This window comes from Flexivirga sp. G2 (assembly GCF_055397625.1).
Map to the genome: position 1 here is coordinate 56,619 of NZ_AP039676.1, position 54,543 is coordinate 111,161.

The window sequence follows — 54,543 nt, forward strand, 5'->3', positions numbered from 1 at the left end:
CCCGTTCACGAGTGTCCCGGGCCAGACGATGCCATAACTGGGCACACGATGCTGGTGACCGCCCTGCTCACCTTGGTGGCAACCAGGGCGGTCGCTCTGACGGCGTCCACTGGTAGGTCTTCTTGCGGTGCATGCTGAACGCGAGGAGCACCGCACAGCATGAGGACAGAACGGCGCATCCGGCGAGCACCCATGTCGGGTTGGCGATCAGCATGATGAGGCTGACTACGCCGATTACGGCGAAGGTGATCAAACAGGCGTAGTCGATCTTCACCTGCGTCCGGTGGGCGCGTAGCACCAGTTTGGGGTCGGGCTGCCATTCGGATGGTGTCTCGGCCATCACTTCTCCCCCGGCCAGGGGTGAGCGCTGGGCAGCGGCCCGTGGTCGGTGTAGGTCCCGGCGTCGAGGTCGAAATGCGTGTCGTGGTGCTCGTGGCTTCCGCCCGCGTGCGCGACGGCGGCCAGCACCAGGTTCAGTGTCGCCCGATCGAGCCCTGACAGAACATGCGAGAGGGACACGACCTGCTCAGTGCTGGCCAGGGACGCCGCGATGTCCAACACTCGCAGCTCTCCCCCGGACAGATAACCGGCGTCAGCTGTGGCGTCGGCGTCGAACCACCATCGGTCGCCCTCGGGGTGAACCCACGCGCCGGACAACAACCGGCCGTCGTACGCCCGGATAAGTAGTTCGACCGCGGCCTCAGTCGCGTACATGCCACGCGCCCACTGGCGAAGCCCAGCGGCCACAGTCTCGCGGTCGGTCATGCTGGACTCCCCTTCGGATCACGAGTGTTTACGGTCAACCCAGCGTATGGGAAGGGTGAGACCACCGGGGCGAGGTCAACGCCGCCGGACGTCGCTGGCGTCCAACCAAACCCCGTGAACGGGTCTGACTTTCTCGTGCCATACCGCGACGAATACGTGTCGGCCCACCCATCTGGTTGCCTGCCCAGGAACCCACTCTTGGCTGTCGGCCCACACCAGGTGCGCCATCACAGGGATACGGGGTCGGGTCGGAACCTTCCGCGGGTTCGACGGCCACGACGCGTTCACCAGCCGTTGCGGCCCGGAAGGACGTGACGCGGCCTGCGCGATGCCATTGTCCACGCCAACAAGTGTGTCCTGTGGGGCTGACACCACCGGTTGGCCGTTTGGTCAGCGGGTCTGGGTTTGCTCTCTCCCCTGCCCGCCGTGCGAGGGCACCTGGCGGGGCCTACCGACAGGCATGCCTGGTGACGATGTCAATCATGCCGTGACTTTGCTGCCGGGTTCAGCGGCAAGGTCACTCCGTGTTTGTCTTGGGCAGCTGCTGGGATGCAGGCGCATCGGCCACGGGCTTGGCGTCGGATCGCTGTGCGCGTTGGTGGAGTGGCCGCAGAACCTGGATTCCGTAGGCGCCTCGGATACTCGCGTATATCCGGTCGAGGACGGACAGTCCGCCGTACTCGACCTGCTCACGTAGGAAGGCTGGATTGTCACCGCCCGGTTCCGGCTTCGCGTGAGTCATTGACACTTCGTCGCCGTTGCTGAAAGCGACTGTCACAGTGACAGATTCGACGTGCATCACAACTCCTCGTCCTGGTGGCGTGCGAACGCCTCGTCTAAGTCTGATCGGGGGACGCGCAGAACGAGTTCCTGACCAATTTCCACGACCGTCGAGTGCGGGTACTTGTCGGCGAACGCGGCCAGGACAGTGATGACGTCGTCTGCCCGCCATGGCGCCTGTGAGCAGGTGACCGTGAATGTCGCCACTTCCCCGGTCGGATGGTGTTCTCCCTCAACGGAATCCATCGCGTACTGATCCTTCGCTACCCCACGGAGTGCGCTGCCCGAGCTGGGCCGATCACCGCTCATGATCGACTCGGCGTGGGTGGCACAGGGCTTGCGCGGCGTCCCAGAACGCGACGATTTCGGGGCCGTCGCAGCAGTCGAGGTCGCGTTCAAACGGGACGTCGGTGACTTGGTGGCTCGCAGGCATCTGCTTTCCGCCGTGGTCTGTCGAGTAGTTCAGGGCGCCGGTTTTCACGATCACGAGTTCGCTGAGTTCGGCACCGATGATGTCCCAGGCGGCTTCAAGGTTGTCGTCGGCGAGGCATTGCAGCACGGCGGACAGCTCGCTGTCCCCGACGATGAACCCGTGCTCGTCTACCAGGTGAGCGTCGAAGGTCGGCGCCTGCTTGATGGTGGTCATTACCGGTCTCCTTGATGTTGGCTGCGGTGTTCGGTGATGCGGAGGCAGTAGTCGGTGACGTCGGGGCCGAATGGGTGGCCTTTGCCGAGTGGGATGAGGTCGGCGGCGGTGATGCCCATGGCCGTCATTTCAGGTGAGGGCAGCATGTGCCCGTCCCGCGCGTACATGGACCCGCCACCGACCCACGTCGTGTATTTGCACCCGGCGAGGTGGGTGGCGAGAGTCGGTTGGACGTTTCGTTCGATGACGGCGACGATGATCGCCTTGTCACACCCCCAGGACACCCCGGTCGGGTAGTCCGGATCGTCGTTCCGGTCTCCCTTTGGGGTGACGTTGTAGAGGTCTCCCCTGGCTGCGATGTCTTCGATGCTCGCGGGGTGCGGGTGCCGCCAGTTCGCGGCATACGCGCGGGCGTGGGCCTTGTCGTTGGTGACATACACGCGGTCGGAGTCATAGTCGGGGAACTCGGCCGCGAGCTGCGTTGCGCTGCGCACTCCGATAGTGCTGCTCGGGCGGATCACATCCCCCACGCGGAGACCTGGTGCGCCGCCGTGCCAGTAACGGGTCAGCTTCGGCATGGCAGACAGTCCTCGCAGATCAGATGGGCTTCGATGTCATCTGGTGCCCACCAGGACCATTGGCGGGCACCAGCGTTGAGGAGATTCGCCACGGATCGGCCGCATTCTTCGCAGGCTTCGAATGCCCCGACGGCTCGTGCTTCCTCTTCGGACAAGTCGCCGCGTGCAGGGTCGATTTCTCGTGCGTTGGGCAGAGTGCAGGTGACTGTCATTCTCGTTGCTGGTCCTCGTGATCCGGCGGTTTGGTCGTGTCCTCGGCTATGAACGTACCCGCCGCAGCGGGTCACCCCGGGTGTGCTTGCGGCGGGTACGTCCTGGACGGTCAGCTATCGACGTCGGCCGGGATGGGAATGTTGTGTTCCCTCGCGAGGGCAAGGGACGCTGCTTCGCAGACCTGGTGGAAGTCGCGCCACCACCCGTCGCTCAGTTGGAGGACCAGCGCGTCGATGACGGTCGAGTCGGGAAGATTCAAGAGGCCGTCGTAGAAGGCGTCAACCCCCTCAATATCGTCGTGCCAGCACTCGACGTGCGTGAGCATCGTGTCTTTGTCGAGAAGGCACGCATGGGCCGGTAGCGGGACCAGCTTGCTGGCTGGGTGGGTGGGCCAACAGTCCTGACACAGGGGGCTTCCGTCGACCCTGACTGCGCCCCGACGGCCGCAGGGGCACCGGGCGTCGGCTAGTGGGCTGCTGATCCTGTAGGTGCGGTTCTCGATGAGGCTGCGAAGAGCTGTGGTGTCGTTCATTGAATCGCTCCTGCGGTGTGGAAGCTCAGGACGGTGTTGATGTATCGCTTCGTGATAGTGCGTCGTGCCAGTGTCGCGAGAGCGCCAGCCATGTCGTGGTCAACAGACCCGTCGCCTTCGAACGCTGCAACAAGAGCTTCGTGCAACGCAGTGCGTTCGGCGTCGTTGGGCGCATCATGCTCATAGAGGTGGGGGCTGTTGCGCCACTGGTCACTGTCCTCATCGGTGAGTGCGTCGCCGGAGTAGACGTGCGGCTCGGGGTTGTGCGTGGTGAACACATGCCCGTATCCGCAGTATTCGCAGGGGTGCTCGTTGGCTTCGTCGCAACCGGCACACTCCCCCGGAGCGCAGAGCGTGCCGTCCCAGGTCGGACTGGCCCAGCAAGTGTGGGACGCGGGGTTGGGTGCTGTTTTGTAGAGGCGGATCATCGAGTCTCCCCCCTCGCGTGGTCGCGGGCTGCGAGCAGCCGGTCGATAGCGTCGCTTCGCGCGCAGTCGAACTGGTACCAGAAGGTGTCGCCGAGAGATTCACGGATGGCGTCACCAACGGTCGAGTCCGACAGGGCTTCGACGTACTGAACGTCGGCGACGCTGTAATTGCCTGACTCGTGCACTTCTACGCGCACGGACTCGGCGTTGAGGCTGACGGCGTATCCAGCCTGGCGGTGTTCGTCAGCCGTGTCCCGGTGGCGGTTGACTGCGGCGGTCCGCAGCGGTTCGGGTAGATACTGGATCAGAGTGTCGCGAGCATCCTGCAACGCGTCAATCTCCGTGTCGTTACTGTCGCCTTCGGCAGCTGTGTCTGTCGCGGTAAGTGCCTCGATGAGGGGGTGCATGTTGGTTCCTCGTTTCGGGTCGTGTTTGTTCCGACGCCAGTCACGGTAGTGGGTACCACCGACAGGGGCAGGGTGGTGGAGCGCGGCCCTGAGGGTGGAGATAAGACGCGGAATCCACCCGCGTCGTGTCATACGTGTACCGGCCAACCAGTGGGATACGGTGACGTCGTGGTTGCCCCGCGCGAGTTCAAACGCATCCCTCTCGGCGATGCAGTGGACACCTACCTAGATGAGTGCGCCGCGAAGGTGCGGGCGAAGAGACTGTCGCCCCGGACGGTAGACAACTACCGCCGCGACCTTGGTCAATTCGTCAGCTTGGTCGGGGAGAAAGTCGTCGCTGACGACGTGGACCACACGATGGTGGACAAGGCCATCGCAGCCTTCTCGGCCGACCGGGATCACCGGTTTAACGACCCGTCCCGCAAGGGTGATCGCCCAGGCCGGGGCGAGGGCGCGACCGTCCGGTTCTGGGAGTCGGTGCATCGGTTCTTCCGTGAAGCTGAACGCCTTGGCTTCGTGCAGCTTTCGCCTATGCCAGACGCGGCGATGCAGCCTGCTAGACCGGATCGCGGCAGTCTGCGTGCGGCACGGACTGCGATGAGCTTGGAGCAGGCAGCCGACCTCCTCCGTCATGGGGTCGCACCGGATGACCCCAAAGGTCGCCCCCACGAGCGCCACGCAGAGCGTGATCGGCTGATCTTGCACCTTCTCGCCGTGTGCGGGCCTCGCGTGTCCGAACTGTGCTCGGCCGACACGACCGATCTGGGCCCGTCCAGTGACGGGTACCGGTGGCGAATCATCGGGAAGGGTAGGCACGCTCGCACCATTCCGCTGTCCCCGATGCTGTCGGAAATGGTGGACAGCTACCTGGCGCAGCGGCCTCCCGCGCGCACGAAAGCCGCAGAGAAGGCGCTTCTATTGACCGGCCGCGGCAACCGTCTTGCCCCACGTGACGTCCAACGACTCTTGGCACAAGCCACAGCACGGGTGGCTACCCAGACCGGGAAAATTGAGCGGGAAGTGACGCCTCACGGCTTACGCCATACCGCCGCCACAGCGATGCTGGCGAGCGGGTGGGACGTCAAGGTCGTCGCCCAAATGTGCGGTCACGCGTCGATTGCGACCACCGGCCTCTACCTGGACGAGTTGCCTGGTGAACTCGCCAAAGCAATTGCCAGCGCACCGCTGATGACGGCCGCCGCGCCATCCAAGGACCGGTAAACGCTCCCCTGAAAACGGGGCTACCACAGCACACCGACTGCACCTAATGTCAATGGTGTCGCAACAACACGTCGCGACGGAAGCACCATCGACTTGAAGGGAGCAGCACCGTGAGCGTCACGTTTCAACCCACCCGTCTTGCCATCACGTTGAGCGGCGTCCTAGCCCTCCACGGGGAAGCCACGGTCGTTGACCACTCCCGTGTCCAGTTCTCCTACGACGGCAAGCGGTATGCCGTCGAGGGGCACGCACAGGAGAACGACACCGAGGCAATGATCGCGTTCACCCTGATCGGGCTCGCCCCTGACGGGGATGACCTGTACGAGGTGCCGACCGCAGCCACCTCTCAGGTGTTCCTACCTGGGGTGCGCGCCCGCGTGAACTACTCCGACCCCGCGACGGCGATCCGGTCCGCTCTCATCAGCCAGAAGGTGGCGTCATGACCACCATCGCGGCCCCGGCGACTGCCCAGGACCTGCTCAGGTTGCTCACCGCGGGACCGTTGGTCGACGGTGCCGCTGCCTGCCTGGAAGCGTTGGATGCCACAGCATTCGACGCCGACGCATCACCTGAGGAGCAGGCGGTCGCGAAGTCGTGGTGTGCGCTCTGCCCCGTTGCGGCCGACTGCTATGCCGCCGCGGTGGCCTCGGCCGATGGCCCGGTCTGCAAACGCTTGTCTGGCACCTGGGGCGGCCACTACTTCGTGGATGGCGTCCCTGTCGACTGACCGCGTTCGGCAGCGTCAGGCGTTCGTGCCGACACGGGGTGTACCTCTGGTCGGCCACGAGCTGTTCGCGCCCCTCAGCGCAGCGGCGGGAACGTGTCCGCTACAGCGGCAGCCAGTTCGAGGTAGGCATCCTGCGTGGCACGTGCCAGGCGGTCCCACACGAACACACCACCGTCTTCTGCGCGGCCACCACGGTCGAGGTACCGGTCAAACGGGATGAAGACGACTTTCCCGACGCGGTCCTTGTACTCGGCGACCGCATCGTCCTGGTCTTGCTTGGACAACTTCCCGGAAGGGAGCGTGACGGCCACGACCGAGTTCGAAACCAACCGGTGGCCATCCGGCGCCCGCGTCTCCCACGCGTCCAGAGTGTGCCGGGTCAGTTTCTGCCCGTCAGGGGTCGTGTTCGAGGCGATCACCAGGGACCCAGTCCACGCCATGATTCCGTCCAAAACCGGTGCGGTCATGTCGATTCCGGTGTCCGAGAGGATGATCTGGCGATAGGTCCCGAGCACGTTTTGCACGACCTGGTACTCCTCGGGAGTAAACGCCCTGATCTGTGCCGGGTCGTCCTCCGCAGCGAGCACTTCGAGCCGGGACTGTGCTTGCGACAGGTAAGCGCGCAAGTCGTTCGCCGACCTCACTGACTGGATATTGGTCAGCAGGTCCCGAATCGTGGTGGCCTTCTCCAACCCGACCCGCATCGCGAGAGTTCCGATGTCGGGGTTGGCGTCCACAGCGACTGCCTGGTCGCGGCGCAGCATCGCGTATGCCGTGCCGAGCGCGATGATGATGGTGGTCTTCCCGATGCCGCCCTTGGCGCTGTTGACGGTGATCCGGTGCACGTCGACCGGAGCGTCGATCCGAGTGCGCAGAAACTCGTGGTACGCCTCCATCTGCTTCCTGGACAGGCCAGGATTCACGCTGCCGCCGGTCGCCCGGTAGACGAACCCACGCCACCCGTTGGTGGGAATACGCGCCGCGCGCACTTCCTGCCGGGTGTGCAGTGCACCGTCGCCGGTTACACCGCGCGGGACAGGGCGTTGCGGCACCCACGGGTTCGCCTGCGGCTGCCGAGGCTCGGCTGGGTGGCTCTGGTGTCCGGTCTCCACCCACTGGCCGTCGGCTGTGTAGTAGCCGCCGTCGAATTGCGGCATACCGTCCGGGTTCGCCTGTGGGTTGGCGGTGGCTGTCGGAGCTGGGGCGTCCTGCCACTGATTGTTGGAGTCGTAGTAGCCGGTCTGCGATGCGTTGTTTGTCATGTGTCGTTCTCCGTCGGGTGCGTTCCTGAGCGCGGTGGTGAGGTCGCTCATTTCAAGGCTTGGATGAGCAGGACGAGGATGACGAGGCCGACGAGCACCCCGATGATGATGTTCCGGGTTTTCGAGTCGATCCCGTCCCAGTAAGCCGACGCTGTCTTCCAGCCGGAGACTCGCGACATCGTCTCCTTGGAGAAGACGTCAGGGCGGTCCTCGTCGTCCTCTTCGACGTACTCGTCGTCTTCGTCTTCTTCGACGGAGTAGTAGGCCGGTGCCGGTGCGGGTTCAACGTCTGCAACATGCAGGATGGCGTCGACTATGTCCGCGTCGAGCGGCAATGCTGTCGCGGTGTTGCCGCCGATCACCCACAGGGTTTGCGAAGCCGGGTCGACCTCCCACCGTTCAGCGTCAATCGCCGTGACTTCATCGACGGGTGCCTCGTCAACCGGTGGGGTGCTGTCGCTCATGCCGCAAAGTCCTTGAATCGGGAGTAGTGGAACTGAGTCGTGCGAGTGACAGTGATGTGGGATTCTCCTGCCCGGTTCTTGCCGAAGATGAAATCGGTCTCTCCCGGTCGGTCTTCGGGGTCAACCTGAGATGGCGTGTGCAGCAAGATCGCGATGTCGGTGTTGTTCTCGATGTCACCAGATTCACGGAAGTCGGACATGGTCGGTGGCCGTGACTCGCCACCTCGTCCGACCTGGGCGAGCAACGTCACGGAAGTCTTCGTTTGGCGGGCCAGGTTCTTGAACTGGACCATCATGTGGCCCAGTTCTTGCTGTCGTGAGCTATCTCGTCGAACCCGCGACTCCCCCATGATCTGTACGTAGTCGACCACCACCAGCACTCGCTCGATCCCGTTAGCCCGGAACTTGGCGACTTGGTGAGCAACTAACGACGACAGCACTTCCACGGTGATACCAGGCCGGTCGATGAAGGTGAGGTTGTCCCACGGGAGTGCAGAACTGGCCTTGCTCAGTTTGTGCAACTCGTCCTCGGTCAGGTTTCGGGCTCGCAGCGACTTGGAGTTGATCCCGCCCTCAGCGGACAGCATGCGCATCATCACCTCTTCCCCGTCCATTTCGAGGGTTACGAAGACCACGCCTGCGTTGTCGCGCAGTGCGGCGCGGGCCAGGTCGCTTCCTATGACTGATTTACCGCCACCCGGTCGGGCGCCGACTACGAGCACGCGACCGGGTTCGAGACCGCCGTTCATGACCCTGTCCAGGTCGACTGACCCGGTCTTGATGAAGGGCGACTCGGAGGGTCCTGCGCCGATTGATTCCAACGCGGAGGCGAGTACGTCTGGACCAGCGTGCACTGCGTCGTTGGCGGGGCCACCGACTCGCAGCGCGGTGAGCACTGCTTCGGCCTCAGCTATCGCGTCGAGACTGCCACTTGCAGGGTCTCCGTTGATCTTTGCAACCCGCGTAATACCTTCGTGCAGCATCCGTTTGGCGTGCAGGTCGGCGACACGGCTACCTGCCTCGATGACTGCGTCATCGGTCAGGGGCGCCTCGGTCGTGGCGGTGTGCAGCCACGCAGCCACATCCCCCGGATTCAGCCGGTGAGTTGTGATGAGTTCCTGGCGGACATCGCTGAGGGTTGGCGCCGCGCCGCGGGCACCATACAGCGACATGATCGTGTTGAACGCAGCCTCAGCGATCGGGTGAGTGCATGCGTCAGTAGGGACCGTCGCGATCACTGTGGGGATGGATGCGGGGTTCTTGATCAACCCACCGATGAGCTGCGACTCGGTGACGTGGTCGTTCATCCCGTCCTGGATGACCCGTTCGTCAACATCGTGTGACATGGGCTGGTGGGGTCCTTCCGCCGCAGGTTGTGGGGTCCTTCGGGGTAAACGGTACTGGCCGCAGTGGGTCACTGCGGCCAGTAGTCGTTCTATCGGAACATCCGGAGCTGGATCAGCGGGACTTCTTCCTCGCTGCTGCGCGCTTCGTCGTCTTCTTGGAGACAGCCCTTTTCGCAGTCGTCTTCCTTGCCGGGGTCGTCTTCTTGGGGGTACTGGTCTTCTTGGCGGGGGTCTTCTTCGCCGTGGCCTTCTTGGCGACGGGCCGAGTGGTTGCCACCTTCTTGGCAGCCGTCGCTGTCTTGGTGGTGCTGGTCTTCTTCGACGCAGCAGCAGCGCCAGTAGCCTTCTTCGTGGTCGTCTTCTTGGCGGCGGCCTTCTTCGCCGCAGTCTTCTTCGCTGCTGGGGCGGTTGCCTTCTTCGTGGTGGCTTTCACCGGAGTGTTGGTGGCGAGACGTCGCTGCATGCGGTTCGCGTCAGTAACTCGCTTGGCCGGTGCAGTAACGGCCAGGTTCACAGACTCTCCATGCAGGAGGCGCCGGAACGTTGTCCCGGGGGTGAACCTCGCGCCGTAGACCGCCTGGGCGCCGTCACTACCGCTCTTCGGTGCGGTCCGGTCGACCGTCATGAAACCGGTGAGGACAACCTTCTCGCCGCTGTGCACGGTCTCCTGGACGATCTTGTGTTCGGTCCTCAGGACCTTCCCGACGTCCGCCACGGGCATGTTCAACGCAGAGGCGATCTTTTCTGCGATCTGTCGAGTGTCAGCCACGGTGAGGTGTCCCTTTCAAGGCGTGATGCTGTCCCCGGCCGCGCCGGGGACGTTCCGTCCTCCTCAGGATAGGCGTCGCGGGCAGTGATCGCTGCAACAACTCACGCCGCGTTTCGGTGCACATACTGTCCCAGGTGTCGGAACGTGCGGTGACAGCAGCTCGGAACACACCCAAAACGTGGGTACACGCACGCTGTGTGAGGCGTTACAGTCATATGCGTCGGATCAAACACACACACACTTCCGCGACCACGTAGAAGGAGCAACCCAATGACTACCTCAACCCGGGCGAAGCAGCTTCCGCAGCCTCCCGCCGACTGGTCCTACCAGCCGCCGGAGAAGAAGGCCACGTGGATTGCGTACGACCGCCGCGACCGAGACATCGCACGTGACACGGGCGAAACCATCCCGTTCCGCGCGAGTGTGCAGGTCCGTGAGTACGCCACCGTCCTGGTCAAGGACCTCAAGATCAATGAGAGTGAGGCACGCGGCGAGCGGTTCGTGTACGCGTCCGTGAAATTCGACGCGTCCAGCGTCGGCGTCGAGAACTTCACCCACGATTTCTCCGCCAACGCCGCAGAGTCTCCCGCTCTCGAAGTATTGAAGGTCGCACACCAGCGGCAGGAGCCGGTCTGCCTCGTGTTGGAGAACATCCGCCGCGCCAAGACCAAGAAGGGATCGCAGCCGATCGAGCTGACAGCCCCGATTTGGCAGCTGATGGGCGCTTCGGAGCCCGGCGGTACAGGGTCGCCGCAGGAGGCACTCGGCAACACGCGAGGAGTCGTCGCAGCCGTAGCCCCCGCAGCTAACCCGGGCGCGCTGGTGTTCAGCCACGAATGTGTCACCGATCCTGCCGAGTGGGCGACGATGCGCCGCAACCACGACGACACTCGCGCCCCGGCCGGGTGGATGAAGTACGCCGGAGGAATCACCCGCGTGACTGGTGCACCTGGTGCCGCAGGGGGAGGAACCATCGACATTGCAGCTCTCGCAGCCCAACTGGCGCCCATGCTTGCGAACACCACTGCCGCACCGCCTACCGGGACCGGCGCCACACCGGCATCCCCCGTGCAACGCCGCTCTGGTGAGGCTCAGCCGTGGTACGCCACCAACTACGACGGGTCGCTCAACTTGTCGTCCTACGTGGTCCGGCACGAGCGCATCGCGTTCAGTGAGGCAACCAAGCTGCTGGCCGACCGGGGTAACACCGACCTCTCCGTGACATGGAAGGTCGCCGACATGCTGCTGTGGGCGGCCGATGCCACCCAGTCCCATGTTGCAGGCGGAGCCGACCGGTCCGAAGGATCACACTTCGAAGCTCAGGAGTGGGTGAAGTTCGTCGTTACGTCCATCCCTGGCCATGAACTGCCCGCCGACGAGACGACATGGCGCGACTGGGTCAAGGGGGTCGCGGCCAGTGCCCGTGATCTGTACCAGGCAGCGGCCACCCGAGCTGGCGCAAACGCGGGCGCGAACTACCAGGCCCCGACCACCAGTTCCGGTCCCCAAGACCAGCAGTGCGAACAGGAGTCCGCAACTGCGGCTACTCCCCCGGCGCAACCGGCGCAGGCACCAGCCACAGTTGCCGACGACCCGGCCCTGGTCCAGCGGTACCGGTCGCTGCTGGCCGCGACGAACATGACTGAGCACGAGGCCAACGTTCGTCCGCTGCTGGCTGTCAAGTTCGATGGGGCCAGCACGTTGGAGACCATCCCGGCGGCTTCGTTCGAGCCGGTTCTGTCTGGCTGGGAAGCCGCCGCATCGACCTTCGTTGACGAAGGCCGAGCCGCGTTCATGGCAACCCAGCAGGGCTGACCGGAGCTGATGTCGATGTCTCACTCAACTGTGTCAGCGCAGGACCTGATCAGTTCCGGGTCGCACGTGATCTGCACCAAGTGCGGCGGATTGATTCGTCCCACCAACACGGCCTGCCCGTTCTGTCAGCACCCGCTGTCGCAAGCCGTTCCGTCTCGCCCAGGCCGCTCTCGGCGAGACGGGACGAAACGGGGCGACCTTGGGGGGTTGGCCACCTTGCCCGAAAACGAGCTGGTTCTAGTCGTGTTCGGCAAACCCGAGTCGCAGGGCTCCATGAACGCTGTCGCACCCGGTGTGGCAGCACATCACAACGCGAAAGAGTTGAAGCAGTGGCGCCGCGCGATCACGAAGGCTTCGAAGGATCAGGTCGGGGATGACTGGGTGCCGGTGAACGCTGCCGTTCACATCGCGGCTACGTTCACCGTGCCGCTACCGAAGTCGGCACCCACCGGGTCGGCGGTCGCTGCTGATGGTTACCGCGACCTCGACAAGTTGCAGCGCGCGATCGGGGACGCACTGTGCCCAACTACCGGGTTCCGCGTCCTGGCCTCCGACATGCGCATCACGGCGTGGTTCCCGTGGAAGACCCATCCCCGACCGTTGCACGACCACCCTGATGCCTTGCACGAGCCAGGCATCGTCATACGAGTCCGCCCTCACCAGGCAGCACCCGGACTCGAAGCACCCGCACCGTCACCACACACAGGAGCACAGTCATGAGTACGACCACGACGCAGCGCATCCCAGCATCTGCCCGGGCGCGTACGCAGGCACCCGCCGCGAGCATCGAGCAGCCACAGAGTCATCAGACTCCGTGCGTCCAGGACCCGCACCTCTACTTGGTTGAACTGGACCCGGCGAACCGGCATCCGGGCCGGATCGCCCAAGAACGTGCCCGTACCCTCTGCCAGCAGCGGTGCCCGCGGTTCATCGAGTGTCTTTCCGATGCGCTGGTAGGTCCCGACACCGCTGGGTTTGTTGCAGGCACAACGCCTTCCGACCGAGTTGCGTTGCGCGATGCGATGAATCTGACACAGCGGTCTGTGGAAGTCGGTCAGTACAACGGTGAAGGTCCCTCGCACGGTCAGGAGGTCGACTACGCGCTGATGGACCAGGTCATCCACGACAACCCGGGAGCTACCCGGGCGCAGATCGCGGAGATGGTTGGCTGCTCCGCGACGTCAGTGAAACGGTACCTGGCGGACCCCGAGAAGCGCCGCGCGAAGGCCCAGTCGGCACCGCAAACGACCGCCCCGGATGAAGAGACCCTGCGCGCCCAGTACGCCCAGATGCGTAAGGAGCGCGCCCGGCTGGCACCCGACACTCGGCTGACCACGGGCCAGGCCGACCGGGAAGCCCGCAAACGTGAGAAGCGCGCCGCTCACGAAGCTCGCGCAAAGAAGGCCATCGCCCGGGAGCGGAAGAGGCTGCGACAGCAGAGGAAGGACGCGGCAGCCGCCAAGAAGATGTTGGCTGCCACCCGGGGCGCGGCAACGGTTTCTTCTCCTCCTTCGGAGTTGCCGAACGCGGGTTGGGAGCAACCCCAGTTGAATGTCGTAGCCAGCTAGTAGCGTCAGAGGCATCAGAACACACCCACAGAACGGAGCGGGTCAGGCGGAACCGTCCTCCTACCCGATCACCACACACCGATCAGCAAAGGATTCATCATGGCAGCAGGAGACACCTCGATCACGGTCATCGGCAACCTGACTCAGGACCCGGAGTTGCGGTTCACACCGTCCGGGGCGGCCGTCGCGAACTTCACGGTGGCTTCCACACCCCGGTTCCTCGACAAGCAATCGAACGAGTGGAAGGACGGCGAGACGCTGTTCATGCGCTGCTCGGTGTGGCGGGAGGCGGCCGAGAATGTCGCCGAGTCGCTGACTCGCGGCGCACGCGTGATCGTGTCCGGCCGCTTGAAGTCCCGTTCGTGGGACGACAAGGAAACCGGCCAGAAGCGCACCACCATGGAGCTGGATGTGGACGAGGTCGGCCCCTCCCTGCGTTACGCAACCGCGAAGGTCGCCAAGGTCCAGCGCGGCAATGGCGCCAGCAATGGCAACGCCGCCGCCGCGGGAGGCACTGATCAGTGGTCGGCCGCCCCGCAGACTGCCGGTGGTTGGGGAGGTAACCAACAGCAGGCCCAGCCGCAGCCCGCAGCTGCCGGTGCTGCGCAGGGTGGAGGCTGGGGCGGTAGCACGTCGTCGTATGACGAACCCCCGTTCTGAGCGTCCTCAGAGGCTGCCTCGCAGCAAGTGCAGTGCCCACCCGCCGAATCGGAGGGTGGGCACTGTCGTGTGTTCCGACGCCCCTGATGTCGGCTGGCGAACTGCGATCCTCGACGCTCGGGGCAACCCAGCTGGGGCAACGCAGGACATGCACCCGTCCACATACTGCTCGACCTGTCGGACCTGCCTCACAGCCAACCGAAACCGAGTGACCCACTCCAACTGCCAAACTGGGCATTCAGCACACAGCCGTTGCTGCCACCGCCTGTTGGAGAGGTCATTCATGTTCGCGCCGGTCACCTTCACCATGCAGGTGTGGTGCTCACATTCCGACGATGCTCCGGCAGTGGTCGCTGACGCTGTTGCAGTGTCGCTCGATGATGCCGCCATACAGGCAGGTCGATTGATCCCGGCAGGATCGCATCCCAGGTGCTGGGTCACAGCCACCCCGAACACCACGGACTCGGATGGCGTCGTCGGGCCGCATGGGAACGACTGCTGGCTCGCCACCATCCGCGACGATGGGTCCCTCACCGTGTGGGCGCCCACCACTCGCAGGCAGGAACTGGCATGAACGTCGTCCGAATCCTCCTCGCTGCTGGTCTGCTCCTAGTGGCCGGACGTCACCTGACGCAGTCACTGCGCCGAGGCGCACGACCGGTGCGAGTCGGTGAGAACAGTTGGGCGATCAGCGGCGACTTCGCGGCCGGACTCCGCCAGGCTCTCTACGCGTTGGGGTGGGTGCTCGTCGCCGTAGCAGCCACCCCAGGTGGGTGGTCCCGCCTCTGGACAGCTTGGGCAGCGATCGGCTGCTCTGTCATCGCGTTGCTGCAAGTCTGCGCACGTGTCGGCACTCAAATCCGCGAAGAGGGTGTCCGTCCCAGCCAGGCGGCCGGGGCATGGATGTTCGCAGGGTTCGTTGTTGCCGGGATTGTGGCCTGGTCCATCATCGGTGGATCACACGCCCCTGCCGGGCAGGCAACGTCAACAGCACAGGCGCAGGAAGCCCTCGGGACCCAGTACAACATCGTCCGCAACGCAGTAGTTGCGGCCGTCGCCATCATCATCGTCGCGGCGGTCTTCGCACGACGCTCGTGGCGGAAACGAGCACTGGTCGGACGGCGGCGCACCAGCGGGCGTCGCCGCGGCGCAGCGACCCGCGACGCGCGCCGAGACCATCGCCAGACGGTGCGCGACCCACTCCCCGTCCGGCAATCCACCGATCGGCAACGCCCCGTGCCCATCTCGGGCACTGTTCGTCAACCAAAGGCCCGTGTCATCACTGGCAAAGTCACCCGCAAAACGCAGGACAGGAGTCACTAGCCGTGGTCGTACGTCGTCCTCCGCTCGGGAAGCGAGTTGCTGCCTCCCTCGGTGGCCGGGCAGCCGCCTGGGCCCGATTCACCTGGGGTACCGATACCCACCGAGTGTTCGGAGCGAAACCGCTACCGCACGTCCTCGTGAACTGGATCGTCCTGGCAGCCTGCATCGCCACCGCTGTCACCCACCCCGCATGGTGGGAACCGGTCACAGCCGTGATCGTCCTCGGGCTGATCTACACGATCGGGCGCGCTGCCCGCCACCTTCCCGCCCGACGGAAGACGTTGGAAGCATTGGTCGCTACCACCACCACCGCCTTCCGGCACCCACGCAGCACCCGGAACGCACCGATCGACCCCAGCACACTCGCGCCCGTTGCCCGCTGGTCTGGTGCCGGGAAACCACGCGCCGGGGCGATCCTCTACTCCGCGGATGCCCCTGCGGGATCACCCACCGGGAGAGCAGCAGCGGAACGGTCCGTCGAGAGCGCACTGACACCCCATCTGAAAGAAGGCTCTGCGGTCGTGTTCGTCCACGACCCCGGCAAGCTCTCCTACGAGGTCACCACAGCTGACGACGACCGGGTCACACGGCAACAGACCCGCCGGTGGGTTGAGACCGTCATCCACCAAGCGCTGCCAACCCGCCGCGGACAAGAGCCCACCACGGTGGACGTGGACTGGGCCGACCCCGAGGAAGCGGGTCGCCCCGACGCCCCATCCGTGATCACTGTCGGTACCGGCTCCAACGACACGTCGTCTGCGCGTTTCCGCGACGACGTGGAGTCCACCTTTGACTCCCGTGTCCAACGTGGCCTCATATTCACGTACGACTGGTCAACTCCCGGCCTGCTCACCATCACCGGGCAGCCGTCCGGATCACCGGAAGCGGTCCGGAAGATCACCGCCCGCAAGATCAGCGACGTGACCGTTGGCGCCGTCAATCGTGTCAATAGGACCGCGGCCAAAAACACCACAGTCGAGGTGCTGGACTGGTTGCCGGAGGACGCGAAATCCGGTGCAAACACACCGTTCCGCATCCAGATCGACATGGGCACAGCTGACTTCTCCGCGCCGATGGCGCAGTACGCGTTGGAGCGGGCGCTGGACCAGGCGTTGGAACAGCAGTGGCCGGATCGTGTGTGGTTGCCGACCTGGTCGTTTGGTGCGTCGACAACTCTCACTCTCGACGCGGTACCCACCCGGCATGAGCAGGCATTGCAGAAGCGAGAGCTTCACCGGTTGCGGCAGGTCGTGCAGGACAAGTTCCCGCCGAAGCGGGGGCAAGAGCCACCTGACGTTGAAGTCGATGCATGGGCGTTGGTGGAGGTCGCCAGCGACACCGGCGCCGCTGTCACGGTCGCGCGTGCCCGCCATGCGATGGTCCGATTCGGCACGGTCGACGTGTCCCAGCCCGACACGCGCATGGCGTTCGAGGCGCACTTCGACAGCCTCACCGACACCAACGACTGGCGGTACGAGTGGAGCCCCGCGCAAGGGCAGTGTGAGGTCACCGCCGTGCCAGTTCTGCCATCGTTTGTGGCGTTCCCGGAGCCGGGCACCCGTGAGTTCGAGGAGTGGAACAAGGCGTTCCGTGACGGGCGCATCTACATTGGCCCCGCGAAGGGCGGGTACCGGCCTTACGTGGACCTGTCGAAGTCGCCGCACGTCCTGGTGGGTGGGTCCACCGGTAAGGGCAAGTCGGTGCTGCTGACGCTCTGCCTGTTCGGGGTCCTGTGGAACCCGGACATGTTCGAGATGATCATGGTCGACCCGAAGGTCACCGACTTCACGTGGGTTGGTGGCTACCCCAACGTGCTGACGTACGCGCCAACCAACGCGACCCGTGCTCACGAGGAGATTGCGGAGGCCGTGAAGACAGCGATGGCTCGCATGCAGAGCCGCCAGGACCTCCTGGGTGCATTCTCCGGTGTTCGTAACCTGCGGGCGCTGCGGAAGGCCATCCGGGACGGGAAGATCGACTCCATGGGGATCGAGGAAGTGCCGAAGCGGCTGTTGATCATGTTCGATGAAGGCGGGTCGGCATACACGCCAGTGAAGGACAAGGACGCCAAGGAATACCAAGACGCTTCCCGCACCGACATGGAAAACATCGCGATGCTCGGCCGGGCCATGGAGGTCAACATCGTCATGGCAGCGCAGAAGCCGTCCAAGGACAACATCGGCACCGCGCTCCGGGCACAACTGGTGAACAAGATCGCCGTCGGAGTCCTTGACCCCACGACCTCCCAACAGGTGCTCGGCAACACCCTTGCGTCGGACTTGCTCGAAGACGGCTCCCCCATTGGGCGCGGCATTTTCGTCACCGACACCGGAGAGCAGCGCGTCTTCCAGACGTACTACTTGCCCGACGACGACGAGGAAGTGGACGCTGTGATCGCGACACCGGATAACCCGACGGGCCCGCCCGTGCACCTCACCGGCGTCAAGACCCGGGTGGCGGCACGGCTGGAAGCCGACGGCTGGCAGCGCATCACCCGAACCGAGACAATGACCCGCATCCCGGAAAGCGGACCGAACAAGGGTCAACCGATCACGTTCGACGTCGACCAAGAACAGTGGGTCCACCCCGACCTGATCGAACCATGAGCCCCACCGCACCCGGAGTCGTCTTCCGCGTTCCCGGCGCTTTCTCGGACGCCGTAGACAGTGACGTGCTCTCCGGCGCGCTGACTGACCTCGCCGTCGCACAGGTCGAAACCACCGTGGGGTCCGCCACCGAGAGTGACATCGAACTTGCGGAGCTGGTGAACAGGATGGCCAGTCGGCTCGTGCAATCCACTGCTGGCGCGACCCGGGCCAGACACCGTCTGCTGGTGATCCGACCCGGAACAGGGAACACGTCGCCGTTGGATGCTGCGCTACGGACTTTTTCTGGCACCGCGGGCATCGTCCACGCCGCGGTCCTGCTGTTGGTCGCTGACGGTGCCGATGTCCCCGATTACGCCGATGGGTGGCCTCAACCGTTGCCTGTCCGGGACGAGTTGCGGGACGCCTGCTACGAGGCAGTCACGGGTGAAACCTGGTCCTCTCGTTGAGGATCGCCTCATACTGCGGTTGTTACGACGCTCATACGCCATCATCTCGGTAGGTGACCCATTAGCCGTGCGAGGATGGGCCGCATGAGCAGACGAGACCCCCTTGGGTTGTCCGGTGGACGGTCCAGACGCGGTGTCACCGGACCCGTTGTCCGCGTCTTCGGCATCCTCATCATGATCGGGTTTGTATTCGGTGTTTGGCGGTGGCTCGGTAAGGGTGCCGCGATCTGGGACCCGCACTGGTTCAGCAACGCGCAATCCACGATGAACGACGCCGTTCACTGGGCAACTCACCTGTCCGACAAGGCAAAGAAGAACCACCCGGTGCCATCGCTCAATCCCTTGCCGACACCTCACACTCACCCGACCACCGGTCGATGAAACGAGACAACCATGGTTAAACGAGTCGTCACGGGGTTCTTCGGGCTCCTCATCGTCATCGGCGTCATTCGTGGCCTAATCCGATACAACGACGCTAGCAACGGGGGCGTCGGAACAATGATCACCTCGTTCGTGGACGCTGTCGCAGACGTGACCTACCGATGGTTCCCCAAGCTGGTCGACCTCCTCGGGCAGCTATTCGACGGCGCCGCTGGCAGCTGACCCGCGAGAGGACTTCATCTCATGGTGATGGGACCGACGCATGCCATGTCCGGGGCCGCAGTCTGGCTCGGCACCGCAGGCTTATTCGCAGCGTCTGCCGGCCACGCACTCACCCCGACGCAAACATTCGTCGGGGCCGGGGTCTGCGCCGGGTCAGCACTGCTGCCGGATATTGACGCTCCGACATCCACTGTGGCCCGGTCAATGGGTCCGATCACCATCGGCCTAGCTCACCTCGTGTCTGGCCTGTCTCTCGGCTTCTACCACCTGACGGCCACCAACCGAGACAAGCCGTCCAACGATGGGCACCGCAAGCTCACTCACACCCTGCTCGCCGCAATAACGTCCGGGGCAGGGGTAACCGCTCTCACCACCGCATTCGGCCGCTGGGCTGTGCTCGGTGTCTTGTTCTTCATGCTGTCCCTCGCGCTGCGCGGCCTCATGCACGACTGGGCGGCCCGGGAAGGGTGGATCGGTGTCACCGCCGTCGCCGCCGCACTCACATGGATGGCCACCGATCACGTTGCTGGACAGACCTTTTGGTGGCTCGGACTCACCGTAACCGTGGGAATGATCCTGCACGACCTGGGCGACATGATCACCCGGGAGGGAGCCCCACTGGCAGCCCCGCTGCGAGTCAACGGCAAGAGCTGGTGGGACTTCGCATTGCCGGGGTTCCTCCGCATCAGAGCCGGAGGCATCTTCGAGTACGCCATTCTGCTGCCCGTACTCACAGCCGCCACCATCGTTGGTGGCATGTGGGTGATAGACCCGGGGTTCATCAACGGCGCCGTCGCGGCACTCCCCTGACGCGCAAACCGGTTCCCCGACCGGCGTGTCGGTCGGCTACTTGCGCCGCCCGCGCCCGCCACGTTGGCTGTTGCCCCTGGCACCCTGCTTCTGACCTGACGCGTCGCCCTTCTTCACAGCAGCCAGCGCCTCCTCGGCTGATACTCCGGGCGGTAGCGGTGGCTGCATAAACAGCGGTCGCACCGGCTCTCGTTCCGGTGAAACGTGTTGTGCCATAACGTATCCCTCTCTCACGATGCTTCGGCGGCAGCCGGGGTGTGGTCTGTGGTGATCAGTCGTGCGTCGTTCACGCGCATCAGAACCCACCCGGTGTAGCAGGGGTTCCCCAATGTTGTGCCCGTGGCGGACAACAACTGGACCGGCCCCACAATCGGGGCACCAACCCACTGCTGCCCGGCGACAGCATCATGCACAGGCACGGTGGCCGCGTCGTCAACAAATCGCCCGCCCTCCTGAGCACGCAGCAGAGCACACATCTCATCTCTGCTGACCTTCCACGACTTTCCCGTATGCGCGGCCTGGTGCATCAGTGGTGCAGGGCCAGGCGGGAACAGTGGGTTCGGAAGGTGCACAAAATGGGCTGCCGCCAGTGGGTCCCAGCCGTCGTGCGGTGGCTGCCGGTACCGGGAGTCGATGACCTCGGGAACGCTGAACGTCACCTGCGGGTGAGGCAATTCGCGTTCCACCAGCGCGGTAAGCGTTGCCGCCGCAGCCGTCAACTCCCACCCAGCGCGGGCAGCACCGCCAGGCGGCGGCCACATCACACCGTTCTCCGCGGCCCGCCGACGCGCCAGCAGGTCGATGTACCGATCAGGGTCGGCCGTGTCATGCAATCGGTTCTCAGCCCACGCTGAGGACCCCTGCCACCGTGCCAGGGCGGCTGCCCGGCGATTCTCCGCGAGGGCGCAGCGTGCGGCGATCCGGTGCCGCGCTTGGTCGGAGAGCCCAGGCGCGGCAAGCATGGCGCGCAGGTCACGCAGTCCAGCCTTCGTCTGGTCGTGCCTGGTCTGCAACACCAGTAGCTGTCGCTGCGCCTCTCGCAGCTGCGCATTCACTGCGTCGTGTTCTAACCGCAGGTCGCCCTGTTGGGCTTCCCACAGCCGGTACAGGGCCCCCAGCTCATCGCGTTTCTGGTGTGGGTCGGCGGACGTTTGGGCGTCCAGTGTTTGTAGGCGTTCTGCGAGTCGCAGCACCTTCTCGCGGGCGTGGTCGACTGCGGTCCGCAACGCTGGCTCGTGAGCGGAGCAAACTGGGTCACCGAAGCGGTTGCACACTATGCGAGTGCCTTGTCGTCGGCCGAGGTGGTGGCTGTCACAGCCGCTCTTCGGCGTGATCGCGAATCGCAGCGATTGTGTCGAGCATCTGTTGGGCTTGTTCCGACAGGTCCGCCAACTCGTCGCTGCTCGCCGAGTCCAGAATGCCTGGTAGCTTCTCGGACAACTCTGGCACCTTGCCGAACCAGGTGAGCAGTTCACGCAGCGCAGTTGCTTCTGTCAGTGCGTCGTCCGAGGCTGACTCGACGGTGAACGCTTCACGCATCCCGTCGCGGTCGCTGCTGCTCTGTGTCCCAGCCCACTGCTCGTGACTGCCGGTGCCGTCATCCGCGGACCCCGTGTCGGATGCGGTTGGTGAGTCGCCGTCGTCAAGGTTGGGTGCGTGGTCATCTGATCGGAATGGGCCAACGTCATCCATTCCGAGCCTGGCCAGCTCGTCTCCGGCCGACGCGTGGGCAACAGGTTCCTGTCCCGGCGATGACAATGCCCCGGTGTCGTGCAATTCCTTGCGCGCGTCGGTGATGACCCCGTCCACAACGTCTTTTGCGTCTTCGGCGTTCAGGTCACCACCCTTAGACGCGAAGGCGTCCTCCATGCGGTCCAACATTTGACCGTCGTACTTGGCCGGGATCGCACGTATCGCACGCTCTGTAAGTTCCAGGGAGTATGCCTCCTCGCCTATCCGGCGAGCCAGCTCGTAGAGCAGGACAGCGACTCGCGCCAACCGGTACGCGTGCGCACGGGACACGCGACTCTTGCCGTCGACTTCACCGGCCTTCGCAGGGCCGAGTTCCGTGAGGACGAAGTCTCTCGGTGTGGCGTAACCGAGCCGCTTCCACGCGCGCGTCGCCATCGCCTGAGAGAGCGCCGTGTCGAAGGTCAGCAGCCCAGCGCGCATCTCGTCCGTCATCTGCACTGCCTGGTCCATGGTGCAGGTGGGAGGCAGGTCGTCGTCATCTCCCGCGCCGAATGCGTCGGGTATCAAGTCACCGGTGTCAGCGCCGTCGGTACTTCCCGACAGGATGACCTCCGTGGACTCGGCGGCGTCGTCGGGAGCTGCTTCGCCCAGCACCGCGTTCAGTGCTGCGTCAGCGGCATCATCAGTCGAAGCCAAAACAGGGTCTCCCTTGTAAGCATGAATCCGGGCTCTGCCCCATTCTGCCTTGCCGCGTGGGTCACTCCGGCGATGCCGCGTCACCGATCGTATGGCGGCTAATCATCAACATCAGCAGAGTGCCGCGCTCGGGCATCTGCTGGTAGTGAATCCTCAGGGTTGTTCCGATGCTCATGACCCACACGCCCGTGGACCCTAACTCGTGAACTGTGACCGCGGGGTGTCGTTTGCCATCCACGACCAGGGCTATCCCGGACCGGACCTGGGCTTGCTCCGATGGGGTCAACCGCAGCGCTGTCGTGGTGACAGCCCATACCTCGGTCACGTAGATCAGGACAGCTGTCCCTTGGTGCACCCATTGCAGCGGGCGCACACGTCCGCAGCGGGCGTCGTCCAGCGCCCGCTCGAAAGGGCTGTGTCCAGGCACAGTCACCACTTATTCTCCTGCACCATTGGGCCGGTGTTGCACACACCGTAATGCCCTGCGGTTGCGTTGATCTAGTGGACCACCCGGTAACAACTGTTGGTGGGCTCGGAACCATGCCCTGGTTCCGAGCCCACCAACAGTTGTAGAGACTCCGCTTACCGCCGCAGCGGTGGTGTTTAGACCTCTGGGCCGTACGCCTGACCGGCCCCGGCAACGTACCGGGCGCCCAGGATGTCGCTACTGCCACGTTCGGCTCGGGACACCGCCTCATACCGGGACCCGTTGTCGTCAGCCACGTAGTAGCCCTTCTCGTGGGCGCGGCCACGCAACCCCATGAGCTGACCAAGTTCGCGCTGGTCAGCTGGGGTGAGTTTTCCGTCACGACCCATCGCGGCGGCACCGCTGGTGACACGGAACCCGCCGCCGTCACTGACGGCGACCCAGCGCATCGAGCTGCTGTCCTGACCAGAACGGCTATTCAGGAACCCTGCCGTCGCCGAGGCGGTGTCGAACCCTGACCCGGTGTCGACTCGTTCGTCGCTTCCGTTGGTGGGTGTGTACGACTGTGGCGAGGGCACGGGGCGACCTGTCTTGGCATCGACCGGCGCCGTGGCACGAGCCCGGTAGTCCGGGTGGGCCGCCCATGTCTTCTGCAACGCACCTCGTGCTTCTTCTCGGTCCTGCCGGATGCGCTGGTACGACCGGCGCGCGATCGGTCCGTCGGGGGCGTCTACCGCTGACGTACGCCGTTGCCCGGTTCCCTCGTCGTGGCTACGCATGACCGAGGTTCCCGGCGTGGCGTTGACGATCCGCTGTGACCGGTACGCAGCCGCGACCGCGTTCCCGGCATGTTCGCGGTGCGAGCAGGTCTCACGCTGCTTACACGTGCAGGACACTTGACCGAGCGTCGTGTAAGCCTGCCCGGTCCGCGGGTCCTTCCACGTGTACGCCTTGCCAGTCACCTGCTGTCCCAAATACTGCACGGTGACGGGGCCGACCCCGACTTCTCCACGTCCACGGATCGCGGTCATCTGGTTGACCTCGGGGAATCGAGCGACGCCACCCTGCGCGAGGTTCGCGTGCGATTGGGCGAGCACCCGGCGGCGGCGGGTGGTTTCCCCTATCTGAACCGGCAGTTGCTCCAAGGATGCACGTTCACGGGCGACCCTGACACGCTCCCGGTAGTGAGCTTCCTCAGTGGAGTCCATCGACCCAGGGGTCGGGCACTGATGCTGCGACGTCATGGACGCCCACTGCCCGCACGTCGGACACTGCCGCTTCATGGTCGCCTCGCGCGCTTCGGCCGGGTTCTCCCACTTGTATGCCTCGTGCTCTTTGGAGCCCGTGGTCTGCGCGAGGTACTTCCCTACCGACCCAGACGCCATCATGTCGTCGTACTGGTCCGGCGCCATCCGGTAGAGGTATGCCTTCGGCTCCACGGTCACGCCATCGCTCTTGCGGGTGTACCCGGGGCGGGTCACCTCCAAGAGGCCAGTGTCCTTGTCATAGCCAACGGAAGTGACGGCGTCCGACACCAGAGGGAGGGGACCGCGGGCCTGTTCGAACGCAGCCTGGGATTTGGCCAGGTCGCGCTCTGCACGGTTCAGATCCTTTTCCGCCTTCGCCTGCGCGGCGAACGCGCCCTTCTTGTCAGCGTTGTCGTCCAGTTGCGCTTTCAGGCTGGCAACTGACGCTGCGTCGTGTGCTTCTCTGGCGGTGTAGTAGGCGTGGTTTGCGTCGTGAAGGGCTTGCAGTTCCTTGCCGTTGGGGCAAGCGGTGCCTTCGTGCCCGAACTGGCCGCACTCGTCACACTTCACCATGCCCTTGGCTTGTTCGGTGGTGATGGCTTTAGTGCGCTGCGCATCGGTGATCGACGGTTTCGACGGCAGGGTGCCGACGTTGAGCTTGCGCTCGTGCTCCATGACTGCGACTGCGTCTCGTGCGACGTTGGACTGTGTCAGGTCCGACTGGTGCTGCGACGTCAACCCGGACACGGCCAGGTCTTGCTGCCAGTTGTCGGTCAGGCTGATGCGGGTATTTTCCCGCTGCTCGGGCTTGCGCGAGCACAGGTCGTCCCACCGGCTCATCGCTTCGGGGACCGACTTGCCGGTCTGTCGTGCGTAGTTCTCCACGTAGGCATTGCGGGCCGTGACCTGTCGCGTCAGCAGCGTCGACATACGCTGCATGGCCGCGAAGTGCTTACCCCCGTTGATCTGCTCGGGTCGCAGCGGTCGACCGTTCTCGTCCTTACCGCTTCGGACCCGCTCGATTTCCTGGTCGATGCGCGTAACGAGACCGGGCTGTTTGTGCGACTGCCGGAACTTGTCAGCATCAGTGATGTTCGGGTTGGAAACCAGCTGTTGGCGGAACCCGACGAGGAAAGAGTGGTATTGCTCGGGAGTCGGGTTGTCGACGGCCTCGAACGAGTGCCCGTACTCGTGGATCGCCGACTGGAACACGTGGTCCGGTTCGCGACGGCCACCGTTCATGTTGGCCAACAGGTGCTTTTCGAGGCCCATCACAGCCGAGCGTGCCTTGTTTTCACGACAAACCATGAAGTTCTCCTTCTCGGGCGCGGCTGGTGTTTGTCACGACACGAATGACACTACCAGTTGCGAACATGGACAGCTTGTGTCCCATGTCCCGATATTTGAGCGTTTCACACGTGCTTCGTCGGGTCACTGACGGGCTCTTCGAAGTCGTCCTCTTCGTCGCTCGTCCCAGCCCAATCGTCGGGGGCAGCAGCGGGGGTGGCTGTCTCGGACTCTTCCCCAGCGAGGATGCGGTCGCCGAGTTCGACGGCGTCGGTGTAGTAGCTATCCGGAAGGTCGACCGGTCGCACGGTGACCTCGATGAGATTGGCCCTTTCCAGGGAATCCAGGAGCGACCAGTCACTCGTGGGGTCGATGACAATCATGTTCTCCGGGTAGGGCCCCACGATCACGGCACCGTTGGCGTCTTCGTCACCGACTGTGGACATGGGTTCCGGCGTGCCGTCGGGGTCGAAGAGCCCGTAGTCGCCGCGGTTGATGACCAGCTTGCAGTGCGGGGTCTCCCACACCCCCATTTCGATGGTGGCAGGTTCCCCCTCACCGCCGTCCCATGGCATGTCGACAAGGACGCCGACCGGTGATGGGCCGTTGGCTGATTCCGTGCATTGGGTGCGCTCTTCGTCGGTGAGCTGATCCCAGTCACCGCACGCTTGGGCTCGTTCGTTCTCAACGGATTGCAAGGTGCACCGGGTGGTGTTGGCGAACGCGGTGCGGGCGACCAACATCTCGAAGTAGGCGTCCTGCTGGCGGATGCTCAGTTCCGGGGTGGCGGATTCACCACGCAACTCGACGTCGTCAACTTCGGACCGGGTTGTGCGGTATTTGTCCCACAGGTCGGCATAGCCGTCGATCAAGGCGGTCACCGCGCCAGCCGGGGTGTCGGCGTACACGCGCTGGCGAGAACCGTCGAAGACCACGTCGTAGACATGGGGGCGGACACCCCCAACCAGCGGCAGGATGCGTCCGTGACCGATGGCATCGGCGTCGGCTCGGCGGGGCACAACCAGCGGCGGCGCTTCCGTCGACGGGTCACACGCCCGCACCATCTCTATCTCTACCGCCATGTTTCCTCCCTTGTGGTGATGGCAGTCAACCATTGACCCGGTCCACGTCCATGAGTGCTGCGATGGCCCCGGTGCACTCGATGAGCCGCTGGTAGCGGTCCCATTCGGCGCAAAGGCTGTCGCTCGGCGAGACCGTCCCGTCAGCGAGACGCGGCGCCCGATCGGCTACCGAGTTGGCGCCTCGCCACGCTTCTTCGTTCAGTCGGGTCAGGCCAGCGCGAAGGGCAACTGCGTCGATCCCCTGCACGTGCCAACTGCTGTCATCCCGCGACACGGATACGACGTGGTGCTGTTGCAATGCGATTGCCGTACGCAGGACCTCCTCGACCAAATCTCCCCCAGCGGGTATGTCGCGAATCGGCAGCTGGACTGCGCTGTTCGTCGCCCGTTCGCATGTTCGCCCGGTCACGTAGTCGACCCTCCCGTGTCCTGTTGCATTGGCACTGGTGCGCCGCGTGCTCTATTCCCTGGTAGACACTGATCGGTACGTTACGCCGCAGAAGGGGTCACTAAACCCCCTCCAACAGTATGTATTCAGTAAAACCTTGGTAAAGCCGTAGACAGTGGTATACATCTTTGCGGTTTGGTGCTACTCCTCCTGGCACCGACGAGACCCGTAATCGCAGACATCCGAGCGCCCCAGCACTGCGGCTTTGAGAGCGCAGGCAAGGCCACCCGTTCAGATCGCCGAGTTGGACCATCAAGTGATCTACGGTGACGGGGTGAATGAGTCCACCCGGTTCGACCAAACTCCGGAAGTGACGCGTCAGATTCTGATGACGCTGTCCGACACCTTCCGCTGGCGCGCCTACGAATGCTTGCGGAGCTTGGGCGATATGAAGGGCCGGGAAATCGCACCCCTCATCCACGTTTCCGAGTCCAGCGCACTGCGCCACCTGAGGGCGTTGCACTCGATCGGGTTCGTGACATTCGAAGGTGACAGTCCTCGTCAGGCCACCTGGCACGCCGTCCCCGGCGGGGTTCGCGTGCCGGACGACTCCACTGAGCGAGAGGCGTTGACCGACGCGTTGGCTGGTTGGCTCGGGGTCACCTTCTCCACACAGGCCAGCATCTTGCGTGACTCCATGGAGGAATCGGAGCACCGCTCAGCCGACTGGCAAGAGGCCATCGAGCACTACGACTATGTGCTGCACCTGACGTCCGACGAACTCTTCCAGCTCAGCAAGGAACTCCGCGACGTCGTCACTCGATGGCTTGTCACCTCACGCGAACGCGAGGACAAGTCACAAGTTCCCTCCGAAACCGAGCCCGTATACGTCGTCACCCACGCCACCCCTTTCCCCCGTGACAACACGACCGCACGAGCAAAGTAGCCGCAGCCGCGTGCACACCACCCAAGCGCCTCGCCGGGTTGTCGCGGGCCGGTTCTATACCGCTGTCCTGTTTGATGACCTGGGCGATACCGCATGGCTGGTGGCACTCGGTTGGATCGCTGCACAAGCACACGTCAGCTACGAAGCGGGCCTGGTGCTGCTCACCAGTGGGATACCGCAGCTTCTGACGTTGCCCGCGGGTGGCGCCCTCAGCGACAAGATGGGACAGCCCCGAACCGCAGCCATCACGCTCGGCATCCGCACCCTCATCCTCGTGGGCTGGGCGTTCACCATCTCCCACAATGTCGGCGCCCTAGCAGCGATCGCAGTCGCGAACATCGCGGTCGGTCTGATCAGCGGCCTACACGCCCCCGCCATGGCGTCGTACCCAACCGCGTTCACTTCCGGACCCGGCATCACCACCGTCACCACTCATTCCCGGCAGCTATCCCGTGCATCACAGATGCTCGGTGGCCTGGGTAGCGGATACGTGATCAGTGGGCTAGGGCTCACCTGGCTTGGTGTGATCGCAGCGAGCTGCATCGCCGTTGCGTGGCTCGTGTCGATGACCTTGGCCCGCGACCTGCCTCGCGGCAAAAAAGTCGAGCATGCACCCAGCCTTGCCACCACCGCTGATAACGCTGTCGGCGGCTACCACTTCGTGTGGGCCCACCCTCTTCTGCGGTTCACACTGGCAGTACAGGTAGCTGGTAGCGCGATCGCGGCGGCAGCGGTCCTGGTAGTCCTGCCGTTCAAGGCAACCTCATTGGGGCTCAGTGCAACCGCCTACGGGTTCGGGTTCGGGTTGTACGGCCTCGGGATGGTGCTCGGCGCATCTGTCGCTCGCCTGCAAGGAATGAGTCTCAGGAAACAACTCACCGCAGCTGCGGCCCTCACCGTCGTGACGGGTGCGGCAGGACTGCTCCTGGCCTTCTCCTGGAATCTGCCATCGCTCATGGCCGGGGCGTTCCTGCTCGGCGGCGCGCTGAGCCCCGTCGGGCCAACCATGACGGGGTACCTCTTGCAGACCGCTCAACGGCAGGAAGAGGAGTACGGCACGTCAGTCGTCGGACGCGCATCAGCGCTGTTGGTGCTCGTGACAGACGCCATGGAGCCGTTCGTGATGTGCCTGGCTGCTTTCGCAACCGCTCTGCCCGGTGGCGTCACGACCCCAGCGGCATTCCTCGCTGTTGTGTGCTGTCTAGTCGGTCTGATGACCTGGCGACGAGTATCCGCGGACACGCATGAACTCTGAGGGTCCTCCTGCGGGTACGTCGACCTCGAAGAACCACTCGACCGGCACCCCGGTCGCGGCAGCGGACGCGGCGATCACTGGGTACGGCGGGAATGGTCGGTCCCCGGAAAGCATCTTGTATACATAGTCGCGGGTGCACACCACCCCGGCCGATGAGAGAGCGCGCCAGTACGCAGAAGGGGTGAGCCCGGCAAAATCCAGCGCCTGGCCCAGCCGTTCGTCTAGGGAGGGCACGACTCCCGGGCTAATTTCCATCGTGGCGAGCATACGTGCTCGGGACAGCCATCTGCTCAGGTTCCTAGGCGAACCCTGTATAACTCAGTAGACTGCGGCCTGGGAGTGTTGTGCGCGCCCAAGTCGCGTAATCGTTCCGCCCTCAACCCTGGACCAAGGAGGCGCCATGATCGGCAGCAGCAGCTTCGAAGACTCGTCTATCGGCGGAGGCCGGTAAACGATCTGAATCAGGTTGAAAAGGGCTCGGCAGCAATTCGCTGTCGAGCCTCTTTTCGTTGCCCATACGGTTCCTTACGGCTGGTTGGCCCCCGCTAGGGCCGCCGCGGCGTCGGCGCGAGTCACAGTGGTTCCATCGTGCTCGTTCCGCTTCTCAAACGTGTAGACCCTCGTTGCGATTGCCTGCACCTTCTCAGCGTGGGCGACCAGAATCATCGGCCTGCCGAGTCCCTTCATCATTTCCACCACTGCGGTGGTGGTGTCGTCATCGTGGTTGGCAGTCACTTCGTCGGCGAAGATCGCGCCTTGCCCTCCGGTGCCGCTGATCTGTTCGGCGATCCCGAGCCGCAGGCACAGCGCGGCCCGCATTTTCTCGCCGCCCGACAGTTGCCTCATCGGCATGGTGGTGCCGTCGGCGAGCACGACCCGTGGGATGAAGTCTTCGCCGATAGTGACCCCCACGTGGGTGGTCCCACCAACCTGTGCCATCAGGTCAGTGGCAGCGTCGGAGATGGTCTCGGTGTATTCGCCCACCAGGTCCTTGCGCAGGTTGACCAGGATTTGGTGCGCGTGCCGTTTGGTGTCGGCAGCGGCGGATGCCTCGGCCTTCTTGTCCAGCAAGCCTCGTTCACGATCCCGTGTTGCTTCGGCGGCTCGAACCCGTTCGGTGAGGACGTCGACCTTGGACCGGAGCTCGGTTTTGTCACGTTCCAGATCACGCACGACGTCACGGGCCTGACCAAGAACGGTCGCGGCGCGGTCCAGCTCGTCCATGCTGGGCGCAGCAGCGGCGTCCTTCCGAGCCTCGGTGAGCGCTCGGTCGGCCCTCTCCCAACTCTCCCGGGCAGCTGCCCGGGCGGCGTGGAGGTTGGCAGCGCGTTGCATCGCGGAAAGAGTCGCGTCGATCGTGTCGAGTCGTTCGCGAGCCGCAACGGGGAGGGGTCCGTCCGTTGCGGGTGCGACGCTTCGAAGGCGGTCGGTCGCATCCTTCACCAGTTCCTGGGCAGCAGTGAGAGCGGCTTCCGCCTCAGCCCGCCGCTGGTGGGCCCCGCGCGCGGTGATCACCGCGTCGCGGTGTCGCTGCTCCTCCTGCACAGCTGCCGCATGAGCCGCCTGGGCGGATGATGCTGCCGCTGCTGCTTCGCGGCCTTGGGCTTCCACCACGGTGCAGGCCCGCGTCAACGTCCCGATCAGAGACTCCGGGTCGGCAACTTCCTGGGTGCATGTTGGGCAGCGGTGCCCTGCCCCGGCGAGAGACCGCAGCTCCGTGATGCTCTTCTGCAAACGGGTCCACTCGGTGCGTGCGGCCACCGTCGCGTCTCGCGCAGCCCTCTCCTTCTCGGCCAGCGCGGACACGTCCGACCCTGGCGCCTCCCCGGCAGCCGCCCGGGCAGCCTCGGCGGCGGCTCGTGCCGTCTCGACTGCTTTCGACTCGCGAGTGACCGAATCTTGCGCACTGGTCAGAGTCTCCACGGCAGACCGTAGGGAGTCACGCTGGGCACGCAGTTCCCCCTCATCTGTGCCGGGCTCTGTTGGCAACGAGGCAATTTCGGCCTCAATCTCTACGCTGCGTCCCTTCGCCGCGTCACGGGCCGACTCGGCTCGTGCAGCAGCCACCTGCGCTTGCTGAGCTGCCCGTGCACGGGCCGTAAGATCGTCCGCCTCGGCCTGGGCCGCGTCGGCTCGGGTGATGGCTTGCCTATGGGCTGCCGTCGCAGCGTCCAGCTGGGGCCACAGGGGTTCCGCGGTCGACTGTGTCTGGTCAACCTCACTTTGTGCGGCGTCGACCGCTTCCAGGCTTCCTGGCAATGCATCAGCTCGTGTCTGGGCGTCGCGGGCTTCCCCGCGGGCTGTCTCGATCTGCCGTGTCAGCGGCGCGATTCCTGTTTGTTCCTCGATGAGCGCCTGCACCTGGGATGGGGTGCCCTCTGCCAGTGCTGGCAGGTTGCCCTGGGCCATGAAGAACGCACCGCAGAACGCTCGGCCGCTGAGGCCGGTGTAGGTAGTGATCCGGGTCGTCAGCTTTGTCGGGCTGATCGACGGCTGCTTTTGACCGTCGATGAACAGTGCCGCGTAGGCCGTCTCTTTGCCCTTTTTGGATCGGCGCAAGGTGCGCTCTGCCTTGAATTGTCTTCCGGCAAGCTCAAATTCGACCGTGACAACGACGGGTTCGGTGCTGCCTCGTCGGCGCATGTCCGCCTGGGTCAGCAGGCCGGGGATGCCCCCGACCTCGCCGTACAGGCACCACACGAGCGCGGTGAGGACGCTGGATTTGCCACTGCCGATCTTCCCCGACAGAGACGTCACCCCATCAGGGTCGGGCTCGATGGTGGCGTCAGGTATGGAACGGACGTTTTGGACCGTGATCCGGCGCGGCACGATCATGCGCGGTCACTCCTTCTCAGGGCTCGATGGTTTCGGCTGGTTGGTGTTCCGACGTCTCTCACGCTATCGGCATCCACCGACGGTGAGTCGGCGTTATGCCGGTACCGCTTCCGGCGGTTCGCGGTCTTCCGTCTCGCTGCGGTTGGCGCTGTCAGCCCCGTCCCGTGGGCTGTCAGTGCCAACCGCAACGCCCCATTCGGCGGGCATCGTGAAGTTCTCCCCTACCTCTGTGTCCACCACGATCTGGTCGGCCCACGAGGTCGCCTGGCCCAGCGCGGGTTCACGTAGCCGCTGCGGTACGGCAGCTGCGTGTGTGAGCTGGTCCGCTCTGGTCCGCAGCTCGTCCCCGAACTGCGTCACTCTCGCTCGGAGTTCACGTCGGTTCCGGTCCCCCTGTTTGGGGCGGGATGTGGCGTTCCGCATGGTGTCGAGTCCCCACCACGACGCGTCTTCGCTGAGTGCCGCGAATCGACCTCGCAGCCCAGTGAGACCCTGCCGTTGAGTGGGTGTGCTTCCTGTGACGACCTGCCGGATGATGGCGCCCCCGTCTCCGGTCAGGCGTGCCGACTCGGGATCGTGGTGCGAGACAGCGGCAAGGTTGGCGGTGATCCGCTCGTCCAGTTCGTTGACGGTCAGGCCCGTCGCGTCGATCACTGGAAGGTCATGTTGGGGACGCTGCCAGATCGGTTGCGCTGTCACGGTGACATTGCCGGTGTCGTGTATTTCGACCTTCACCCAGCCGCGCGCACATGCCTCGTCGGAAAACCCGCGCCGTAGAGACGAACCGGTGTACCAAACCTGCCCTCGGTCACCCTCGCCGTACCCGGGCACGGGGCCGAGGGTGTGGTAGTGCGACAGGATCATGGCGTCCCAACCGCGCAGTGCCCACTCCCCCGGAATCGGGCGCTCTTCCCCGTGCGGGTCCGCGCACTGGTACAGCCGTTCGTCGGCGTGGAACACACCGTGCGAGGTGAACAGATTGACGTAGCCAGGCAACGGTGTCGGGTCGATGTTCACACCATGCTGTTCGAGGTCGCGTGACAGCCCGTGGTGTGAAACAACATGTATGGCAACCGAATCCGGCAGTGCCGGGTTGGTCTCGCTGGTGTGAATTTCGTACAGGCCAGGGAACGGTCCGATTCCGTCACTGGGTCCACGCCTCGGGTCGGGGTAGACAGCACTGATCCCGAGGGTTGGCCGATGCATCACTCCCGTCGCGGCGATGTCATTTCCGGCGCCTGCGTCGTGGTTGCCGGAGTTCACGATCGCCCACACCCCGGCAGCTACCCGCATGTCATCCACCCGGTTCGCCACCTCGATCAAGGACGCATCAGGGCGGTGCCAATGAAATTGATCCCCGCCATCGACTATGCCGTCCACGCCAGCGTCGAGCATCGACTGCATCGTGGCCTCGTGGGCGTACACGCCGTCGGTGATGCGCTGGGAGAGTGCTGTCACCGGGTTGAGACGCATACCGGTGGGCTTGTACCCGAGGTGTTGGTCGCCGCGGAATCCGATCGTGTAGCTCATCGTTGGTTGCCTCCTTGCGAATCGTGGGCCAGGCTCATGCGACGAGGGCTGTCTCGGGCAGCAGGTTGTCCGGGGCGCTGGCTGGGGTTTGATAGCAGTCGCACGCCACTTCGATGGGGTCGCCGTCGGCGGTGACTGCGAGGACCCAGCCGAATGCACAGCGACCGCAACCTCCGCGCCAGTCCACGGTTTCGAGGCGCAGAGGTGTGCCTTCGACATCACGCTCTGACGTATCCATGCTGTCCTCCCATCGCTTGCTGTGGTTGTTTTGTCATCTATGACGCTATGTGCTGATGCCGACAGTTGGTACCCGGGTATTTGAGGTTCTCGTACACACACGCGACGACGATTCGGGCGTGCGGCGAAGCGCCGACCCAGCACAAGGTCGTTGATCCCACGGGCCCCACCGGAACCATTGGTGGGTAAGAAGTGAGGGGCCCCTCAATGTCGGTGCACGCTCATCGCTGGCCTCGGGTCGGAGCTTCCGGAGCTACCCTGCCTCGCGGACAGCACGCGAGGATGCCGCGGCGCGGGCGATTTGGTCATTCAGCCACTGCTGGGGCGTCACGTGGTCAGCCGCAGATAGCTCCCGCAGGGCGCGGGCAGTGTCCCCGATGAAGACGCTCTTCACCGGGCGCATGTCGGACGCTACTGATGATGCGCTCTGCCACCCGCCGCTGTCCTGGTCAGCCACCGGGGCGGGGGCTGTTGGTGCCACTGGGGCTGGTCGCGGAGCATTGGCACCTGTCTGAGAGAAGCGGTCAACCCACCCGAGCGGACCCCGATCTAGCTCTTTACGGGCACGTGTGACGGCGACATACGACAGCATCAGCTCTTCGGCAGCCAGCAGGTCGTCACCGTGCGGTGCGCGGAAGTCATCCGCGATTTTGACTCGATCCCACTCCCGTCCCTTCGACTTGTGCGCGGTGCTGATGGCAACGTCCGCGTCACGTTCGTCCACGCAGGCGTCGATGACTGCGACGACGGTGGCGGCCCCGTATGAGTCGATGACGTCCACGAACGGACTCAGATCGGCGCCCTCCTCCGTCTGGGCATATTCACGGACCTCACCCCACGACCGGAACGCGCAAAGATCAGGGTGCATCGTGCCGCCGCCACGGCTCAGTTCCTCGGCCGCTTTCGCCAGAGCACGCAGCTCCGCGCCGCCACCGACGATCGCAGTGCTGGTGTCCCCGGTCTGCTGCTTCATCAGTTCTGTGATGGCACCCATGTTTGACCGGCACAGCACAGCGTCCGGCCGCTCCATCGTCGGCGCCAGGCGAGACGGGATCGGCGTGTGACCTGACAACCTGATCGGGGCGTCCAACAGGGTCAACCACTTGTTCGCTTCCGCAGCGATCGAGGGTCCGAACCGGAACGACTTCGACAAGGTTGCTTCGTTCGGAACATTGAACATGCCCATCGAGTCAACCGCACCGCGCCACCCGTAGATAGCTTGCGAACTGTCGCCGACGATGACCACCTGCTTGCCAGCGTTTTGCCACTGATGCACCAGGTTCGCTGTAACCGGTGTCGCGTCCTGCGCCTCGTCATACAGGATGACTCGTTCTGCCACAACAGGATTCGTCAATGCGTAGAGCTTCAAGTAGTGGTCGTGCTCGAACCGAAACCGACCTGTCGGCCGTTGCAAGTCTTCCCATATCGCCCGAGCGTGCGGCAACAGCAGGGCTGTGAGTTCGTCACGCTCGGGCCCGGGTGCGATCCCGTTGACTGGTGGCAAATGCTGCGGTAACAGCCCAGGGTCGGCGCTGATGCAGAACCGGGACACCATGAGGTTCGCCAGTCGGGCCAGCTGCGGCGGCAGCAGCACCTTGTCACCCACCTTCTGCGTGTGAGTGATCCGGAGCATGTCTGCGACCTGCCGGGCGGGCACCCGTGGCCCGTTCAACCGTTGCCGGTACCGGCGCCCCACCGCCCGGTAGGCAAGAGCATGGGACGTGACAACCGTTGTGTTGCGCGGGAACTCACGTTGCGCGTCGAGTTGTATGGCCTTGTTGTATGCCATGTAGAGCAGTCGCTGGCCAGGCGGCGTGTGCTCGGCCAGTAGCCGCAACGTGCTGGTCTTCCCAGTGCCTGCACCGGCAATCAAGCGTAGTGATCCCCCCTGCCGGTAAAGGTCGAGTGCTGTCGACTGTTCCGGTGTTGGGGTGAACGTGGATTGGCTCACCGCAGTCCATCCTGTCCGGCCGTCGTGGGGACGACTCCAAGCTGGTCACGCAGCTCGGCAATGGTGGTCGTCAGGTGTCGCACTGTTGCCTTGGCTCCGACCTCGTCTCGGATGAATGACCGGCACTCCTCCAAAGAGGCGATTGCGGTGTTCAGGGACGCCACCAGTTGCGCTTCACGACTCGTTGCCTGTGCGGTGTTGTTCGTCGCCATGGTTCGGGTCCTCTCGATTCTGTTCCGACGCATCCCATGAAAGCACCTGGTGCCGACATGCGCGAGAGAGGTTCCCAAAGCGTTTCGGGGGAGCGGAAACGCGCTTGGGACTACCTGAATGACCTGACCGCGTGATAGCCGCTACATGCAGCTCCTGCGTTCATCCACGGACAGCACAACGATGACGGCCTACCTTCTTATCGTTGGTCAGCTCATCCCTGCTGGTTGACAGCGTGCGTCGGGCAGAAGTCCAGTCGTCGCCGCCCATCGCGGTTCGGAACGTTGACTTTCCAGCCGTGCGCCTTCGCTTCGGCCCGCGTGTCTTTTGCCCAGCACACGGACGATGCTTCGTAGGCGGCCGTGCACGGCCACTGACCGTCTCCGTTGCACTCGATTCGGTGGTGCACCACGAGATTGATGCTCACGACGGGCCACCACCCGCGGCCTGACCGCTGCGAATCTCATGCACAGCGAGCCAAGCCCTCGGCCCCATTTCAACGAGCGGCAAGCGGCCGACGTCCCGGCCAGACCAATCGGCGTACGGAGTGCCCGGCGCGTCCTCTCCGACGGTCGTATCCCAGGAGGTCCCACAGTCAGGACAGACGAGCGAGTCTCCGTCGGAATCGACCTCGACGTCGCACCCGCCGCACAGCGGGTACTGCATCACCAGCCTCGGTGGATGGTCATAGCGAACGATTGGCATCAGCGGTCACCTTCGCTCTGCTGCTGATTGAGAACGTCAGCAGGATCGGGCTGTCCCGGCTCGGTCTCCCATTCGCCGTTGGTCACACCGCTGTCGATCATGTGCGTGCATGCGGCGAGGTCGGACCACGCGCCCGACGACCCGAATCCGATCTCAGTGAAGTCGTCCTCTCCTGGCAACCGGCGAGTGATTGAGAACTCAATGCGGAATTCGGCCCTGTCGTCCATCAGCGATCACCGCCCGGAACCTGCTTGGTGACTCCGGGAAAGCATCGCGCGCACAGAAAAGCGACCGGCAGCGTCTCGACGCGGTGTCGTTCGGGATTCAGCACGATGTGTGTCGAGCACCGAGCGAGCCCGTTGTCGTCGGGTCGTGCTGCATGAAATTTGGTGACTCGCGACGGCGGGACCGATAAGGCCCAGCGCAGTGATTTGGTTTCGGTGCGGTCAACCGAGTAGGCGTACGTCTCGGTGCTCATCGTGGTTCACCGCCCGAAACCTGCTGGTTGAAGGCCGGAGTGGACTCGGCCCGGCAGGCGTCGCGCCACGCGTCGCCCAGTCGATCGGAAGCCCGGCCAAGCATCGCCCAATCCCGTTCGCCGAAATAGTCGGTCCAATCCGGGTCATTGAGCAGCGCGTTCAGCGCGTCGTTGAGGACTCGCAGCTGTCCACCCGTCAACTTGACCGAGTGCTCGCGTTTGGTCATCGGGAATCGCCTCCAACCTGCTGATTGGGGATACGTCGCTGCACGCGGGCGATCCGTTGCACCCGACGCAGCGCGTTGATCGCCGCAGTCACGTTCTCGTCCATGTCGGCCCAGGTGCCCGACCGGTAGTAGGCGCGGTCAAAGGCATCGCTCGCTTGGCGCATCCCAAGGTTGACCTTCTGCACCACTGGCTTGGGCGCATCGATCCAATTGCTCATGCGCGATCACCTTCTTCAACCTGCTGGTTGCGTATCTCGTGAATCGGAACCGACGCCCCCTCGACCACGAATGGCGCCGTTCCCGACTTGCGGTAGAACACGCGCATTGCTTCCCGGTCGCGGCAGCACGGGCAGTGCACGGCCAGGCCCTCGTCGATGGTCAGGTGACCGTTGTCGCAGTGATCGGCCAGTTCGAGACGGTCTGCGAGCATGAAGGCGACCTCTCGCCAGCTCGGTTCGCGGCTCACTTCGAATCACCGCCCAAATCTTGCTGATTGGGTGCGTCGGCCGTGTCGGCGCTGGTCAGGATGGTCAAACAGTCGTTGCATGTGACCGCGGTTTCGGTCGGGGTCGCGACGAACGCGCCATCACGATCCATTGGCCAGCACAGGGGGTATCCGTCGACGGGGTGTTTCAAATGCACGGGGTCGTCGGTGTCCTCAACCTGCTGGTTGGCGGCCTCAAATCGGTCCCTGGCGATGGCTAGGGTCATTTTCACCGCTTCGGCCAAGGACGGGCCGTACTGGTCTGCCCAGGCTCCGACAGACCCAGGACGGGCAAACCATGCTTCTCTGGCCCATTTGCCTTCTTCCGTACGGCAATAGACAGTGACGCCTTTTGGTCCGCCGTAGGTGACACGAGTCCGACCTTCGACTGGATCGACTGCGGTGCTTGATTTCATCGCCGCTTCCCACTCTGCCGGACATCAACGTGCGCTCCGGCTGATTCCAGGCGGCGTGCCATATCCCGTACCTCGCAGTCGCCGACACCGTGCGGCACGGTGAGTGTGAGCCACAGGTAGGGCGCTCTCGTTTGGTGCGAAGCCTTGAACACTGCCCGCTCATGCTGTGTGGCGAGCAGGCGAGCCAGTGTGTCGTCAGATGTCTCGCCGTTGCCCATCGTGATGTGCGAGGTGATCTTCGAGGTCATTTGGCATCGCCTCCAACCTGCCGCTGAATACGCTTATCTCGTGCACGGTCTCGGTTCTGTCCGCCGACTTGGCACGAGCGACAGCAGTAGCGCTCCTGTCCAGTCGTCAGCTCGGTTCCGCACATGCGGCAACGACGGGCCACTGCACTCACGAGTACGCAACGGTTGGCTCGCACGTTGCGGACGGTTCCCGTGGAGTCTTGGCGAACCTGCACGGTGCCATCTCCCCACACGTTGATCACGTAGTGCTTCTCGACCGCAGTCTTCCCTAGGCGCACGACGTCGCCGCGCTCGATCATCATTCCGCGTCGCCTCCTACCCGTTGGTGAATTGCTTCGAACACTCGCCGCGCTGCTTGCCCAGCTGCTCGCTCGGATGGCGATGCGTTGTCTACGCCGTACGCGTCGGTGAGCCAATACTCGGCGCGGTACTCAGCTTCCTTGCAGATCGAGCGGGCGTCGTCCTGGTTGAGGTCTGCCCATCGTCCGTATCCGCCTCCCCTGCGCGCTCGGGGAAGTGCTGCGATCCGCTCCCAGAGTGACCACAGGTCGGGATCGCATTCCTTGGCATCGTTGATGAACGTTTCGGGGATGTAGACCCGCACCACTCGACCGCTTGCCGTCCTGCTCTTCTCCATGTCTGATTCCTCCGGTGCCTCGTGCATTGTTCCGACACACACCATGAAATCAGTTCGAAGCGGTCACCAGAAGGGGGGTTTGACCGGTTAGAGAGTGCCGCTGATGCGTGCTGTCGCCCAGTCCGGGGCGGGTGTGCCCCATCCGTCGTCGGTGAGGGGTCCGGTGATGAGGATGCTCCCGGTCACGTCGGCGACTGTGACGTTGTTGGCGGACAGCAGTTCGGCCGCTGCGGGGTTGGGCGAGTCATCGGTGGTGGCGTAGACCGTGCATCGGGCATCGGCGGCGATTTGGTCGTATGGGCCGCCGATAGTGGCCCGGTAGCTGCCGGGATCGAGTGGGATGCGGAGTTTGCGGGGCTGGGCGCCTGGGTGGATGAGTGCCACCCAGGCGGTCAACGTGGCCACGATGCCTTGTTCAGGCGGTCAGCATTGCGAGGGCTTCGTCAATGACGGCTTGGGCCCGTTCGACGGTTTGGAGGAGTTCGCTGCCGCTGCTGGTTGAGGGAAGTTCGCGCAGGAGGTTGGCACGGTGTCCGAGGGCTGCTTTGGCGGCCTCGTAACGGTCGCGGTCCGGTAGGCCGGTGTCGGCGAGGGTGCGCACTGGGCTCTTGGCGTGCTTCGGGGTATCGCCATCGCCGGGGGTGGGTGCGTTGAGCAGCGTGCGTCGGAGTTCCGCGATCACTGAGTCGATGGCCTTGTTGTTCGCGGCGTCACGCAGCAGGCTGCGCTCTTCATCGGACAGCTTGACGACGGTCGTGGACTGAGGCATTCGGCACCTTCGTGGGTTCGTTCGGTTGTGGTTGTGGTGCTCACCCTACGGTCCGGTGTGGGTCACCTCCTTGCCCTTCGGAAGTGACCCACACCGGGCGCTGGCTAGGCGGCGATGATCCGCGTCACGGGCTGGTTGAGTGCGTGGATGACACCCACGAGGATGGCCCGGTCGTGTTCGCCAAGGGCCGGGTCGTTGCCGAGGGGTTCGAGCACGGCGAGGATCGCTTCGGTCTGCTTCGGGGTGGCGGCCCCGGCTGCATCGACGGCCCACCGGATCGTCGCGAGGATCGCTTCGGTACGTCGGGCTGCGGTGTCAGCGGCGGCAACGGCGCGGGTGCCCCGTGCGTTGTAGAGCGAGGCACCGAGCATCGCGATGTGGCCGAACAGTGCGACGGCGACGGCGAGAAGTGAGACGGTCTGGATCGTTCCCATGATGGGCCTCCCCTACTAGGTGGTGCGGTTGTTCCGACACCGCCTAGTTTACACGTATAGCTGTGTTGTGGGGCGCACTATTTGGCTGCATTGCAACGGTTTCCGCCCGTCTTGCGGTCAGGGCATCAAGAGCGCTGAGTCGACGCAGAACGACTCCTGCGCTTGTTCCATGTAGTGCGCGATCGCCTCGTCATCGACTTGCTCCAAGGACTTCGGCGGCGCCCGATGTGCGACTTCCGCAGACCACTCGTCCAGCACGTACGCCGCAAGATGGTCATAGGCAGCCTCGCTGGTCCGGTGAAGGCTCGTGGTGGTGGAACCGTGCCTGTGCGTGATGGTCAGGACGTAAAGCTCGGGCAAAGTGAACGGGTCGAACGGCGGGCTGGCAGGCAGCGACTCCGGCGCGTGATTGCCATCAGTTGTGGTTCCTTCGGTCATGATCGTGCCCTTCTCTGGTCCGTCCGGCCGCGAATGACCCGAAATGTGATTGTTCCGACACCCATCACAATAACGGCAACGTCGGACGCGCGGCCCTAGCGAGCACACGCCCCGTACGACGACGATGAGACGACCGACCCCCGGCTGGGGTGGTGGACAGCGGACGCGCTCCGGACGCGCGCGGCAATGCCCTGCACGGCGTCGTACCAGTCACGGGCCCAGCGGGTGTCGCCCATGGCCGTGTGTCGCTCGTCGTCGGCTGGGACTGGGACACCGACGAGTTCGGACAGGGTGTGTGAGCGGAATACGGCACCTTCTCCGGTGAGAGACCCGTCCGGGTCGTATCCGGCTCCCATGACCAAACCTGTTGTGACTGCTGACAGGTCGTAGGGGCGGTAGTCCCAGGAGGGCTGGTAGCCGTTGCGGGTCAGGAATCGGTCCAGCACGGCCATGTCGTAGGCGGGGTTGACGCCGACAAGGGTGGCGTCGTGGGTTATCGCAGCGATCTGTTGCGCGGCTACGTGGTGGTCGGTGCACTGGGTGCCCGGTGCGTCACCGGCGCGGTGGCCTTCCGGGTGCCGGTCGAAGTAGTGGCCGACTTGCAGGGCTCGCAGGTCAGCAGTTGTCTCGTCCACGGTCAGGTAGAGCTGGGTTTCTATGTCCCCTGCTGGGGTTCGGGCGATGAGCGCGACGTCCCACGGTTCAGCATCGCGGACAAGTCCTGTGGTCTCGGTGTCGAGAAAGACGACTCGTCGCGGCCTGGTCATCGTGGGCTCCTTCGTGCGTAGTTCGGGGCGTGTTGTTCCGATACGTGGCAACGGTAGCCAGCGTGTGTGACATCGGCGGGGAAGTGCCCCGCCGATGATGTCGTCTCACTACTACCACCAGCAGGCGCGCACAGTCAGTGCGGAGCCTCCGTCGGCTGGCCCCACCCGTCAGGCAGGCGAAACCGGCATGGGCGGAACGGGCACCCGCGGCCGCATCGGTATGAACCCACCCGCCTCCGCGTTCGGCGAACCCGGGTCGCCTCGGGTCACCCCGTCACGGCTGATCATGTAGACGCCCATGTAGGAATCGGTCAGCACCTGCCGAACACGGGCGTCGATCACCGTGAACCGGGAGTCGTCCTCTAATGCGGCCACGGTGTCAGCGCCAAGAACAGTGATCCGGTCCCCTCCCCACGACCCGATCAGTTCATGATCGGAACCCAGGTCGCCGTAACCGCGTGGCCCACCCTTGTTACTGACTGCGAGTAGCACTGCCAGCGCGGTGAGAACGCCTCCCCCTCCGCCGTTCACGGCGTAGACGCCGGGTCGTGGATCGTCACCGAACCCCGCGGGTGTGATGACCTGTTTCTTGTCGAGGTTGATGAACACTGTGGGTTCCGTGTCGACGTTCAGGACTGGCCGGTACTCGTACCGTCGGAACCACCCCTGTGGCATCTTCTCGAACTTTCCAGGCACTACCTTCCGGGCCAGCCAACCGACGTTGCCCCAGCCCGTCCCGGAAGACGCCATGATGTTTTCCCACACGGTGGCCGGTCCACACTCTGCCTCGTCAAGTGCTACGGCTGGCAAGTCGTCATCGTTGGACCACTCCCCCACGAGGGCAACACGGTCGTTGGACCACGGGCCTCGCAGTAGTTCCGCGAAGGCGCCCATCGCGCCTAGCCCGTCTTGGGCGAACTCGCTGATCCGAACCCCGTTGCCTGTCGAACTGGGGCTGAATCCCTTGTGCCGACTCAGGTTCGCGACGCATTGTGCGTGACCGTCCATGAATGGTGGCCCTTCTCGTGATTGTTCTGTGTTCCGACAATCACGAGCCTACTGCTGACCACTGACAGTCTCCACACGCGAAGAACGTTCTCTTATAACGGCATTCAGCAGCGCCCCATCTGTTTCCGCTCTAGCTAGAACGGTGGATCGTCCGGGAACATGCTTGCGGTCGCGGACATCTTCTCAGCGGGTTGAGACACCTTCGGCTGCCATCCGAACGAGGCCCTGACCGTTCCGTCGGCAGCACTAGTCAGGGCTCGGGCCGCATCGCGGTTCGATGCACCAGCGTGCAGATTCAACCGATCCCGGTGCCCCTCCGTGGCGGAATCGCGCACGGGGCGGGGCGGGATGCTCGTCAGGGGGCCGCCCGCGTCATCTGCGGGAAGCCGGTGCGCCCATCGTCGCCGCAGCTCTCCCACCCAGGCAGCGTTGTGTCGTAACCAGTCAGACGGGTTGTCGAAGACGTCTAGGAATACGGGCTTGGCACCGAAGGACAGGCCGGTGATGCCGCCGCCGATGAGCATGAATGAGTAGCGTCCTGTCGCTTCGGGACCGGCTGTGGCCAAGTAGAGGCGCAGGTGATCCTCGCCGATCAGGTTCGCGATGCGGCGAAGGTCTGCCTGCTCACTGATCCCGTATCCGATGACGCGCTCCGTGCACTGTTTCCAGATGCCTTCGCGCAGCCCGCTCGGTGCTTGAAGGATGAACCGGCACCCGATACCGAGCTTGCGCGCGTCACGGGCGAAGTCTTCGAATTGGTCTGACAGTGCTGCGATGTCCTTGTCAGTGGTGTGGTCGACCGGGGCAGCAAATTGCCATGCCTCGTCCACTGTGGTGCGTACACAAAGCTGGCCGCCCTTCTTGAATGCGGACTGTCCGGCACGGTAGAGGTCGCCAAGTAGTTGCCGCATGATGCGCGCCTTCACGCCGGGGTCATCGAGCACCTGCCTGGTTTGGTCGGCGACGGTCGCGCCCTCGTCATCGCCGTCGTCGGCCAGCCCTGGAAGGTCAACGTCGGCGGACAGGTCGAGGATCAGCCACGGCGCGGGTTGGTCTGTGCCGCAGGTGAATACGTCCATCAGCAGAGGCCATGCTTTGCGGCGCAGCTCGTGGTTGGAGAGGTCACCAACGGGCGTCCCGGCAGCTACCCTGGCGGCGCCATCGGGCGTATACAGCGACCACAGGTTGTGCACCGCGGCGAACCGGGTGAGGACTGACACCCACCGCTTCCCCGAGGCCGGGCGCTGGTCGAGTACCCCGTCGCGGAACGACCTGGCCAGTGCCGCGTTGCTGCCTTCTTCTGCGAGTTCGTCTTCGGTGGGCTTGGCGATCGCATATCGGACGCGTTGCTGCCCGTCCTTTCCTGCATAGATCGTCCCAGTCGGAAGTACGTCACGCAGGTCTGCCAGCAGGTACGCCAGCAGGTCTCCCGGCGTCGCTTCGGTCCAGTCCCCTGTCCCGCACGCCGCGTGCAGAGCGGTCGTGTCGTCCAGTGCGTCTTGCATGACCCGGCACGCGTTAGCGACCTGGGCGTCTGACCCGGCGCCGAAAGCAAGCTCGGTGAATACGCCGACGCGGGCGAGTAGTTCGGTGAACATGGGGGCGTCTTTACGCAACCGCAACGAGCGCGACAGCCGAGCCACCGTGACAGTGCGGCCCGTCGCGGCAGCGAGCCCTTGCAGAGAGAACACTGCTCCGGTCTCGGTCGCGAACTGACCTTGCGGATCGAAGATGATCTGCCCGAAGTTGTCGTAGATGAGGTCGCAGGCGAGCGAGTAGTAGACCTGCCCGGTCTTCCCGGAGCCGGTTGCTCCGGCCACCACGGAGTGCGTTGATCCGCGCGCGCCCGAGAAGTCGCGTTGTGTGTAGGGCACCAAGGTATTGGTCCCGCGCAAAGTACCAAGGAACCGCTGGTTCTCCACGCCGACCATCAGCTCGTTCACGAGGGCTTGGTCGAGCAGCGTGACGGCGGTGCCGGTTGCTGGACTGTTGGACAGGGCTGCCCCAGCAGGGAGCCACTGCCGGGACGTCTTCGCCAAGGCATCAGCCTCGGGATCTCGCCGGAACACGGCCTCGATCGAGACCTCCACCCCGCGTGTGTCGCCCGCATTGCCTGATAGAGCAGGCAGTTGGCCCGATTCCGCGACATGTTGCGCCTCGGTCGAGCGAGGCGAGTGCGCAGGGTTCACGGTCTCGATGCTTGTCACGGTTCCGAGCGCGAGTTCTGCCCGCTCAGCGCCGGTATCAGGGTCAACGAGGTCTATGCGGAAAGCCACCATGTGCCCGTAGACGGCCTGTCCGTAGGCGACCCGCAGCAAGTTGAGCGTGACTCTCGTGGTGGTGGACGGCGAGCCGATGACGGCGATGTTCGGTGTGTCCGTGCTGGCGCGGGTCATTGGCGGAAGCCTCTCTAAGTGATGTGCGATCGGGCCGGGAGTGAGTGCGTCGTTGAGTTGCCTCAAGCCAGACGGCTCATGATTTCGCGGGTCAACAGTTCCGCGATAGTTACGACGCCACCGTCACGAGGAGAGCTTGATTACCTCGATCGACTCGACGTCTTCGATCACGTGGCCATCGATGCTTGCCACAGAGTCGGAGTCCGGCGACTCCGTCAGAATCCCGTGGTGAGCTACATAGGCGTCTTCGTTATCGTCGCCGTAAGTGATGACTGTGACGTTGTCTAGCGGGCCGTCCGCGAGGATGTCCCGGATGAGTGCCGCGACGATGAGCGCGCACGATACGCGCCACGTGTCTGCCACCTGCGGGGCTGCGATGATCAGCCCGTCGCTGTTGTCGATGTGTAGGTCGAAGGCGTCATCACGGAGGGCGTAGCTGCACTTACTCATGGTTCTCTCCTCTTGGGCATACTTGCTTGGTTTCAGGCGGGTTTCGTGTTGACGGTCAGTGCATTACCGACCAGTTGCCTTCGTTCAGGAAGCCGAGGGATTTCATGTTGACGTTCACGCGGTTGCCCCACTCGATGAGGCAGCGCTTCATGACCCGCAGCGGCGTCAGCGGGTCGATGCCACCGTTGTAGACCCGGACCAGCTCACCGCCAGGCAGGCGCCCGACGATGTACGAGACGTCTGCGCAGCGACCCACACCGGGAACTACCTCGGTGAGGAGCCGGAACCGGATGATCTGGCCACCGGCGACCGCGAAGGAGTGTAGGTGCATGAACTCGGTCACCTCGGCATGGAATGCGGCCGGGTTGTCCAGCGGGTTGGTCTGGAAGGGAGCGATGGTGGCCATGTCTTGTTCCTCCTGTGCGTGTGGGGCGGCGTGCCCCGGTTGTTCCGACGCAGACGACATTACGGACCATTTGCGGTCCCGGCTACCCGGGTATGACGGGCCGCGTCCGGGATCACCCAATCCGCGCTAGACGCAGGTGCCGCGAACCAACGACTCAGCAGTCGTTGAGAACTCGTGTCATCGCTGCCTTTTCAGGGGGTGTGACCCACAGGTGGTACTTGGCCTTCACTGCGATCTGGTCGGCCACGTAGATGCACCGGTAGCCCTTGTTCGGTGGCAGCCACGTCGCGGCGTCGCCGTCGCTCTTGGATTCGTTGGTGGGGCCGTCGACCGGCACGAGGTTGATCGGGTCGTTCGCGAGGTTCCGCCGCTGCTCGGCGGACAGCTGCTGGGCTCCGGTGACCCAACTATTGCCAAGCGCGACGCGATGGTCGAGCTGGATTGCCATGCTCGTTCCGCGGCCCCTGACGAAGTGGATTGTCTTCCCGGTGTACGGGTCGTGCAGCACTCCACTAAGGACTACACAACCGTGTGTATTCGGTTTAATCACAACGCTTTTCAGGCTCTCCCGGAGACGGTCATTGCGGGTATCGCACCCGTTTCTCCCGTCCTTGACGCTGACGTCGTCGGTCCAGGCAGGACCGAACTGGGCCCGGTCGTAGCCGGTCATCGGGGCGCGTCCCTTGACGGCCAGTTCGGACAGCTGCGCACGCGCGGTCGCAATGCCCTTCCCGGCGGCAGCCTGTCTCGCCGACCCCGTTTGCGCGGGGCGGGCCGTGCTCGACGGGCCACTGTTGGCGGACGTCACCTGGTCAAGCAGGTGCCGCGCGGCCGAACACCCCTGTGTCGTTACAAGACCGGCTGTGACCGCCACTGCCGCGACCACTGTTGTCCATCGTCTCTTGCTCAATCCCTGCACCGGTGCACCCCTCATGTTGTTCGCTGATCGTCTCATCGGTCGTGGGTCACTCCCCCAGCACAAGACGCGTAACCGCGTCGTAGGCGGGGGTGTTGTTCGTGTCGGTTCCCAGCAGCAGCATCAGCGCGGCGTCCAGGCGGCGCACCACGGTTGGAGTGATACCCGTCTCGGTGTATTCCATGACGGTGCTGATATCCCACCGCTCTCCGGTGATCCGCCGGTCCCGGTTGTGCACGCTTCGGTCGGCGCACGCCCAATACCGCATGCTCCGCAGCTGCGGGTGTCGGTCAGCACCAGCCATGAACGCGGTGCGTGCAGTGTCGTCGGCGCGCAACGCCAGCGCAGCAACGTGTTCCCAGTCCTCGACGGGTGTGCCCAGGTAGGTCAGCAGCGGCACAACAACGGCAGGCACTCGGTCTTGGTGCACTGCGACAACCGCGTCGACCGTGACCCGTGCTGGTCGCTGGCCCGCGGGGGCGAGCATGCCGGGCTTTCCGAAAATAGATCGCAACCAGTCGGCGCTGACCCCCGCGTCGGCAAGTCGTCGCGCGGCGTCGGCGGACGCCATTGAGTGCGCGGCGTCGTCCCAACTGTCGGCTTCGCTCACGGTCTCGTAGGTGGCGCGGTACAGGTCGGCGGAGGCTCCCGAACTGGTCATGCGGAGGATGGTGTCGACGGGGAGTTTCGTCGCGCTCCATTCGGCTGCGAAAGGTGTCTCTACGCCGTCTGCGAAGTCAACGACGTCTGCGCCACCGGCCGCACGGGCTACTACGCGGCGCCACCAGGTGATGTCGGCGAAGCCGGGGAGGTCCTCGCGGGCTTGGCGCAACGCACTGGTGGTGCGGTAGAGCGGAATGGTGCCCGTCCGTGCTGCAACGGGTGCTATGTCTTCGATGAAGCCGTCGGTGGTCCGTGCGAGGTCTGCTATGGCCGCGGCGACGAGGTTCTGCGGGATGGTCGCGCGGTTGAACAACCAGTCTCGAACTTCCTGTTGCGGTACGGCCGCGGCATGCGCGATTGCCGCGGTCCCCAAGCCGTAGTAGCGCATGATCTGGAACAGTCGCTGGTAGGTGACCGGCTCGTCCTGCGTGTTGTCAGTTGGGTTCGTGGTGGTGTGCTCGCTGTGCCTGGGGTGCGTCTCGACCAGAGTCATGATGGTGGCCTTCCAGAGGTCCGTGTTTGTTCCGACCGGCAATACGTTAGGCGTAGCTACTGACGGTGGGTAGATGGGTTTCGGGCCGTCCGAAGAGGAAGCACTGCTGCCGCAGCGGCCACTGGTCGCGTGTTGGGTCGCACCCATCGCGACAGGTTGGGGGCTGGCGGCACGTATCAGTCGGCTGCGGGGGCCTCTTCGGACAAGTCCGGGCCTGGCGCTGAGTGCACGGCCCCAGCCGCTATCGCGACCGGTTCGCCTCAGATCGGGCGTGGGCACGAGCAGCCCCGGGCGATGAGCCTGCGGCTCTGCCCGGGGCTGCTGAGTTTCCTTCCAAGCTGGCTCTCGTTTGGGGATGCGCGTGGCGTCAGGCGCATCGGTTGTGGCTTAGAAGAGTGTGAGTTCGGGGTCCGGCTCGGGGGCTGGAACTGGTCCCAGTGCGTCGAGTTCTGGGGTGAGCGCGTCCTGCGGGATGGTCACGTCCCCGAGCGTCGCGAGACCAAGAGGGGTCCAGTCCGGCGTGGCGCGGATGTCGGCTAGTTGGTTCATGGTCACGCTCCCTTCTTGCCCGGGTAGCTGCCCGGTGGTGGCTTGTGGTTCGAGTCTATGGGATGTTCCGTCGATGCGGCAGGTACATGCCCTCGGCGTGGTCGATCCCCTGCCGCTCTCAGTCATACTGGGCTCATGCGTCGAGTCGCCTGGATCGTTGGACCGCTGGTGTCCGTGGTTGCACTGTCAGGGTGCCAGACAGCCGGGGTGAGTGACCATGACGCCGCCAGCGTTGGGTGTCCGCTGGTGGACACGTCGATGGCTGCGCGCGGAATTGCGCAACGAACCGCGATTCACACTGCGGAGGCACTGCGGTCACGAGCGTCATCCGACAGTGATGCCTACAAGCTATTGGACGCGGCGGCGGTGATCCTGCGGCACTCCGGCACAGACTCTGCTGAAACGAAGGCAGCGATAGGGCTGGCGCGGCCTATGTGCGAACGGTTCGGCTACCCGTTGCGGGAGTGAGACGTCCGCGACGTGGGGTCAGGCCGCGTGGTGCTTCACATACGGGCTGTGCTCGTACTCATGCTTCTCGCGCGGAGTGGTGTGGTGGCGGCGATCCAAGGAGTCGAGCACGTCGTGCAGCTCGGCCCGTAGGCCCCACCCGATGATGGTGAGAGTGACGATGACAATGATAAGTCCGATACCGTTCATGGTGTCCGCCTCCTGGCGCTTGGTTGTTCCGACACCACATAGATTACCGGCTGATGTGATCACCGGAACCCCCGTGTTTCGTACCGAGGGCGTTGGGGCTCAGCACTTTCGAGCGAGTAGCGCGTGCGCGACGAACCCCACGACGGTGACGAATGCGCCCGCACCAGCCACGAAGTAGCCGATCGTTATCGTGCCCCGCACACCTGAGCCGGAGCGGTAGTTGCTGCGCCCCAGAAGCACTACGGCGATGATGGCTGCGATCGTCACGGTGAGACCGAAGAACGTCGCGTACTTCGCAACCGTTTCGAGCGAGTCCAGCGCTGCAATCGGTGGCCTGCATGCTCGCGGGTTCAATCCGTTGTCGCCGCTGTGCATCATGAATGTGACTCCCGTTCCTGGTGATGGTGTGCGCTGCGGGAGACCTTGCGCGGTCACCCAGCCTTGTTACGACAGCGATGACGTTACGTGTGTAGTAATGGCCGCGCTAGGCGGGTATTCGGGCGGTGCTGCCGCGGGGGCAGGTGGCGGACGGCGGACAGGGCAACGGGTTAGACGCGCACCGTGCGGTACCGGTCGACGCTGCCCTGGCCAAGCGCCCGAGACGCCCGTCCGAGCATCTCCCCCATGAGCGCTGTCACGGCACGCTTGGCCGCGGCATCAACCAAGTGCTGACCCAGTGGTTCACGTACCCGCGGCCCCATTGTTGCGCTGTCGAACAGGCCGATGAGGGCTTGTGCGGTGTCCCATGCGCCAGGTTCTCCCTCGGCGTACTCGACCTTCACTATCCGGCCGGGGAGCCGTTGCGGGGCGAAATAGGTGGCGTGCAGGGTGGTCGCGTCACGCAGCCGTTCGTAGCTGACGTCGATAGGCAGGGTGATGACGCCTGTGCTGGTTTTCGTCTTCGCTTCCAGCGTGGTCAAGTTTGCCGGGCGCGGCCGGACCCACTCTCCCGGAGCCAGTATCTGTGTGAGCAGTGGACGATCCCGCAGCATGCTGAGTACGTCTGCGGCCCCGTCTGGAAGGTGCTGGGCAAACTGTTGTGCCCACGACGCGGTGTAGACCGCTGCGGTGTCCTGCTTCGGCAGTGCGCACACGCGCCCTTCGAGCACCGCGGCAACGTAGTCGGAGATGACGGTGGTCAGGTCAATCGCGTCATACCGATCCGTGACGGTTGCCCGCACGTGTTTGTTCGCGGCCATCAGCCCGGCCACCACGGAGACGAGCGGGGTGGCGATGCCTCCGTCCATCACGACCAGGTCGCAGCCGTCCCGGACAGCCGAAATGCACGCTTGCAGCTCACACGTGGCCATCAGCGCCGACGTCGCCCGGTCGGTGTCCCCTGAGACCGGGAGCACGCTGGCAACTTCATGCGTCGGCAGGTCGGTGTCGGCGTGAGTGGCGCCAACCGCGGCGACCCACACCAATGCGTCGGTTTGCTCTGTCGCCAGCGCGCCGTCGACATACGCGATCCTGCTCGGTGCCGCGGTCGATTCGCCTGCGAAACGAGCCACGGTGTTGTTGGCGACGAGGTGATTCCGCAACCGTTCTGGAAGCCCCTCCACGGGTTCGAGCAGCTGCCGCGCAGCGTCAATCAGCGTGTCCCACTCGCCGGGGTCGGCGGTCACTGTGGCCACTCGGGATGTTTGCGGGCCTTTGCGGGCGTGATCTGCGTGTAGTGGTCTCGCCCTGTGTCTTGGGTGGTGGGGTCCCAGCGGGCGCCGGACTCTGCGATCTGCGTCGTCGGTCCGCAGACCCGCAGGAGTCGACCCTTCGGGTAAGCCATGAACGGTTCTGTGACGAAGTACCGGGTTCTGGTCACGGGCACGTCCTGTTCCTACTCGGGGCGGTGCGAATCGCGTTGATCCGCTGGATCACGTAACGCAGCGTAGAAGCTGCCGCGGGGTGGTGGTCGGTGCGCGCAGCACTGGCGAGCCGGTCTTGCCGGGCGACCTCGTCCGTCAACTCTGCGATGAGGTCGCTCAGCTCGGACTCCACGGTGGAACCCGCTGGGGACGCTCCGGTGGGTGACTGAGCGGCCACAGGAGTGGGAGCAGCAGGGAACCCCGTCGTAGGTGCTGGCGGTGAGGTACGCATCGTGTTCACCCGACCGCGACTGTTTGAGGGTCGACGGGGTTATTGGCATGCGGGTCCGCGCCGAGCGGTACCGGGTCGTCGTTCCAGAACTGGTCCAACTCGCGCTGGGTCGGCGTGTGCGGGAGTTCCGTGTTGCCGATTTGTGTGACTCGTTCGATCTGTGTGGTGTCGTTCATTCCTGATCGCCTCCCAGGTGACACCGGGGTGAATGTCGGTTGTTCCGACATGCATCACGCTACTCGTTGAAGCGGGCCACGTAAGGCGGGTTGTTGACGGCCCCTGCTTGGGCCGGGGTGAAGGCGGCGAGCATGGCGCCAACAATGACTGCGGGGTCCAGATGGTCCCGCTCTACGAGGCGATGCAGGGTCGCCAACGCTGTGCCCGGGTTGGCTCCACGGCTCTTGGTGTTGTCGGTTCCGCGCGGGCCACCAAGGGCGATGCGTTCCTTCGCCGTCAACCCGCCCCACAGTCCGTGCGGCACCGCTGTCAGCGCCAGCGTCAGGCATTCGCGTTGGATGGGACAGGTGCGGCAGATGGTTCGCGCCCTCGAAACCGTCCGTTGCCCGCCTTCCTCGGATGGGGTGGCGAAGAACTGTTCCTCAGCTCCGCGCGAGTTCCAGCAGGCTGCGCGATCCCAGTCTGCCCGGATCGTGATGTCGGCCGGGTCTAGAACTGGACGCTCCTGAGCCGCCGCTGCCAGGGCAACCCCCAGGCCGGGTACTCCATCCAGGCCGGACATCTTGTCGGCGTAGCGAGTCAGTGTCGTTGTCACAACACTGATCGTAGGCGGATCAGCGTCCACCACCAGGCATGTCGTAACACACCCACAAACGAGGTCGCTCTACTGGCCGATCAGTTTCTCGTATTCAGCCCACAGGTGGTCGGCCTCTTCTCCTGTCGCGGCGCGCATCCTGCCCAGCAGTTGCTTCACCTGGTCATCGTGGCTACGCGTGTCACGGTGCTGCCACAGGCGCTCGATGAGGTCTTCGGTGCTAGTGCCGTCTAGGTCATGCACGTCCATCACGACCCGGGCGTTGTGTGCTCCGTCCACCGTCGACTCCACCTCGTCGTGTATCGCGCCCGCCCATGCCCGCTGGCTGGATGCTGCGACGTCGGTCCGTTCTGAGATGGCAGCTGCCGCGCGGATGATCGCGGCGGATGCTTCGTCAGGGAACGTGTGGTCTTGCTCGTCGGCTAGTACCAGCACAGCTGCGATCGGGTCGGACATGACCCGGTGCGCGACACGGCGTTGCAAGGCAGTCCAGCCGTCGAGGACTCGCCCGGTGCCGTTTGAATCGGATCGCCGCTGGGGCGACCCTGCGGGCGTCGGGGCGGGCGCCCCGTAACGCTGGTGCAGATCGCGCAGGTATGCGTCCCGCATGATCGGGTCTGGTAGCCGCTTCACCAGCTCGGTCATTTCCGTGACGGTGACGGACTGCGCCTCAGGTGTGGGCTCTGTTGCAGCGGCCATTTGCTCAATCAGCCACCGGGTCAACGGTATCGGCTCTTGCAACGCTGCACGCAGAGCTTCCGGCCCGGACTGCTGGTACAGCTCACGCGGGTCGAGTCCAGTTGGCAGTGGGGTCACGTAGCAGCGGTTCGCGACTTGGATGCTGGCTTCCCATGCTTTCCGTGCAGCTTTGGCTCCGGCCAGGTCGCCGTCGAAGCAGAACACGATCCGCGTCGATTGCGGCGCGCCCCGCAGCAGCAGCCCCAGGTGGTCTTCACCGAAGGCTGTCCCGCACGTGGCGACCGTCTCGACCACGCCGGACAGGCGGGCAGCCATCACGTCGGTGTACCCCTCCAAGACCAGCACCCGGCCGGTCTTGTGCACCGCCTTCCGGGCGGTGTTCCACCCGTAGAGGACTTGCCGTTTGTGATACAGCAAGCCTTCCGGGGAGTTGACGTACTTGCCTTCGATCGGGTCCTCGGCTCGGACCTTCCTGGCACCGAATCCGACCAGTTTCCCGTGCTGGTCGTGGATCGGCCAGGTGAGCCTGCCGCGGAACATCGCGTAGACGCTGTTGTCGTCACGGCGGCGGAGCACCCCGGCGTCTACGGCTGCGTCCACCGTGTGCCCGTGTTGGCTCAGCCACTCCTGTAGCGCCTTGCCGCCCTGCGGGGCATATCCGCACTCGAACGCTGCGGCGTCCTCACCGGTGAATCCGCCGTTGGTCAGCTCGTCCCTGCCTGGCTGCGCCTCCGGTGCGGACAGAGTCCGCTTGAACAGGTCCTGGGCGGAGTCGATCGCCGCTTGTGCCTTCGCGCGTCGCTCGATCGCAGCTTGCGCGTCAGGGTCGACGGTCTCGGTGAGCGAAACGCGATATTTGTCGGCGAGGTAACGGACCGCGTCTGGGAAGGAGAGGTGTTCGGTCTCGCGAACGAACCCGATCGTGTCTCCTCCTGCTCCGCAGCCGAAGCAGTGGTAAGTGCCCTCCGCAGGGCGCACATGAAACGACGGGGTCCGCTCGTCGTGGAAGGGGCACAGCCCCTTCCACGACGACCCCGAGCGGCGAAGCTCCACACCGAAGTCACTCACCAGGGCGAGGAGGTCTGCCTGCTCCCGAACCCGGGCGAGGTCATCGTCGGCGAAGCGGCGGGGTGTCGGGCTCATCGGTGGTTCCTTCGACAGATCACGGGTCGACCACAGGGTATTCCTCTGATCGGGTCAGCGATCTGGGCTCGGTTCCGGTCCCCACGCGAAGGGGCTGAATCGGACGAGGAGCGGCCCACCCGGGGCCAAGGGCGAGAGAAGTTTGTCGGAACTATTCGCCCCGGCCGCACCGGGTGGGCCCAGGAGGTCTGCGAGTCGCTGATGGTCAGCTCTCCGCAGACTCGGTCAACAGTCGCCACGCCTTGGCCTTGGTGAGGGTGTTGCGACCCTCTATTGCCCGGCGAGCACGTATCAGCTCGGGTTCGCCACCTCTCGTGGCCGAGCGATGATCAATGTAGGAGCAGGTCGCGTTGAACACGGCCATGTGCGTGCCCGCGCCGAATCCGTCGCCGTCGTGGGCGTCCTTGCACATCGTGCGCAAGACCATTCGGCGCTCGGCCCAGGTCTTCGCGGACTTGTCACCGGCCGCCGAAGGGGTCGGCAAGAACCGCTGCACGAACTTGTCGATCTGAGTCTCGGTGACGCGTGCGCCGAGGAGGAGGCGGGTCATGCCTTCATACTTGGTGGTCCACTTGTTCACCATGGTGGCGGTCTTCTCAGCCTCCCTGTACTTGGCGTAGATGTCGCCGGAGTGGCGGATGGACCATCGTTGCGGGGCGCCCGGCAGCTCGAACCCGACTTCGGTGCCGTTGTCTCGCCGGACCGCAATCACGCTGACTGTGATGCCTGATGAGCCGTCGTGGCTGTTCATCAAGAGGACGTACACGTCGTGTGCGTCATCACCGCCGACTGTGATCGCGTCTGATGCGCGCAGCGCGAGGTACGCCTGCGCGCCCAACGGGTCCCCGAATGCAGCAGCAGCAACGACATTCGCGCCCCAGTCATCGACCAGCGACTGGGCGAAGTCGAAGGCGTCGATGTTGTTTGCGACGGAGTATC

63 protein-coding genes (2 of these 63 running past the window's edge) are annotated in these 54,543 nt (G+C 64.5%); 16 read left to right on the forward strand and 47 right to left on the reverse strand.

What is annotated here, in order from left to right; genetic code table 11:
* Positions 1-37: the 3' end of a hypothetical protein gene (locus ACZ50J_RS22015; RefSeq protein ID WP_464301546.1), read on the forward strand. It extends 107 nt beyond the left edge of the window; 37 of the gene's 144 nt are visible here — the last part of the coding sequence; the start codon falls outside the window, past its left edge; its stop codon occupies positions 35-37.
* 30 nt (positions 38-67) lie between these two features.
* On the opposite strand, the gene ACZ50J_RS22020 is transcribed toward ACZ50J_RS22015, so the two are convergent.
* The 8 genes from ACZ50J_RS22020 to ACZ50J_RS22055 form a co-directional block, all read right to left on the reverse strand.
* Complete coding sequence (locus ACZ50J_RS22020; RefSeq protein ID WP_464301547.1) at positions 68-340, reverse strand: hypothetical protein; 273 nt, start codon at positions 338-340, stop codon at positions 68-70.
* A complete protein-coding gene (locus tag ACZ50J_RS22025) occupies positions 340-765 on the reverse strand; it encodes a hypothetical protein (RefSeq protein ID WP_464301548.1) in 426 nt (141 codons plus the stop codon). Before ACZ50J_RS22025 ends, ACZ50J_RS22020 begins: the two co-directional genes overlap by 1 nt.
* 798 nt (positions 766-1,563) lie before the next feature.
* Complete coding sequence (locus ACZ50J_RS22030) at positions 1,564-1,791, reverse strand: hypothetical protein (protein ID WP_464301549.1); 228 nt, start codon at positions 1,789-1,791, stop codon at positions 1,564-1,566.
* Positions 1,792-1,843: 52 nt separating this feature from the next.
* Positions 1,844-2,191: a hypothetical protein gene (locus ACZ50J_RS22035; RefSeq protein WP_464301550.1), complete on the reverse strand. Its 348-nt coding sequence runs from the start codon at positions 2,189-2,191 to the stop codon at positions 1,844-1,846.
* Positions 2,191-2,769, reverse strand: a complete 579-nt coding sequence (locus ACZ50J_RS22040; protein ID WP_464301551.1) for a hypothetical protein — start codon at positions 2,767-2,769, stop codon at positions 2,191-2,193. Before ACZ50J_RS22040 ends, ACZ50J_RS22035 begins: the two co-directional genes overlap by 1 nt.
* A gap of 322 nt (positions 2,770-3,091) precedes the next feature.
* The gene (locus ACZ50J_RS22045) at positions 3,092-3,514 is read right to left on the reverse strand and encodes a hypothetical protein (RefSeq protein ID WP_464301552.1); all 423 of its coding nucleotides are present in this window, start codon (positions 3,512-3,514) and stop codon (positions 3,092-3,094) included.
* Positions 3,511-3,942, reverse strand: a complete 432-nt coding sequence (locus ACZ50J_RS22050; protein ID WP_464301553.1) for a hypothetical protein — start codon at positions 3,940-3,942, stop codon at positions 3,511-3,513. Before ACZ50J_RS22050 ends, ACZ50J_RS22045 begins: the two co-directional genes overlap by 4 nt.
* Positions 3,939-4,349: a hypothetical protein gene (locus ACZ50J_RS22055; RefSeq protein ID WP_464301554.1), complete on the reverse strand. Its 411-nt coding sequence runs from the start codon at positions 4,347-4,349 to the stop codon at positions 3,939-3,941. The genes ACZ50J_RS22050 and ACZ50J_RS22055 overlap by 4 nt, the downstream gene beginning before the upstream one ends.
* Positions 4,350-4,517: 168 nt before the next feature.
* Between ACZ50J_RS22055 and ACZ50J_RS22060 the strand changes: the two genes are divergently transcribed.
* The 3 genes from ACZ50J_RS22060 (at position 4,518) to ACZ50J_RS22070 (ending at position 6,297) form a co-directional block, all read left to right on the forward strand.
* A complete protein-coding gene (locus ACZ50J_RS22060) occupies positions 4,518-5,570 on the forward strand; it encodes a site-specific integrase (protein WP_464301555.1) in 1,053 nt (350 codons plus the stop codon).
* 110 nt (positions 5,571-5,680) lie between these two features.
* Positions 5,681-6,013, forward strand: a complete 333-nt coding sequence (locus ACZ50J_RS22065) for a hypothetical protein (protein WP_464301556.1) — start codon at positions 5,681-5,683, stop codon at positions 6,011-6,013.
* Complete coding sequence (locus tag ACZ50J_RS22070; protein WP_464301557.1) at positions 6,010-6,297, forward strand: WhiB family transcriptional regulator; 288 nt, start codon at positions 6,010-6,012, stop codon at positions 6,295-6,297. The genes ACZ50J_RS22065 and ACZ50J_RS22070 overlap by 4 nt, the downstream gene beginning before the upstream one ends.
* Positions 6,298-6,371: 74 nt before the next feature.
* Here the strand turns inward: ACZ50J_RS22070 and ACZ50J_RS22075 are convergent, their stop codons facing one another.
* The 4 genes from ACZ50J_RS22075 to ACZ50J_RS22090 all read right to left on the reverse strand — a co-directional run bounded on the left by ACZ50J_RS22075 (position 6,372) and on the right by ACZ50J_RS22090 (position 10,138).
* Positions 6,372-7,559, reverse strand: a complete 1,188-nt coding sequence (locus ACZ50J_RS22075; RefSeq protein ID WP_464301558.1) for a MinD/ParA family ATP-binding protein — start codon at positions 7,557-7,559, stop codon at positions 6,372-6,374.
* A gap of 47 nt (positions 7,560-7,606) precedes the next feature.
* The gene (locus ACZ50J_RS22080; RefSeq protein ID WP_464301559.1) at positions 7,607-8,023 is read right to left on the reverse strand and encodes a hypothetical protein; all 417 of its coding nucleotides are present in this window, start codon (positions 8,021-8,023) and stop codon (positions 7,607-7,609) included.
* On the reverse strand, positions 8,020-9,369 hold the full coding sequence (locus ACZ50J_RS22085) for a replicative DNA helicase (RefSeq protein WP_464301560.1): 1,350 nt from the start codon (positions 9,367-9,369) through the stop codon (positions 8,020-8,022). The genes ACZ50J_RS22080 and ACZ50J_RS22085 overlap by 4 nt, the downstream gene beginning before the upstream one ends.
* A 112-nt stretch (positions 9,370-9,481) precedes the next feature.
* Positions 9,482-10,138 (reverse strand): HU family DNA-binding protein, encoded by a 657-nt coding sequence (locus tag ACZ50J_RS22090; protein ID WP_464301561.1) that lies wholly within the window; start codon positions 10,136-10,138, stop codon positions 9,482-9,484.
* A 270-nt stretch (positions 10,139-10,408) separates the two neighbouring features.
* Here ACZ50J_RS22090 and ACZ50J_RS22095 point away from each other — a divergent pair, with 270 nt between their 5' ends.
* From ACZ50J_RS22095 to ACZ50J_RS22140, 10 genes are all read left to right on the forward strand, one after another.
* Positions 10,409-11,953 (forward strand): hypothetical protein, encoded by a 1,545-nt coding sequence (locus ACZ50J_RS22095; RefSeq protein ID WP_464301562.1) that lies wholly within the window; start codon positions 10,409-10,411, stop codon positions 11,951-11,953.
* A 273-nt stretch (positions 11,954-12,226) separates the two neighbouring features.
* Positions 12,227-12,673: a RusA family crossover junction endodeoxyribonuclease gene (locus ACZ50J_RS22100; RefSeq protein WP_464301563.1), complete on the forward strand. Its 447-nt coding sequence runs from the start codon at positions 12,227-12,229 to the stop codon at positions 12,671-12,673.
* The gene (locus tag ACZ50J_RS22105; RefSeq protein WP_464301564.1) at positions 12,670-13,521 is read left to right on the forward strand and encodes a WhiB family transcriptional regulator; all 852 of its coding nucleotides are present in this window, start codon (positions 12,670-12,672) and stop codon (positions 13,519-13,521) included. Before ACZ50J_RS22100 ends, ACZ50J_RS22105 begins: the two co-directional genes overlap by 4 nt.
* Positions 13,522-13,620: 99 nt before the next feature.
* Entirely contained in the window at positions 13,621-14,181 is a 561-nt protein-coding gene (locus ACZ50J_RS22110; RefSeq protein ID WP_464301565.1) for a single-stranded DNA-binding protein, read from the forward strand.
* Positions 14,182-14,751: 570 nt separating this feature from the next.
* Positions 14,752-15,504, forward strand: coding sequence for a hypothetical protein (locus ACZ50J_RS22115; RefSeq protein ID WP_464301566.1), 753 nt, complete (start codon positions 14,752-14,754; stop codon positions 15,502-15,504).
* Between the two features lie 137 nt (positions 15,505-15,641).
* A complete protein-coding gene (locus tag ACZ50J_RS22120) occupies positions 15,642-18,110 on the forward strand; it encodes an FtsK/SpoIIIE domain-containing protein (RefSeq protein WP_464301567.1) in 2,469 nt (822 codons plus the stop codon).
* Positions 18,107-18,559, forward strand: coding sequence for a hypothetical protein (locus tag ACZ50J_RS22125; protein ID WP_464301568.1), 453 nt, complete (start codon positions 18,107-18,109; stop codon positions 18,557-18,559). Before ACZ50J_RS22120 ends, ACZ50J_RS22125 begins: the two co-directional genes overlap by 4 nt.
* Positions 18,560-18,643: 84 nt before the next feature.
* On the forward strand, positions 18,644-18,940 hold the full coding sequence (locus ACZ50J_RS22130; protein WP_464301569.1) for a hypothetical protein: 297 nt from the start codon (positions 18,644-18,646) through the stop codon (positions 18,938-18,940).
* 12 nt (positions 18,941-18,952) lie between these two features.
* Complete coding sequence (locus ACZ50J_RS22135) at positions 18,953-19,162, forward strand: hypothetical protein (RefSeq protein WP_464301570.1); 210 nt, start codon at positions 18,953-18,955, stop codon at positions 19,160-19,162.
* Positions 19,163-19,189: 27 nt separating this feature from the next.
* Entirely contained in the window at positions 19,190-19,972 is a 783-nt protein-coding gene (locus ACZ50J_RS22140; protein ID WP_464301575.1) for a metal-dependent hydrolase, read from the forward strand.
* Positions 19,973-20,202: 230 nt separating this feature from the next.
* Here ACZ50J_RS22140 and ACZ50J_RS22145 read toward each other — a convergent pair whose 3' ends face one another.
* The 4 genes from ACZ50J_RS22145 to ACZ50J_RS22160 form a co-directional block, all read right to left on the reverse strand.
* Entirely contained in the window at positions 20,203-21,198 is a 996-nt protein-coding gene (locus ACZ50J_RS22145) for a hypothetical protein (RefSeq protein ID WP_464301571.1), read from the reverse strand.
* Between the two features lie 85 nt (positions 21,199-21,283).
* Positions 21,284-22,444, reverse strand: coding sequence for a hypothetical protein (locus tag ACZ50J_RS22150; protein WP_464301572.1), 1,161 nt, complete (start codon positions 22,442-22,444; stop codon positions 21,284-21,286).
* 519 nt (positions 22,445-22,963) lie between these two features.
* A complete protein-coding gene (locus ACZ50J_RS22155; RefSeq protein ID WP_464301573.1) occupies positions 22,964-25,342 on the reverse strand; it encodes a hypothetical protein in 2,379 nt (792 codons plus the stop codon).
* A 104-nt stretch (positions 25,343-25,446) separates the two neighbouring features.
* Positions 25,447-26,403 carry a hypothetical protein gene (locus tag ACZ50J_RS22160; protein WP_464301574.1) on the reverse strand — a complete coding sequence of 319 codons (957 nt, stop codon included), beginning with the start codon at positions 26,401-26,403 and terminating at the stop codon, positions 25,447-25,449.
* Between the two features lie 722 nt (positions 26,404-27,125).
* On the opposite strand from ACZ50J_RS22160, the gene ACZ50J_RS22165 reads away from it, so the two are divergent.
* Complete coding sequence (locus tag ACZ50J_RS22165) at positions 27,126-27,737, forward strand: hypothetical protein (protein ID WP_464301398.1); 612 nt, start codon at positions 27,126-27,128, stop codon at positions 27,735-27,737.
* A 10-nt stretch (positions 27,738-27,747) separates the two neighbouring features.
* A complete protein-coding gene (locus tag ACZ50J_RS22170; RefSeq protein WP_464301399.1) occupies positions 27,748-28,992 on the forward strand; it encodes an MFS transporter in 1,245 nt (414 codons plus the stop codon).
* 525 nt (positions 28,993-29,517) lie between these two features.
* Here the strand turns inward: ACZ50J_RS22170 and ACZ50J_RS22175 are convergent.
* The 31 genes from ACZ50J_RS22175 to ACZ50J_RS22325 form a co-directional block, all read right to left on the reverse strand.
* Positions 29,518-31,827: an AAA family ATPase gene (locus tag ACZ50J_RS22175; protein WP_464301400.1), complete on the reverse strand. Its 2,310-nt coding sequence runs from the start codon at positions 31,825-31,827 to the stop codon at positions 29,518-29,520.
* A 93-nt stretch (positions 31,828-31,920) separates the two neighbouring features.
* Positions 31,921-33,357 (reverse strand): hypothetical protein, encoded by a 1,437-nt coding sequence (locus ACZ50J_RS22180; RefSeq protein ID WP_464301401.1) that lies wholly within the window; start codon positions 33,355-33,357, stop codon positions 31,921-31,923.
* A gap of 490 nt (positions 33,358-33,847) precedes the next feature.
* Entirely contained in the window at positions 33,848-35,545 is a 1,698-nt protein-coding gene (locus ACZ50J_RS22185; protein ID WP_464301402.1) for a UvrD-helicase domain-containing protein, read from the reverse strand.
* Positions 35,542-35,757 carry a hypothetical protein gene (locus tag ACZ50J_RS22190; RefSeq protein ID WP_464301403.1) on the reverse strand — a complete coding sequence of 72 codons (216 nt, stop codon included), beginning with the start codon at positions 35,755-35,757 and terminating at the stop codon, positions 35,542-35,544. Before ACZ50J_RS22190 ends, ACZ50J_RS22185 begins: the two co-directional genes overlap by 4 nt.
* A 702-nt stretch (positions 35,758-36,459) precedes the next feature.
* Positions 36,460-36,687: a hypothetical protein gene (locus ACZ50J_RS22195; RefSeq protein ID WP_464301404.1), complete on the reverse strand. Its 228-nt coding sequence runs from the start codon at positions 36,685-36,687 to the stop codon at positions 36,460-36,462.
* Positions 36,687-36,938, reverse strand: a complete 252-nt coding sequence (locus ACZ50J_RS22200) for a hypothetical protein (RefSeq protein ID WP_464301405.1) — start codon at positions 36,936-36,938, stop codon at positions 36,687-36,689. The genes ACZ50J_RS22195 and ACZ50J_RS22200 overlap by 1 nt, the downstream gene beginning before the upstream one ends.
* On the reverse strand, positions 36,935-37,165 hold the full coding sequence (locus ACZ50J_RS22205) for a hypothetical protein (RefSeq protein ID WP_464301406.1): 231 nt from the start codon (positions 37,163-37,165) through the stop codon (positions 36,935-36,937). The genes ACZ50J_RS22200 and ACZ50J_RS22205 overlap by 4 nt, the downstream gene beginning before the upstream one ends.
* Positions 37,162-37,383, reverse strand: coding sequence for a hypothetical protein (locus tag ACZ50J_RS22210; RefSeq protein ID WP_464301407.1), 222 nt, complete (start codon positions 37,381-37,383; stop codon positions 37,162-37,164). Before ACZ50J_RS22210 ends, ACZ50J_RS22205 begins: the two co-directional genes overlap by 4 nt.
* On the reverse strand, positions 37,380-37,631 hold the full coding sequence (locus ACZ50J_RS22215; RefSeq protein ID WP_464301408.1) for a hypothetical protein: 252 nt from the start codon (positions 37,629-37,631) through the stop codon (positions 37,380-37,382). The genes ACZ50J_RS22210 and ACZ50J_RS22215 overlap by 4 nt, the downstream gene beginning before the upstream one ends.
* On the reverse strand, positions 37,628-38,065 hold the full coding sequence (locus ACZ50J_RS22220; RefSeq protein WP_464301409.1) for a hypothetical protein: 438 nt from the start codon (positions 38,063-38,065) through the stop codon (positions 37,628-37,630). Before ACZ50J_RS22220 ends, ACZ50J_RS22215 begins: the two co-directional genes overlap by 4 nt.
* Positions 38,066-38,611: 546 nt before the next feature.
* On the reverse strand, positions 38,612-38,950 hold the full coding sequence (locus ACZ50J_RS22225; protein WP_464301410.1) for a hypothetical protein: 339 nt from the start codon (positions 38,948-38,950) through the stop codon (positions 38,612-38,614).
* Positions 38,951-39,037: 87 nt separating this feature from the next.
* Positions 39,038-39,355, reverse strand: a complete 318-nt coding sequence (locus ACZ50J_RS22230) for a hypothetical protein (RefSeq protein ID WP_464301411.1) — start codon at positions 39,353-39,355, stop codon at positions 39,038-39,040.
* A 10-nt stretch (positions 39,356-39,365) separates the two neighbouring features.
* Positions 39,366-39,719 carry a hypothetical protein gene (locus tag ACZ50J_RS22235; protein ID WP_464301412.1) on the reverse strand — a complete coding sequence of 118 codons (354 nt, stop codon included), beginning with the start codon at positions 39,717-39,719 and terminating at the stop codon, positions 39,366-39,368.
* 104 nt (positions 39,720-39,823) lie between these two features.
* On the reverse strand, positions 39,824-40,153 hold the full coding sequence (locus ACZ50J_RS22240; protein ID WP_464301413.1) for a hypothetical protein: 330 nt from the start codon (positions 40,151-40,153) through the stop codon (positions 39,824-39,826).
* Between the two features lie 117 nt (positions 40,154-40,270).
* Positions 40,271-40,591 (reverse strand): hypothetical protein, encoded by a 321-nt coding sequence (locus tag ACZ50J_RS22245; RefSeq protein WP_464301414.1) that lies wholly within the window; start codon positions 40,589-40,591, stop codon positions 40,271-40,273.
* 95 nt (positions 40,592-40,686) lie between these two features.
* Complete coding sequence (locus ACZ50J_RS22250) at positions 40,687-41,358, reverse strand: hypothetical protein (RefSeq protein ID WP_464301415.1); 672 nt, start codon at positions 41,356-41,358, stop codon at positions 40,687-40,689.
* Between the two features lie 168 nt (positions 41,359-41,526).
* A complete protein-coding gene (locus ACZ50J_RS22255) occupies positions 41,527-42,252 on the reverse strand; it encodes a hypothetical protein (RefSeq protein ID WP_464301416.1) in 726 nt (241 codons plus the stop codon).
* Between the two features lie 248 nt (positions 42,253-42,500).
* Entirely contained in the window at positions 42,501-44,762 is a 2,262-nt protein-coding gene (locus ACZ50J_RS22260) for an ATP-binding protein (RefSeq protein WP_464301417.1), read from the reverse strand.
* 123 nt (positions 44,763-44,885) lie between these two features.
* On the reverse strand, positions 44,886-45,212 hold the full coding sequence (locus ACZ50J_RS22265) for a hypothetical protein (RefSeq protein WP_464301418.1): 327 nt from the start codon (positions 45,210-45,212) through the stop codon (positions 44,886-44,888).
* Positions 45,213-45,267: 55 nt separating this feature from the next.
* The gene (locus ACZ50J_RS22270) at positions 45,268-45,618 is read right to left on the reverse strand and encodes a hypothetical protein (protein ID WP_464301419.1); all 351 of its coding nucleotides are present in this window, start codon (positions 45,616-45,618) and stop codon (positions 45,268-45,270) included.
* A 154-nt stretch (positions 45,619-45,772) separates the two neighbouring features.
* Positions 45,773-46,288, reverse strand: a complete 516-nt coding sequence (locus ACZ50J_RS22275) for an HNH endonuclease family protein (RefSeq protein WP_464301420.1) — start codon at positions 46,286-46,288, stop codon at positions 45,773-45,775.
* A gap of 295 nt (positions 46,289-46,583) precedes the next feature.
* Positions 46,584-47,690 (reverse strand): hypothetical protein, encoded by a 1,107-nt coding sequence (locus ACZ50J_RS22280; protein WP_464301421.1) that lies wholly within the window; start codon positions 47,688-47,690, stop codon positions 46,584-46,586.
* A 387-nt stretch (positions 47,691-48,077) separates the two neighbouring features.
* Positions 48,078-48,239 (reverse strand): hypothetical protein, encoded by a 162-nt coding sequence (locus tag ACZ50J_RS22285; protein ID WP_464301422.1) that lies wholly within the window; start codon positions 48,237-48,239, stop codon positions 48,078-48,080.
* Between the two features lie 486 nt (positions 48,240-48,725).
* The gene (locus tag ACZ50J_RS22290; protein ID WP_464301423.1) at positions 48,726-48,896 is read right to left on the reverse strand and encodes a hypothetical protein; all 171 of its coding nucleotides are present in this window, start codon (positions 48,894-48,896) and stop codon (positions 48,726-48,728) included.
* 99 nt (positions 48,897-48,995) lie between these two features.
* Positions 48,996-49,274 carry a hypothetical protein gene (locus ACZ50J_RS22295; protein WP_464301424.1) on the reverse strand — a complete coding sequence of 93 codons (279 nt, stop codon included), beginning with the start codon at positions 49,272-49,274 and terminating at the stop codon, positions 48,996-48,998.
* Positions 49,275-49,444: 170 nt separating this feature from the next.
* A complete protein-coding gene (locus tag ACZ50J_RS22300; protein ID WP_464301425.1) occupies positions 49,445-50,530 on the reverse strand; it encodes a hypothetical protein in 1,086 nt (361 codons plus the stop codon).
* Entirely contained in the window at positions 50,518-50,715 is a 198-nt protein-coding gene (locus tag ACZ50J_RS22305) for a hypothetical protein (protein WP_464301426.1), read from the reverse strand. Before ACZ50J_RS22305 ends, ACZ50J_RS22300 begins: the two co-directional genes overlap by 13 nt.
* Before the next feature lie 280 nt (positions 50,716-50,995).
* Complete coding sequence (locus ACZ50J_RS22310; RefSeq protein ID WP_464301427.1) at positions 50,996-51,166, reverse strand: hypothetical protein; 171 nt, start codon at positions 51,164-51,166, stop codon at positions 50,996-50,998.
* 59 nt (positions 51,167-51,225) lie between these two features.
* A complete protein-coding gene (locus ACZ50J_RS22315; protein WP_464301428.1) occupies positions 51,226-51,762 on the reverse strand; it encodes a WhiB family transcriptional regulator in 537 nt (178 codons plus the stop codon).
* A 69-nt stretch (positions 51,763-51,831) separates the two neighbouring features.
* Positions 51,832-53,604 carry a DNA primase gene (gene dnaG / locus ACZ50J_RS22320; RefSeq protein WP_464301429.1) on the reverse strand — a complete coding sequence of 591 codons (1,773 nt, stop codon included), beginning with the start codon at positions 53,602-53,604 and terminating at the stop codon, positions 51,832-51,834.
* Between the two features lie 205 nt (positions 53,605-53,809).
* A protein-coding gene (locus ACZ50J_RS22325; RefSeq protein WP_464301430.1) for a DUF932 domain-containing protein crosses the window boundary here: on the reverse strand, positions 53,810-54,543 show its 3' portion. 337 nt of this gene lie beyond the right edge of the window; the window shows 734 of its 1,071 coding nt (coding positions 338-1,071); its start codon lies off the right edge, out of view; its stop codon occupies positions 53,810-53,812.

Bases quoted from the DNA above. Each gene is read 5' to 3' on its own strand.
- ACZ50J_RS22045 (WP_464301552.1), bottom strand. From the start codon at position 3,514: ATGAACGACACCACAGCTCTTCGCAGCCTCATCGAGAACCGCACCTAC.
- ACZ50J_RS22240 (WP_464301413.1), bottom strand. From the start codon at position 40,153: ATGGGAACGATCCAGACCGTCTCACTTCTCGCCGTCGCCGTCGCACTG.
- ACZ50J_RS22070 (WP_464301557.1), top strand. From the start codon at position 6,010: ATGACCACCATCGCGGCCCCGGCGACTGCCCAGGACCTGCTCAGGTTG.
- ACZ50J_RS22235 (WP_464301412.1), bottom strand. From the start codon at position 39,719: ATGCCTCAGTCCACGACCGTCGTCAAGCTGTCCGATGAAGAGCGCAGC.
- ACZ50J_RS22125 (WP_464301568.1), top strand. From the start codon at position 18,107: ATGAGCCCCACCGCACCCGGAGTCGTCTTCCGCGTTCCCGGCGCTTTC.
- ACZ50J_RS22265 (WP_464301418.1), bottom strand. From the start codon at position 45,212: ATGAGTAAGTGCAGCTACGCCCTCCGTGATGACGCCTTCGACCTACAC.
- ACZ50J_RS22175 (WP_464301400.1), bottom strand. From the start codon at position 31,827: ATGATCGTGCCGCGCCGGATCACGGTCCAAAACGTCCGTTCCATACCT.
- ACZ50J_RS22110 (WP_464301565.1), top strand. From the start codon at position 13,621: ATGGCAGCAGGAGACACCTCGATCACGGTCATCGGCAACCTGACTCAG.
- ACZ50J_RS22160 (WP_464301574.1), bottom strand. From the start codon at position 26,403: ATGGCGGTAGAGATAGAGATGGTGCGGGCGTGTGACCCGTCGACGGAA.
- ACZ50J_RS22115 (WP_464301566.1), top strand. From the start codon at position 14,752: ATGAACGTCGTCCGAATCCTCCTCGCTGCTGGTCTGCTCCTAGTGGCC.
- ACZ50J_RS22295 (WP_464301424.1), bottom strand. From the start codon at position 49,274: ATGATGCACAGCGGCGACAACGGATTGAACCCGCGAGCATGCAGGCCA.
- ACZ50J_RS22035 (WP_464301550.1), bottom strand. From the start codon at position 2,191: ATGACCACCATCAAGCAGGCGCCGACCTTCGACGCTCACCTGGTAGAC.
- ACZ50J_RS22190 (WP_464301403.1), bottom strand. From the start codon at position 35,757: ATGGCGACGAACAACACCGCACAGGCAACGAGTCGTGAAGCGCAACTG.
- ACZ50J_RS22260 (WP_464301417.1), bottom strand. From the start codon at position 44,762: ATGACCCGCGCCAGCACGGACACACCGAACATCGCCGTCATCGGCTCG.
- ACZ50J_RS22100 (WP_464301563.1), top strand. From the start codon at position 12,227: ATGAACGCTGTCGCACCCGGTGTGGCAGCACATCACAACGCGAAAGAG.
- ACZ50J_RS22270 (WP_464301419.1), bottom strand. From the start codon at position 45,618: ATGGCCACCATCGCTCCCTTCCAGACCAACCCGCTGGACAACCCGGCC.
- ACZ50J_RS22095 (WP_464301562.1), top strand. From the start codon at position 10,409: ATGACTACCTCAACCCGGGCGAAGCAGCTTCCGCAGCCTCCCGCCGAC.
- ACZ50J_RS22030 (WP_464301549.1), bottom strand. From the start codon at position 1,791: ATGGATTCCGTTGAGGGAGAACACCATCCGACCGGGGAAGTGGCGACA.
- ACZ50J_RS22225 (WP_464301410.1), bottom strand. From the start codon at position 38,950: ATGGAGAAGAGCAGGACGGCAAGCGGTCGAGTGGTGCGGGTCTACATC.
- ACZ50J_RS22205 (WP_464301406.1), bottom strand. From the start codon at position 37,165: ATGACCAAACGCGAGCACTCGGTCAAGTTGACGGGTGGACAGCTGCGA.
- ACZ50J_RS22155 (WP_464301573.1), bottom strand. From the start codon at position 25,342: ATGGTTTGTCGTGAAAACAAGGCACGCTCGGCTGTGATGGGCCTCGAA.
- ACZ50J_RS22210 (WP_464301407.1), bottom strand. From the start codon at position 37,383: ATGAGCAATTGGATCGATGCGCCCAAGCCAGTGGTGCAGAAGGTCAAC.
- ACZ50J_RS22290 (WP_464301423.1), bottom strand. From the start codon at position 48,896: ATGAACGGTATCGGACTTATCATTGTCATCGTCACTCTCACCATCATC.
- ACZ50J_RS22280 (WP_464301421.1), bottom strand. From the start codon at position 47,690: ATGACTCTGGTCGAGACGCACCCCAGGCACAGCGAGCACACCACCACG.
- ACZ50J_RS22050 (WP_464301553.1), bottom strand. From the start codon at position 3,942: ATGATCCGCCTCTACAAAACAGCACCCAACCCCGCGTCCCACACTTGC.
- ACZ50J_RS22200 (WP_464301405.1), bottom strand. From the start codon at position 36,938: ATGAGCACCGAGACGTACGCCTACTCGGTTGACCGCACCGAAACCAAA.
- ACZ50J_RS22105 (WP_464301564.1), top strand. From the start codon at position 12,670: ATGAGTACGACCACGACGCAGCGCATCCCAGCATCTGCCCGGGCGCGT.
- ACZ50J_RS22310 (WP_464301427.1), bottom strand. From the start codon at position 51,166: ATGAACGACACCACACAGATCGAACGAGTCACACAAATCGGCAACACG.
- ACZ50J_RS22130 (WP_464301569.1), top strand. From the start codon at position 18,644: ATGAGCAGACGAGACCCCCTTGGGTTGTCCGGTGGACGGTCCAGACGC.
- ACZ50J_RS22195 (WP_464301404.1), bottom strand. From the start codon at position 36,687: ATGGACGACAGGGCCGAATTCCGCATTGAGTTCTCAATCACTCGCCGG.
- ACZ50J_RS22140 (WP_464301575.1), top strand. From the start codon at position 19,190: ATGGGACCGACGCATGCCATGTCCGGGGCCGCAGTCTGGCTCGGCACC.
- ACZ50J_RS22085 (WP_464301560.1), bottom strand. From the start codon at position 9,369: ATGTCACACGATGTTGACGAACGGGTCATCCAGGACGGGATGAACGAC.
- ACZ50J_RS22275 (WP_464301420.1), bottom strand. From the start codon at position 46,288: ATGACCGGCTACGACCGGGCCCAGTTCGGTCCTGCCTGGACCGACGAC.
- ACZ50J_RS22080 (WP_464301559.1), bottom strand. From the start codon at position 8,023: ATGAGCGACAGCACCCCACCGGTTGACGAGGCACCCGTCGATGAAGTC.
- ACZ50J_RS22255 (WP_464301416.1), bottom strand. From the start codon at position 42,252: ATGGGCGCCTTCGCGGAACTACTGCGAGGCCCGTGGTCCAACGACCGT.
- ACZ50J_RS22250 (WP_464301415.1), bottom strand. From the start codon at position 41,358: ATGACCAGGCCGCGACGAGTCGTCTTTCTCGACACCGAGACCACAGGA.
- ACZ50J_RS22055 (WP_464301554.1), bottom strand. From the start codon at position 4,349: ATGCACCCCCTCATCGAGGCACTTACCGCGACAGACACAGCTGCCGAA.
- ACZ50J_RS22180 (WP_464301401.1), bottom strand. From the start codon at position 33,357: ATGAGCTACACGATCGGATTCCGCGGCGACCAACACCTCGGGTACAAG.
- ACZ50J_RS22285 (WP_464301422.1), bottom strand. From the start codon at position 48,239: ATGAACCAACTAGCCGACATCCGCGCCACGCCGGACTGGACCCCTCTT.
- ACZ50J_RS22135 (WP_464301570.1), top strand. From the start codon at position 18,953: ATGGTTAAACGAGTCGTCACGGGGTTCTTCGGGCTCCTCATCGTCATC.
- ACZ50J_RS22245 (WP_464301414.1), bottom strand. From the start codon at position 40,591: ATGACCGAAGGAACCACAACTGATGGCAATCACGCGCCGGAGTCGCTG.
- dnaG (WP_464301429.1), bottom strand. From the start codon at position 53,604: ATGAGCCCGACACCCCGCCGCTTCGCCGACGATGACCTCGCCCGGGTT.
- ACZ50J_RS22220 (WP_464301409.1), bottom strand. From the start codon at position 38,065: ATGAAATCAAGCACCGCAGTCGATCCAGTCGAAGGTCGGACTCGTGTC.
- ACZ50J_RS22025 (WP_464301548.1), bottom strand. From the start codon at position 765: ATGACCGACCGCGAGACTGTGGCCGCTGGGCTTCGCCAGTGGGCGCGT.
- ACZ50J_RS22075 (WP_464301558.1), bottom strand. From the start codon at position 7,559: ATGACAAACAACGCATCGCAGACCGGCTACTACGACTCCAACAATCAG.
- ACZ50J_RS22020 (WP_464301547.1), bottom strand. From the start codon at position 340: ATGGCCGAGACACCATCCGAATGGCAGCCCGACCCCAAACTGGTGCTA.
- ACZ50J_RS22040 (WP_464301551.1), bottom strand. From the start codon at position 2,769: ATGCCGAAGCTGACCCGTTACTGGCACGGCGGCGCACCAGGTCTCCGC.